Annotated in this window: 56 protein-coding genes (2 of these 56 cut by a window edge); 22 read left to right on the top strand and 34 right to left on the bottom strand. The window is 70.8% G+C overall.

Annotation, left to right across the window (positions count from 1 at the left end):
* The 7 genes from Q0Z83_RS11715 to Q0Z83_RS11685 all read right to left on the bottom strand — a co-directional run.
* Positions 1-512: the 5' end (the start) of a sensor histidine kinase gene (locus Q0Z83_RS11715; protein ID WP_317793890.1), read on the bottom strand. 847 nt of this gene lie to the left of the window's left edge; the window shows 512 of its 1359 coding nt (coding positions 1-512); its start codon is at positions 510-512; its stop codon lies off the left edge, out of view.
* Positions 509-1207: a response regulator transcription factor gene (locus tag Q0Z83_RS11710; protein ID WP_317793889.1), complete on the bottom strand. Its 699-nt coding sequence runs from the start codon at positions 1205-1207 to the stop codon at positions 509-511. Before Q0Z83_RS11710 ends, Q0Z83_RS11715 begins: the two co-directional genes overlap by 4 nt.
* A gap of 205 nt (positions 1208-1412) precedes the next feature.
* On the bottom strand, positions 1413-3905 hold the full coding sequence (locus Q0Z83_RS11705) for a PAS domain-containing sensor histidine kinase (RefSeq protein ID WP_317793888.1): 2493 nt from the start codon (positions 3903-3905) through the stop codon (positions 1413-1415).
* A gap of 197 nt (positions 3906-4102) precedes the next feature.
* Positions 4103-4255, bottom strand: coding sequence for a hypothetical protein (locus Q0Z83_RS11700; RefSeq protein WP_317793887.1), 153 nt, complete (start codon positions 4253-4255; stop codon positions 4103-4105).
* A 210-nt stretch (positions 4256-4465) separates the two neighbouring features.
* Positions 4466-5728: an ABC transporter substrate-binding protein gene (locus Q0Z83_RS11695; RefSeq protein ID WP_317793886.1), complete on the bottom strand. Its 1263-nt coding sequence runs from the start codon at positions 5726-5728 to the stop codon at positions 4466-4468.
* A gap of 8 nt (positions 5729-5736) precedes the next feature.
* Complete coding sequence (locus tag Q0Z83_RS11690; protein WP_317793885.1) at positions 5737-6807, bottom strand: hypothetical protein; 1071 nt, start codon at positions 6805-6807, stop codon at positions 5737-5739.
* Between the two features lie 82 nt (positions 6808-6889).
* Positions 6890-7936, bottom strand: a complete 1047-nt coding sequence (locus Q0Z83_RS11685; protein ID WP_317793884.1) for a PQQ-dependent sugar dehydrogenase — start codon at positions 7934-7936, stop codon at positions 6890-6892.
* 147 nt (positions 7937-8083) lie between these two features.
* On the opposite strand from Q0Z83_RS11685, the gene Q0Z83_RS11680 reads away from it, so the two are divergent.
* Complete coding sequence (locus Q0Z83_RS11680; RefSeq protein ID WP_317793883.1) at positions 8084-8590, top strand: zinc metalloprotease; 507 nt, start codon at positions 8084-8086, stop codon at positions 8588-8590.
* 10 nt (positions 8591-8600) lie between these two features.
* Here the strand turns inward: Q0Z83_RS11680 and Q0Z83_RS11675 are convergent, their stop codons facing one another.
* From Q0Z83_RS11675 to Q0Z83_RS11650, 6 genes are all read right to left on the bottom strand, one after another.
* The gene (locus tag Q0Z83_RS11675) at positions 8601-9161 is read right to left on the bottom strand and encodes a hypothetical protein (protein WP_317793882.1); all 561 of its coding nucleotides are present in this window, start codon (positions 9159-9161) and stop codon (positions 8601-8603) included.
* A gap of 21 nt (positions 9162-9182) precedes the next feature.
* Entirely contained in the window at positions 9183-9746 is a 564-nt protein-coding gene (locus Q0Z83_RS11670; RefSeq protein WP_317793881.1) for a TetR/AcrR family transcriptional regulator, read from the bottom strand.
* Entirely contained in the window at positions 9715-11088 is a 1374-nt protein-coding gene (locus Q0Z83_RS11665; RefSeq protein WP_317793880.1) for an MFS transporter, read from the bottom strand. Before Q0Z83_RS11665 ends, Q0Z83_RS11670 begins: the two co-directional genes overlap by 32 nt.
* An 81-nt stretch (positions 11089-11169) precedes the next feature.
* Positions 11170-11946, bottom strand: a complete 777-nt coding sequence (locus Q0Z83_RS11660) for a glycosyltransferase family 2 protein (RefSeq protein ID WP_317793879.1) — start codon at positions 11944-11946, stop codon at positions 11170-11172.
* A 484-nt stretch (positions 11947-12430) separates the two neighbouring features.
* The gene (locus tag Q0Z83_RS11655; protein ID WP_317793878.1) at positions 12431-13090 is read right to left on the bottom strand and encodes a response regulator transcription factor; all 660 of its coding nucleotides are present in this window, start codon (positions 13088-13090) and stop codon (positions 12431-12433) included.
* Positions 13078-14520: a sensor histidine kinase gene (locus Q0Z83_RS11650; RefSeq protein WP_317793877.1), complete on the bottom strand. Its 1443-nt coding sequence runs from the start codon at positions 14518-14520 to the stop codon at positions 13078-13080. The genes Q0Z83_RS11655 and Q0Z83_RS11650 overlap by 13 nt, the downstream gene beginning before the upstream one ends.
* Positions 14521-14701: 181 nt before the next feature.
* On the opposite strand from Q0Z83_RS11650, the gene Q0Z83_RS11645 reads away from it, so the two are divergent.
* Positions 14702-15925 carry an alpha/beta hydrolase family protein gene (locus Q0Z83_RS11645; RefSeq protein WP_317793876.1) on the top strand — a complete coding sequence of 408 codons (1224 nt, stop codon included), beginning with the start codon at positions 14702-14704 and terminating at the stop codon, positions 15923-15925.
* A gap of 481 nt (positions 15926-16406) precedes the next feature.
* A complete protein-coding gene (locus Q0Z83_RS11640) occupies positions 16407-17126 on the top strand; it encodes a pectate lyase (protein ID WP_317793875.1) in 720 nt (239 codons plus the stop codon).
* A gap of 193 nt (positions 17127-17319) precedes the next feature.
* On the opposite strand, the gene Q0Z83_RS11635 is transcribed toward Q0Z83_RS11640, so the two are convergent.
* Positions 17320-17568 (bottom strand): hypothetical protein, encoded by a 249-nt coding sequence (locus Q0Z83_RS11635; RefSeq protein ID WP_317793874.1) that lies wholly within the window; start codon positions 17566-17568, stop codon positions 17320-17322.
* 357 nt (positions 17569-17925) lie between these two features.
* Here Q0Z83_RS11635 and Q0Z83_RS11630 point away from each other — a divergent pair, with 357 nt between their 5' ends.
* Complete coding sequence (locus Q0Z83_RS11630) at positions 17926-19722, top strand: thiamine pyrophosphate-requiring protein (RefSeq protein ID WP_317793873.1); 1797 nt, start codon at positions 17926-17928, stop codon at positions 19720-19722.
* A gap of 73 nt (positions 19723-19795) precedes the next feature.
* Here the strand turns inward: Q0Z83_RS11630 and Q0Z83_RS11625 are convergent, their stop codons facing one another.
* The 9 genes from Q0Z83_RS11625 to Q0Z83_RS11585 form a co-directional block, all read right to left on the bottom strand.
* On the bottom strand, positions 19796-20254 hold the full coding sequence (locus Q0Z83_RS11625; protein WP_317793872.1) for a hypothetical protein: 459 nt from the start codon (positions 20252-20254) through the stop codon (positions 19796-19798).
* Positions 20254-22590 carry a molybdopterin oxidoreductase family protein gene (locus tag Q0Z83_RS11620; RefSeq protein WP_317793871.1) on the bottom strand — a complete coding sequence of 779 codons (2337 nt, stop codon included), beginning with the start codon at positions 22588-22590 and terminating at the stop codon, positions 20254-20256. Before Q0Z83_RS11620 ends, Q0Z83_RS11625 begins: the two co-directional genes overlap by 1 nt.
* Positions 22591-22831: 241 nt before the next feature.
* Complete coding sequence (locus tag Q0Z83_RS11615) at positions 22832-23347, bottom strand: hypothetical protein (RefSeq protein ID WP_317793870.1); 516 nt, start codon at positions 23345-23347, stop codon at positions 22832-22834.
* Between the two features lie 178 nt (positions 23348-23525).
* On the bottom strand, positions 23526-23831 hold the full coding sequence (locus tag Q0Z83_RS11610) for a hypothetical protein (protein WP_317793869.1): 306 nt from the start codon (positions 23829-23831) through the stop codon (positions 23526-23528).
* A gap of 242 nt (positions 23832-24073) precedes the next feature.
* On the bottom strand, positions 24074-24349 hold the full coding sequence (locus tag Q0Z83_RS11605; RefSeq protein ID WP_317793868.1) for a hypothetical protein: 276 nt from the start codon (positions 24347-24349) through the stop codon (positions 24074-24076).
* 89 nt (positions 24350-24438) lie between these two features.
* On the bottom strand, positions 24439-24603 hold the full coding sequence (locus tag Q0Z83_RS11600) for a hypothetical protein (protein WP_317793867.1): 165 nt from the start codon (positions 24601-24603) through the stop codon (positions 24439-24441).
* A gap of 49 nt (positions 24604-24652) precedes the next feature.
* Positions 24653-25033, bottom strand: a complete 381-nt coding sequence (locus tag Q0Z83_RS11595; protein ID WP_317793866.1) for a hypothetical protein — start codon at positions 25031-25033, stop codon at positions 24653-24655.
* 143 nt (positions 25034-25176) lie between these two features.
* Positions 25177-26649: a metallophosphoesterase family protein gene (locus Q0Z83_RS11590; protein ID WP_317793865.1), complete on the bottom strand. Its 1473-nt coding sequence runs from the start codon at positions 26647-26649 to the stop codon at positions 25177-25179.
* Positions 26646-27728, bottom strand: a complete 1083-nt coding sequence (locus tag Q0Z83_RS11585; protein WP_317793864.1) for a hypothetical protein — start codon at positions 27726-27728, stop codon at positions 26646-26648. The genes Q0Z83_RS11590 and Q0Z83_RS11585 overlap by 4 nt, the downstream gene beginning before the upstream one ends.
* 263 nt (positions 27729-27991) lie before the next feature.
* Between Q0Z83_RS11585 and Q0Z83_RS11580 the strand changes: the two genes are divergently transcribed.
* Positions 27992-28261: a hypothetical protein gene (locus Q0Z83_RS11580; RefSeq protein WP_317793863.1), complete on the top strand. Its 270-nt coding sequence runs from the start codon at positions 27992-27994 to the stop codon at positions 28259-28261.
* A 19-nt stretch (positions 28262-28280) separates the two neighbouring features.
* Here Q0Z83_RS11580 and Q0Z83_RS11575 read toward each other — a convergent pair whose 3' ends face one another.
* The 5 genes from Q0Z83_RS11575 to Q0Z83_RS11555 all read right to left on the bottom strand — a co-directional run bounded on the left by Q0Z83_RS11575 (position 28281) and on the right by Q0Z83_RS11555 (position 31425).
* Positions 28281-28610: a hypothetical protein gene (locus Q0Z83_RS11575; RefSeq protein ID WP_317797067.1), complete on the bottom strand. Its 330-nt coding sequence runs from the start codon at positions 28608-28610 to the stop codon at positions 28281-28283.
* Positions 28611-28728: 118 nt separating this feature from the next.
* Entirely contained in the window at positions 28729-29436 is a 708-nt protein-coding gene (locus tag Q0Z83_RS11570) for a hypothetical protein (protein WP_317793862.1), read from the bottom strand.
* Positions 29437-29614: 178 nt separating this feature from the next.
* Entirely contained in the window at positions 29615-30214 is a 600-nt protein-coding gene (locus tag Q0Z83_RS11565) for a vitamin K epoxide reductase family protein (RefSeq protein ID WP_317793861.1), read from the bottom strand.
* Positions 30211-30849, bottom strand: a complete 639-nt coding sequence (locus Q0Z83_RS11560; RefSeq protein ID WP_317797066.1) for a DsbA family protein — start codon at positions 30847-30849, stop codon at positions 30211-30213. The genes Q0Z83_RS11565 and Q0Z83_RS11560 overlap by 4 nt, the downstream gene beginning before the upstream one ends.
* A gap of 183 nt (positions 30850-31032) precedes the next feature.
* Positions 31033-31425, bottom strand: a complete 393-nt coding sequence (locus tag Q0Z83_RS11555; RefSeq protein ID WP_317793860.1) for a hypothetical protein — start codon at positions 31423-31425, stop codon at positions 31033-31035.
* Positions 31426-31486: 61 nt separating this feature from the next.
* Here Q0Z83_RS11555 and Q0Z83_RS11550 point away from each other — a divergent pair, with 61 nt between their 5' ends.
* Together Q0Z83_RS11550 and Q0Z83_RS11545 are read left to right on the top strand one after the other, a co-directional pair.
* A complete protein-coding gene (locus Q0Z83_RS11550; protein ID WP_317793859.1) occupies positions 31487-32038 on the top strand; it encodes a SigE family RNA polymerase sigma factor in 552 nt (183 codons plus the stop codon).
* Positions 32038-33048 carry a hypothetical protein gene (locus Q0Z83_RS11545; protein WP_317793858.1) on the top strand — a complete coding sequence of 337 codons (1011 nt, stop codon included), beginning with the start codon at positions 32038-32040 and terminating at the stop codon, positions 33046-33048. Before Q0Z83_RS11550 ends, Q0Z83_RS11545 begins: the two co-directional genes overlap by 1 nt.
* Before the next feature lie 46 nt (positions 33049-33094).
* On the opposite strand, the gene Q0Z83_RS11540 is transcribed toward Q0Z83_RS11545, so the two are convergent.
* Positions 33095-33712, bottom strand: a complete 618-nt coding sequence (locus Q0Z83_RS11540) for a PH domain-containing protein (protein ID WP_317793857.1) — start codon at positions 33710-33712, stop codon at positions 33095-33097.
* 182 nt (positions 33713-33894) lie between these two features.
* On the opposite strand from Q0Z83_RS11540, the gene Q0Z83_RS11535 reads away from it, so the two are divergent.
* A complete protein-coding gene (locus tag Q0Z83_RS11535) occupies positions 33895-35262 on the top strand; it encodes a glycoside hydrolase family 6 protein (RefSeq protein WP_317793856.1) in 1368 nt (455 codons plus the stop codon).
* A 293-nt stretch (positions 35263-35555) separates the two neighbouring features.
* Positions 35556-36194, top strand: a complete 639-nt coding sequence (locus tag Q0Z83_RS11530) for a DUF4360 domain-containing protein (RefSeq protein WP_317793855.1) — start codon at positions 35556-35558, stop codon at positions 36192-36194.
* Between the two features lie 52 nt (positions 36195-36246).
* Here Q0Z83_RS11530 and Q0Z83_RS11525 read toward each other — a convergent pair whose 3' ends face one another.
* Positions 36247-38823: a sensor domain-containing protein gene (locus Q0Z83_RS11525; RefSeq protein ID WP_317793854.1), complete on the bottom strand. Its 2577-nt coding sequence runs from the start codon at positions 38821-38823 to the stop codon at positions 36247-36249.
* 306 nt (positions 38824-39129) lie between these two features.
* Between Q0Z83_RS11525 and Q0Z83_RS11520 the strand changes: the two genes are divergently transcribed.
* The gene (locus Q0Z83_RS11520) at positions 39130-40209 is read left to right on the top strand and encodes an endonuclease/exonuclease/phosphatase family protein (RefSeq protein WP_317793853.1); all 1080 of its coding nucleotides are present in this window, start codon (positions 39130-39132) and stop codon (positions 40207-40209) included.
* 60 nt (positions 40210-40269) lie between these two features.
* Positions 40270-40647: a hypothetical protein gene (locus Q0Z83_RS11515; protein WP_317793852.1), complete on the top strand. Its 378-nt coding sequence runs from the start codon at positions 40270-40272 to the stop codon at positions 40645-40647.
* A 24-nt stretch (positions 40648-40671) separates the two neighbouring features.
* Here Q0Z83_RS11515 and Q0Z83_RS11510 read toward each other — a convergent pair whose 3' ends face one another.
* Positions 40672-41820 carry a WD40 repeat domain-containing protein gene (locus Q0Z83_RS11510; RefSeq protein ID WP_317793851.1) on the bottom strand — a complete coding sequence of 383 codons (1149 nt, stop codon included), beginning with the start codon at positions 41818-41820 and terminating at the stop codon, positions 40672-40674.
* Positions 41821-41984: 164 nt separating this feature from the next.
* Between Q0Z83_RS11510 and Q0Z83_RS11505 the strand changes: the two genes are divergently transcribed.
* From Q0Z83_RS11505 to Q0Z83_RS11490, 4 genes are all read left to right on the top strand, one after another.
* Positions 41985-42560, top strand: coding sequence for a PadR family transcriptional regulator (locus Q0Z83_RS11505; RefSeq protein WP_317793849.1), 576 nt, complete (start codon positions 41985-41987; stop codon positions 42558-42560).
* Positions 42557-43282, top strand: coding sequence for an ABC transporter ATP-binding protein (locus Q0Z83_RS11500; RefSeq protein ID WP_317793848.1), 726 nt, complete (start codon positions 42557-42559; stop codon positions 43280-43282). Before Q0Z83_RS11505 ends, Q0Z83_RS11500 begins: the two co-directional genes overlap by 4 nt.
* Positions 43279-45123 (top strand): FtsX-like permease family protein, encoded by a 1845-nt coding sequence (locus Q0Z83_RS11495; protein ID WP_317793847.1) that lies wholly within the window; start codon positions 43279-43281, stop codon positions 45121-45123. The genes Q0Z83_RS11500 and Q0Z83_RS11495 overlap by 4 nt, the downstream gene beginning before the upstream one ends.
* Before the next feature lie 85 nt (positions 45124-45208).
* Entirely contained in the window at positions 45209-45760 is a 552-nt protein-coding gene (locus tag Q0Z83_RS11490; RefSeq protein WP_317793846.1) for a hypothetical protein, read from the top strand.
* Positions 45761-45815: 55 nt separating this feature from the next.
* On the opposite strand, the gene Q0Z83_RS11485 is transcribed toward Q0Z83_RS11490, so the two are convergent.
* Entirely contained in the window at positions 45816-47114 is a 1299-nt protein-coding gene (locus tag Q0Z83_RS11485; protein WP_317793845.1) for a radical SAM/SPASM domain-containing protein, read from the bottom strand.
* On the bottom strand, positions 47111-47482 hold the full coding sequence (locus Q0Z83_RS11480; protein ID WP_317793844.1) for a hypothetical protein: 372 nt from the start codon (positions 47480-47482) through the stop codon (positions 47111-47113). The genes Q0Z83_RS11485 and Q0Z83_RS11480 overlap by 4 nt, the downstream gene beginning before the upstream one ends.
* Positions 47483-47658: 176 nt before the next feature.
* Between Q0Z83_RS11480 and Q0Z83_RS11475 the strand changes: the two genes are divergently transcribed.
* From Q0Z83_RS11475 to Q0Z83_RS11465, 3 genes are read left to right on the top strand one after another with little or no spacing between them, the layout of a single operon-like run.
* Positions 47659-50490 carry an ATP-binding protein gene (locus tag Q0Z83_RS11475; RefSeq protein ID WP_317793843.1) on the top strand — a complete coding sequence of 944 codons (2832 nt, stop codon included), beginning with the start codon at positions 47659-47661 and terminating at the stop codon, positions 50488-50490.
* A 34-nt stretch (positions 50491-50524) separates the two neighbouring features.
* Positions 50525-50770 carry a hypothetical protein gene (locus Q0Z83_RS11470; RefSeq protein ID WP_317793842.1) on the top strand — a complete coding sequence of 82 codons (246 nt, stop codon included), beginning with the start codon at positions 50525-50527 and terminating at the stop codon, positions 50768-50770.
* Positions 50767-51459, top strand: a complete 693-nt coding sequence (locus tag Q0Z83_RS11465; RefSeq protein ID WP_317793841.1) for a response regulator transcription factor — start codon at positions 50767-50769, stop codon at positions 51457-51459. The genes Q0Z83_RS11470 and Q0Z83_RS11465 overlap by 4 nt, the downstream gene beginning before the upstream one ends.
* On the opposite strand, the gene Q0Z83_RS11460 is transcribed toward Q0Z83_RS11465, so the two are convergent.
* Positions 51414-53327, bottom strand: coding sequence for a hypothetical protein (locus tag Q0Z83_RS11460; RefSeq protein ID WP_317793840.1), 1914 nt, complete (start codon positions 53325-53327; stop codon positions 51414-51416). The genes Q0Z83_RS11465 and Q0Z83_RS11460 overlap by 46 nt on opposite strands.
* Before the next feature lie 201 nt (positions 53328-53528).
* Between Q0Z83_RS11460 and Q0Z83_RS11455 the strand changes: the two genes are divergently transcribed.
* The 4 genes in view from Q0Z83_RS11455 to Q0Z83_RS11440 are tightly spaced (at most 39 nt apart) and all read left to right on the top strand, a layout consistent with a single transcriptional unit that may run on beyond the window.
* Positions 53529-54491, top strand: coding sequence for a caspase family protein (locus tag Q0Z83_RS11455; protein WP_317793839.1), 963 nt, complete (start codon positions 53529-53531; stop codon positions 54489-54491).
* 39 nt (positions 54492-54530) lie between these two features.
* Complete coding sequence (locus tag Q0Z83_RS11450; protein WP_317793838.1) at positions 54531-55127, top strand: hypothetical protein; 597 nt, start codon at positions 54531-54533, stop codon at positions 55125-55127.
* Between the two features lie 7 nt (positions 55128-55134).
* Entirely contained in the window at positions 55135-55536 is a 402-nt protein-coding gene (locus Q0Z83_RS11445; protein WP_317793837.1) for a hypothetical protein, read from the top strand.
* Positions 55533-55661, top strand: partial view of a hypothetical protein gene (locus Q0Z83_RS11440; RefSeq protein ID WP_317793836.1) — the beginning only. It continues 1404 nt past the right edge of the window; 129 of the gene's 1533 nt are visible here — the first part of the coding sequence; it begins with the start codon at positions 55533-55535; its stop codon lies beyond the right edge, outside the window. Before Q0Z83_RS11445 ends, Q0Z83_RS11440 begins: the two co-directional genes overlap by 4 nt.

Raw genomic sequence — 55661 nt, 5'->3', positions numbered from 1 at the left:
AGCAGCACGGCGATCGCGAGCCCACCACGGAAGCCCCAGATCTGCCACTGCCGCCGGTCCAGCGGAGCCGACGGATAGCTGACCCGGACCGCCCCGACCACCGCACCGCCGGCATCCCGGGCGGGCACCGCAACCGCGAAGCCCTCCTCCCCCAAACCAACCTGGTGACCCCACTCGACAGCCACCTGCTCGCCGGCCAGCGCCCGGGTGAACGCCTCGTCGCCGGGATCCACGGCCGCGGGCACCGGACCGGCGGGTCGGCCCGGCGCGGTGACGGCGTCGAGCCGGCCGGGAGTCTGCCGCGAATACGCGTCCATGAGTTCGACGAGCGCCCGCTGCGACGGGGTGTCCCCGCCGGCCAGCAGTAGCGCCGCGGTGTCCGCCTCGCGGCGTGCGGCACTGATCGCGTCGTCGCTGAGCTGATCGGTGAGCACCCAGGCGACCGGAACGGTGAACGCGGCGATGGCGACCGCCACCAGCACCACGTAGCTGACCGTCAGCTGGCGGATCACGTGGCCGCCACCAGCCGGAAACCGACGCCGCGCACCGTCTCCAGCGCGATGGCCTCACCGAGCTTGCGCCGCAGCCCGCCGATGTGCACGTCCAGAGTCTTGGTGGCACCGAACCAGTTGGTCGCCCACACCGACTCCATGATCTGTTCTCGGGTGAACAGCCGGCCCGGCTCGGTGGCCAGGAACGCCAGCAGGTCGTACTCCCGCGGGGTCAGTGCCACCTCGGCGCCGTCCAGCAGGACCCGGCGTGACCACCTGTCGATCACCAGGCGGTCCGGCAGGGACCCGTCTCCGTCGGTGGCGGCCGGGTTGCTGTCGGTGCCGGAACCGGCTGAGCGGCGCAGCACCGCGCGGATTCGCGCGATCACCTCACGCATTCCGAACGGCTTGGAGACGTAGTCGTCGGCGCCGAGCTCCAGCCCGACCACCCGGTCGACCTCCTCGGCCCGCGCGCTGATCACGATGATCGGAACCGATCCCCGGGCTCGCAGCTCGCGACAGACGTCCAGGCCGTCGGTATCGGGCAGCCCGAGATCGAGCAGCACCAGGTCGCACGGTGGGGCGGCCAGAGCCGACCGGCCGTCGGTCACCCACTCGACCTCGAACCCGTACCGGCCCAGTCCACGCCGCAGCGACTCGGCCACCGGATGGTCGTCCTCCACCAGAAGTACACGCACGCGTTGAAGAGTAGCCATCGGAACATCCGGTCAAGATCACGAGCGAACGGCACTGAGCTGCGGCATCACGAATGCCGGGCATGATTCGGGAAACAGTCGACCAAGACCCCCGCCGATTCTTTACCGTCCCCTGCCCGACTCTTTACTCTCGCCGCGTCCGGCTCCAGGGTCTGCTCGACGTGCGATCCACGAGGCGGCGGCGAATTCAGCCGTGATGGCCTCGTCAGGTCTTCGTCGCCAGGGGGAGCCGGACCCGGACGATGGTGCCGGTGGGCTCGTCGGCTTCCAAGGTGATGGTGCCGTGGTGCAGACGCACGATGGTGCGTGCGCGGCTGAGCCCCAGACCGCTACCCGGGGTTCCGTGGTGGCGGACGTTGCTCGCCCGGAAGAAGCGGTCGAAGACCCGGGCGCGCTCGGGTTCCGGTGTGCCGATGCCGGTGTCGGTGACGCACAGTTCGGTGTGCCGGCCGTGCGAGCGCAGGTCGAGACGGACCTCGGCACCGGCCGGACTGTAGTTGACGGCATTGGACAACAGGTCGTCGAGGACCTGCCGCAGCCGGGTCTCGTCGCCGTCGATCCAGACCGGTCCGTCGACCGTCGACTGGACCTGTATGCCGCGGTCGGCAGCGACCAGCCGGATGGCGAGGATCGCCCGGTCGGCGACGGCGGCCAGGTCGATGCGTTCGGTGGCGAGTCTCCGCCGGCCGGCCTCCAGGGCGGACAGGTCCAGCAGCGCGTCGACGATACGGCGCAGCACACTGGTGTTACGGGCGACGGTGGCGAGCATGTGACGCTGTTCCTCGTCGAGGCTGTCCGCCTCATCGGCGAGCAGCCCGACATTGGCGGTGATGGCGGTGAGCGGTGTGCGCATCTCATGGCCGATGAGGTCGAGGAAGTCGTCTTGGGACCGGGTCAGCTGGCGGGCCAGGTCTTCGGCGCGGCGCAGGGCGATGTAGATGCCGATCTGCGTGGCGATGCCGTCGAGCAGGACGATGAGCAGGTCCTCGTGGACCTCGGCGGTTCCGGCATAACAGGTGAGCACCCCGAGGAGGGTGCCTCCATCGCAGACGGGCACGGCGAGAATGGTGCGGATGCCGTTGCGGACGCAGAGTTCGGCCCGGTGCCGTTCGTACTCTGTGGTGATCTCCGCGTATCCGCTGATGTCCGGCACCCATAGCGGCTGCCCGGTCGCCCAGACACGGCCGGTGACACCGAGACCCTTGATGGGGGCATGGTCGAAGAAACCGTCGATGTCGCCGCCCGTACCGCTGTGGTGTCCGACCGCCTGCAGCTCCTGGCCGGCCTCGTCGGCCAGGAAGAGTTCCGCGCATGGCCAGCCGAGCGCAGCGGTCACCGCCTGCAGCACCGCCGGGGCGGCCTCGGCGATCGAGGCGGTGTCCCGCAGGGCCTTCTCGACCTCGTGATGACACCTGCGGAACTGTTCGGTATGCCGCAACGTGGTCGTCTCATGGGCAACGGCCACCGCACCGAGGTGCCGGCCGTCGCCACCGACGATCGGTCGGGCGGTGGCAGCGAACCCCCGCAGCCGCTGGTCGGGTAGCTGTACCAGCACCTCGACGTCGGTGAGGGATTCCCCGTGCAAGGCCCGGATGAGCGGCACCTCATCCCAGGGGAGCGGCTGCATGGCGGTGTTGAACAACGAGGTCGGGCCGACAGCGGACAACGGCCGGCCGGTCAGCGAGGCAGACTCCGGCAGGTGGTGCACCCTCCGCAGAGCCCGGTTGACCACGACGACGTGGGCGTTCTCGTCACAGGCGATCACCCCTACCGAGAGACTGTTCAGCAGGGCGGCCAGGAAGGCCGTCTGCCGTTCCGTCTGTTCCTCGGCGGCGTCCTGCGCAGTGCGGTCGGCCAGCCGTACGGTGACCAGCGGCCCTGCGGAACCGTGCACCACGGCCAGACACGCGTGTGTGGTGATGCGGTAGCCGTCGCGGTGCCGCACGCTGATCTCACGCCGGACCGGGCGCACCGGCTCGGCGGCGAACAGCCTGGCGAGAGCCGCGGCGACCGGCTCGTCGCGGTAGCCCGGCGCGAGGGTGGTTTCCAGAGGCCGCCCGAGAACCTGATCGGCGGAGAACCCGAGCAACCGCTGCGCGGCGCGATTGAAGGCGCGGACGAGCCCGGCCGCATCGACCGCGATGCAGGCCTCCGGCATTCCGTCCAGTAGCCCCGCGGGGTCCGCTGACTCGTGACGGTGGCTGGTCCAGCTGGATGCGGGCAGGAGTGCGGCGACCTCGCTGAGCGTCGCACCATCCTGATCCGACCAGTGTCGGGACGGCATGTCGAAGACCGTCAGCGCCGCGACGGTGCCGCCCTTGCCGCCGCCGACCGCGGTGGCGAGAAAGGCGTGTGCTCCACCGATGCGGAGCGGAAGATCGCACACACCGGAGGCCCGGTCACATTCTCGGCGGCCGGCCGTCGCCGCCGAGAACCGGCCCGCCAGATAGGCGTCGAGAGACTCGGTCAACGAGACGACGTCGCACCGGTCCATGTCCGTCGGCATCCCGTGGCTCCCGACCAGGTTCCCCCGCTCGGCATCAGCCAACGACAGGGCGGCCATCGGCGCGCCGGTCAGATGTGCGGCCAGCCGGCACAGCCCGTCAAGCCACTCCCCCGGGGCCGGCGACGCGTCGGCGACCCCCTCGGCCGAATCAGGCGGGAACCTGTCAGCGGCTAGCCCGCGCGCGACGTCCATGTCGAGATAATGCCCTGCAAGGTGACCGTTATGCCGGATTCATCAAGCCGCCGCGACGACTCTTCAAATAGTGAATATATGCATCTTTTCTGGGCATTCATGACGGCGGACCCCTACCCGGGCGCGGCCCGGTGAGGCGAGCCTCAGGAGTGGCCGTCGAGCCGTGGGATCGGATATACCTGACTAGTCAGACACTGCTATCTCAGTGTGCTGTCGTCGAGCGTCACGTCGTACCGGCTGGTCAGGTCGAGGGTCGCCGCCGGCAGATCGCCGGCCAGGTGCTCGGTGTAGGCGAGGTTGTTCAGGATCCTCGTGTGGGCTCGGATGTCGGCGACCTCGACGGCCGACAACGACGGCAGATGCCAGTGGCTGAGCGCCGGCAGGAGGGCGCGTCAGTGCTCGACGGCCCAGGCGTGCACGTCATGGAAGATACAGCCGGCGGCGGCGAGGTCACCCCTATCTGCCCCGCGGGTAGGGGTGATCAGCTGGGCGCGGCGGTGGAGATCCGGCCGGGCCAGGCGGCGCGCGTCGGCCTGGAGGTTCTCGACGGCTGGCGCCCGTCAGGCGCCGCACGGTACGTCGAGCCAGTCTGTGACGGGGATGGCGGTTCGGACCTGTTCGAGTCGGCCGAGGATCGTGTCGAGGTCGTCGGGTGACTGCAGGTATTCCAGCACCGCGCGGTAGAAGGCGTTCGTCATCGCGCTCGGCATCAGGTCGGAGGCGTCGAAGCACAACGCCGCCTCCCCGGTGAGGGTCTGTGCGATCCGGCGGCTCACCGGGGTGTCGTAGATCGCCTGGTCGACGCCGCGGTTGGCGGAGAACACCGCACCGCGGCTCGCCGCCGGCCAGATGCTCTGCGCCTCGTCGGTGGCCAGGAAGTGGATCAGCTCGCGGGCTTCCGGCTTGTCGCTGAACAGGGCGGCCAGGTCGGCCGAGACCTCCCAGGCCCGGGGCCGCTCCGACGGGAACGGCACGAAGTCCAGGCCGGTGCCCCGGTCGTCACCGACCACGAAGGACGCCTGATGGTGCAGGAAGCAGCCGGGCGGGTCGGTGTGCATGGCGCGGCCCGCGTCACCGAACTCGGTGAACAGCACACCGCCCCGGACGAGGCCGGGCCGCAGGGCGACCTGGCTCCACGCGGTCCACGCCTGGCGGATCTCCGGTGCGGTCCAGGCCACCTGCCCGGCCGCCCAACGCCGGTAGACCGCGGTGCCGGCCCGGTGGAGCACGAGGTCCTCGATCCAGTCGGTGCCGGGCCAGCCGGAGACCGGGGTGGACGCCATGCCCATGCACCAGGCGGTGGCGTCGCCCGCGCCGAGGCGTTCACTGAGCCGGACCAGGTCGTCCCAGGTCGGCGGGGTCGCACCGGACAGGTCGGGGACGCGGCGTGGGTCGTACCAGATGAGGCTCTTGAGGGAGGTTTTGACCGCCACCGCGTAGCGGGTGTCGCCGATCCGCTCCAGGCGCAGCCACTGTGGGCTGTGCGACTGTGCGGTGTCGGTCATGTCGTCCAGTGGTCGCACCGCGGAGCGGCGGACGTAGCCGCCGAGATCGCCGGGGCTGGGCAGGACCGCGATGTCGGGTGGGGTGCCCTTCTGCACCTCGGCGGTGAGGACCTGGTTGAGGGCCCGGGTGCCCTGGTAATCGACCCGGATGCCGGTCTCGGCGGTGAACCGGTCCAGGACCTGCCGGAACGCGTCGGCCTCGCCGCCGGTCCAGGACGCGAGGACGGTCACGCTCGACCGGTCGCCACCGGTGCACGCCCCGGTCCCGGTGAGCAGGAGGGCGACGGCGGCCAGCGCCACGGCGCGTCTCGTACGCATGATCACCCCTACCGATATTCGTCGATGCGCGGGTGGAGCCCGAGCGGCACCAGCGCCATGGCGGCCAGCACCGCGAGCATCAGCGCCGTCGGTCGTCCGGCCGTGTCGGCGGCCGTCGCGGCGTACCCGTCGACCGCCTTGATGCGGGCCGTCAGCGCCTGCTCGTCCGGTGGTTCGCGATTCGCGCCGGGTGTCGCCACGAGCCGGCCGATCGTCTCGCCGCACCCGTCGGGGCAGGCCGTCGCGATCAGGTCACCGAGCATCTGCTGGCCGCGCCGGTCGGCGGCCGCGGTGCGTGCCTGCCAGTCGTCCACCAGGGCGTCACCCGCGTCGCGGGTCGCGGTCAATTCGCCGCGGGCGGCGAAATCGAACGACATGCCGGCGGCCAGGACCAGCACCGCGGCGGTCGCCCCGAGCAACGGCAGATTGAAGGTACGGCGGAAGCGCCGGCTCAGGAACACCTGGGTGCCCACCAGCAACGCGAGCAGGACGGCCATCGGCACGATCCAGACCATCACCCAGCCCGGATCCATCCGCCCGGCTGTGAGTTGCCCGACCAGCGCCTGCCGTTCGACGGCCAGCAGTTCGTCGAGCTGGGCGAGGATGCCACCGGCGGGCATGTGCAGCAGGCGGGAGGCGGACCAGAGGTCGGCTCGGGCCAGCGCCGAACCGGGATCGCGGCGGTAGTGGGCGTCGGCCTGCTCGATGAGCCCGGAGTAGGCGGCCAACTGACCCTGGACGAGCTGGATGCCCTGGCCGACGCCGGCACCCGCGATGCTGTCGACCGCGAGCCGGGTGAGGTTCTGCCCGGCGAGGGCGATCTGGTTCTGATACCGCTCACCGGGCCCGGCCAGCGCCACCGCCCCGGTCCGGAAGCTGTCGACGGCCGCCTCGTCGGCCTCCACGAGGGCGGCGTGCGCGGCCAGGATGTGCTGGATCGACGGCACCGAGTGCGCTCTGACCCGCTCGGCGGCGGCCCGGGTGCCCTGCGACACCCAGACCGCCGCGCCGAGCGCGACGAGCAGCGCCAACTCCAGCGCGACCAACGAACGCCACAGCGTGGATCGAGTGGTCCGCAAACCGCTACCGAACACGGTCAAAGTCCGACCTCCCGTACGGCGCCGTCTTCGCGAGGCACAGTAGCGGGCAGTGTCCACCCGGTTACAGAGGCGGGAAGCGCAGGATGCGGTCGTCGGCTGCCGCCGGAGTGCCGCGGCCGTCCCGGTTGCTGGTGGTCACCCACAGCGCGCCGTCGGGAGCACGCTCGACCGTACGCAGCCGGCCGTACTGCCCCTGGAGCAGCCCGGTCGGGGTGCCCGCCCCGCCGGCACCGTTCAGCGGCACCGACCACAGGCGCTGGCCGCGCAGCGCCGCGACGTACAGGGTCTGGCCGTCGATCGCGGCGCCACTCGGGGACGCTTGCGCGGTGCTCCACACCACGATCGGGTTACGGAACCGGGTGTCGCTGCTGTTGCCCTCGACGGTCGGCCAACCGTAGTTGCCGCCGGCCACGATCTGGTTGACCTCGTCCCAGGTGTTCTGGCCGAACTCGGCGGCGTACAACCGGCCCTGCGCATCCCACGCCAGGCCCTGCGGATTGCGGTGGCCCAGGCTGTAGACCAGCGAGTTCGGGAACGGGTTACCCGTCGCGGGCACTCCGCCGTCCGGTCGCATCCGCAGGATCTTGCCGTTACGGCTCTGCTGGTTCTGCGCGTTCGACGTCACGCCGGCGTCGCCGACCGTGGCGTACAGCATGCCGTCCGGGCCGAAGGCGATCCGGCCGCCGTCGTGGATGCTCGCCTTGGCCAGGCCGCTGAGGACGACCTGCTGGGTGGCCGGCGCGTCCAGGCGGAACCGCGCGATCCGGTTGTCGGTGGCCGAGGTGAAGTAGACGTACACCAGGTCGTCCTGCTCGAAGGTCGGCGAGACGGCCAGGCCGAGCAGTCCCGCCTCGCCGGTGGGGGCGACCCCGGCGATGGTGGTGACGGTGGTCGGGGCACTGCCGGGGCGCACACGCAGGACGCGAGCACTGTTACGCTCGGTGACGAGCGCGCTGCCGTCGGGCAGGAAGTCGAGCCCCCACGGAACGGTCAGGCCAGTGGCCACGACCTGCGGATTGTTCAGGTCGGGCGCCATGGCGACGGCGGCCTGCGGAGCGGTCACCACCAGGACGGCTCCGATACCCAACGCGATGATCGTACGGTGCATGAGCACCTCCTCGAATAGACAAAAGTCAATCTAGTTCGCCTTTGCCGGATTCGCACCCGGAGTGGCCGACATACGGTTATGTCGATCAATGACGGGGTAACGCCGCTTCCCGTGAAAACGCGCTCGACCCACCTTCTCCGGGTCGCCATGACATCCACCCTCGCCGCCACCTCGCTGACGTTCGCCGCCTCCCCCGCCACGGCCGGGGACTTCGTCCGGCCGCCCGCACCACGCCTGCTGGGCACCAGCGTCGTCTACGTCGAGGAGCACGTCGGCTCCCGTTTCGACTCGGCGCTGCGGTCGTCGATCGCGTTCGTCGACAGGTACACCACCTCGGACATGCGCCTCGGCCGATGCCGGACCGGATACCGCTGCATCCGGATCGTCGAAAGCAACGCCACCCGCGGGCACGGCGCATGGACCAGCTGGACGGACGGCCGCCGGACCTCAGAGATCCGCCTGTCGGCGACCCTCGCCCGTAAGAGTTGGCACACCCGGCGGTCGATCCTCGACCACGAACTCGGCCATGCCAACGGCGCCCGCCACAACACGAAGTGCACCTCGCGGATGTGGCCCGACTACCGATGCGGCAACGGCCGGCTGCCGGCTCGCACGTTCACGAAAGTGGAACGCCAGGCTCTCGCCCGGTGGTGACCGGCTCCTCCTACGGGGCGCAGTCGCGGGCGATCTTCGCGAGCCGGGCCGCCGTGTCCGCACTGATCCGGTGACCACCGGACGTGAGCAGCTTGTCCAGCTCACGGTCGGTGGCGACCAGGCACGACGGGGGCACACCGTGGGTGCTGACGGCGCCCACCCCGGTGAAGGCGAGCACCGCGACGACCGACACCTTGGCACCGGCCACCTCGGACAGGGCGGCGGCGGCACGGCTCGCGGCGCGGCGAGCCTCCGCCACATACGCCACCCGCCGGCCGTTGATCTGCACCATGTCGCCGGCGACGTGCACTCGAAAGAGACCCTGGTCGGCGACGGTCACCGCATAGACCCCGCCGGGCCCGACCGCCAGGAAACCGGCGCGGGCGCCCAGCGGGTCACTCTCGTCGTGCCGCCGGGACAGCCCGGTCTCGGACCAGTCCACGATGTGCCAGCTCTCGCCGAGGCTGTCGAGGCGGCCGAACGCCCGCGCGCCGGCGACCTCCAGCCGCTTGTCGACGAAGTCGGCCCGGCGCCGCCGAACCCATTCCGCAGGGGACAGTCTGGTAGACATCAGCCCACCGTAGCCGCCCGCTCAAATGGTCTCCGGCCCGAGATGGGCCGCCAGCGCGGCGTGCAGCAGCACGTCGGCCCGGTCCGCCCCGGTGGCCAGCGGCAGGCTGCCCCAGCCCCACAGCAGGGCGATGCCGTGCAGGTTGGCCCACAGCGCGCCGGCGACGACCCGCGGTGGCGTCTCCCCCGCCGGTCCGACCTCGGTGATCAGGTCGACGAGCATCGTGAACAGCGGCAGGCTGGTCTCGCGAAGGCCCAGCCGGTTGCTCTCCAGCAGGTCGTGCCGGAACATCAGCTCGAACATGCCCGGGTTGTCGCGGGCGAAGTCCAGGTACACACGGCCCAGCACCGTGAGTCTCGCCCGTGGGCTCCGCTCGCGATCCTCGACGGCGCGGGCGACGACGGCGGTCAGGTCGGTGAAACCCTTCTGGGCGATGGCGGACAGCAACTCCAGGTGGGTCGGGAAGTGCCGGCGCGGCGCCCCATGCGACACCCCCGCCTTGCGGGCGATCTCCCGCAGGGTCAGCGCCGAAAGGCCCTCCTGAGCCAGCAGATCAACGCCCACCTGCACCAACCGGGCCTTCAAGCCCGTTTCCGCCGCGTCCACCGACACTGTCTACCAGAAGCGGCCGGGTCAGCAGGGCGGCCGGCACCAGAGCGAGCAGGACGGTTGCGCACAGCACCCACAGCGCGGCGTCGATCGACCAGCCGGTCATGATCGCGGCGGCGATCGCGATGCCCACTGTCGAGCCGAGGTTCAGCGCGGTCTGTTTGAGACCACCCACCACGCCCGCGTACACCGGCGGGGCGTCACCGACGACGGTGCCCGTGGCCGTCACCATGACGATGGCGTAGCCGGCACCGAGCAGCCCGGTCGTCGCGGCGACCGGGCCGAATCGGGCCAGCCCGGCGACGGCGGCCGCCACCAGGATCACCCCGGTGACCGCGATCCGGCGGGCATCCCAGCGGCGCAGCGCGAGGCCGACCAGCGGCGCACCGAGCACCATCGCGGCGGTCAACGGCAGCACCTGCAGTCCGCCGGCCAGGGCGCTGAGGCGCTGTCCGTCCTGGATCGTCAGGCTGGCGACGAAGAGCGAACCGAACAATGCGGCCGCGACCACGAGCAGCAGGCACATCGACGCCATCACCGGGCGCGAGCGGGCGACCGCGGCCGGCACCAGCGCGTCGACGGCTCGGCGTTGGTGCGACACCATCAGGACGGCGAGCACGGCCGCGCCGGACAGTGGGAACAGCGTCGTGGGCACGGCCCAACCGGTGAGCGGGACGGCGGTGAGCGCGTGGACGAGCAGGCCGATCGACGTCGCCGTCAAAGCCGATTCGAGCAGGGGCAGGCGTACGCGGACAGGTTGCCGAGGGCCTTCGAGGCCGCCGACCGAGACCGCCGCAGCCACGATGAGCAGGGCGACCGGAACATTGATGATGAATACTGAACGCCAGCCGTATTGGTCGACCAGCGCGCCGCCGAGCACCGGCCCCAGGGCGGCCGCGACCCCGATGCCGCTCGTGCGGATCGCGACCGGCATGCTGAGCCGGTCCGCGGGAAAGGCGAGCCGGAGCAGCGCGAGGGTGGCCGGTTGCAGCAGGGCGCCGAACAGGCCCTGCACGGCTCGTCCGGCGATCACTCCGTCGATGCCCGGGGCCAGCACGATCGCGACCGACGCGGCGCCGAATCCGCCGGCGCCGATCAACAGCAGGCGGGCGTGGCCGAACCGGTCGCCGAGCCGTCCGCCGAGAATCAGCAGCGACGCCACGGCGACCAGGTAGGCCGTGCTGGTCCATTGCACCTCGACGACGGAGGCGTTCAGATCGCGCAGCATGTTCGGTTGCGCGATCAGCAGAGCCGTGCCGTCGATGGCCACCATCATGGCGCCGGTAACGCTGGCGAGCAGTGCCACGGATCGGTTCATGCCCGACGCTAACAAGCCGGAGTAGACACTGTCTACTAACCTCGGCCTCACCCAGATTCAGGAACCCGGCCTTCCTCAGATTCAGGCGGCGAGGGCGTAGACGGCGTAGTGGTTCGCGCGGCGGCGGCCGTAGATGGTGAACGTGTCACGGATCGTGCGGACGATGCTCTTGGTGGTGACCGTCGACCCGGCGACGCGGGTCTCGAGGCGGACCGGGGCGGCCTGCACGTCGGTGATGCCGGCGGCGGCGGTCGCGACGAACAGTTCGAGGTCGAACGCGAAGCGGCGTTCGCGCAGCCGGGGCAGGACCTCGGTGAGTACGTCCCGGCGGATGATCTTGCAGCCGGTCTGGGTGTCCCGCACCGTCAGGCCGAACATGGCCGTGACCAGCGTCGAGTAGGACACCGAGATCAGCTTACGGGCCCGGCTCGCACCCGACACCGAGGCGATGTGGCGCTTGTCGGCGTAGACCATGGCGTGGCCGCCGGTGCGGGCGAGCGTCAGGTAGTCGACCAGGTGCCGGGGGTCGATGTCGCCGTCGGCGTCGATGAACCCGACCCAGGCGCCGTTGGCGGCGGCGAACCCCTGGTGCAGGGCGGCGCCCTTGCCCTGGTTGACCGGGTTGTCGAGCACCGTCACGTTCACCATGCCCGCGAGCAGGGCGGCGGAGCCGTCGGTCGAGCCGTCGGAGACCGCGATCACCTCGAACGCCACCCCGGCCTCGGTCAGGCAGGCGACCAGCTGCTCGACCGTGCGACGCACCACCGGACCCGGGTTGAAGAACGGCACCACCACGCTGAGCTCGACGGCCGAGCGACGGACGGTGGCGGCGGGGGCGGCGACTGCGGTGGCGTTCATGCCCCCACAGATCGGATCGCACCCTCAACGCAACCTCAAGCCGCTCTCAGGACCCGCGCAAGGATCCGCGACCGAGGATGAACAGCGTTACCGAGATCCGGAAGGGTCCGCCGGCGCGATCCCCCGGCAGAGATCATCGCCGCCAGCGGGCGGTCTGGAGCCCGCGGCGTGCGTCCCGCCTTCGGCATGACGAGATGTCCGCCGATAAGCCGATGACGGCGAGCACGACGAGATGTCCGCCGACAAGCCGATGACGGCGAGCACGACGAGATGTCCGCCGACAAGCCGATGACAGCGAGAATGAGATGAGCGGACAGCGGGCAAGGATCGACCATGCGATGGCTACTCGTATCCCTGATCGTGGCAATGGTCATACTCGGACCGATCCTGTCCTACAAGGCCTTCAAGCTGGGCCGATCGATGCGGCGCGACACAGGCCGGCGCGGCTGATCTGACGGGCCGATCGGGTCCGTGCCTCGACGGGTCACTGCGCAAGGCCAGGCCAGGACTGCAGGAACTTCACGACGGCCAGGACGCGACGGTGATCGGAATCGGCGGCGGGAAGGTCGAGCTTGGTGAAGATGCTGCTGATGTGTTTCTCGACCGCGCTGTGGCTGACCCGCAGGGCATCGACGATGCCGTTGTTGGATCGGCCCTCGGCCATCATCCGCAGCACCTGCGACTCTCGGGGTGTCAGCCGTTCCAACGGGTCGGGGCGGTGCCGCACGATCAGCTGGGCGACCACCTCCGGATCGAGGGCGGTGCCGCCGGCGGCCACCCGGCGCAACGCGTCGAGGAAGTCGGTGACGTGCGCGACGCGGTCTTTCAGCAGGTATCCGACCCCGTTGGTCCGCACGGACAGCAGGTCGGTGGCGTAACGCTCCTCGACATACTGCGACAGGACGACCACGGCGACCGCCGGGAACTGGTGGCGGATGACGAGGGCGGCCCGGATGCCCTCGTCGGTGTGGGTGGGTGGCATCCGCACGTCGACCAGCGCGATGTCGGGGCGATGCTCGTCGACCGCGCGGAGCAGGTGGTCGGCGTCGGCGACGGCCTCGACGACGTCGAATCCACCGTCGTCGAGCAGCCGGGTCAGACCGGCACGCAGCAGCACCGAGTCTTCCGCGATCACGATACGCACGGCAGCTCCACGGTGATCGTCGTCGGTCCGCCGACCGGGCTGTGCAGGGCGAACGTCCCGTCGACCGACGCGGCGCGCTGGGCCAGCCCGCGCAGCCCCGTACCGGCCCCGGCGGTGGTGGCGCCGCCTCGGCCGTCGTCGGTGACGACCACGCGCAGCCCGTCGGCGGTGCGGTCGACGGTGACCTCGGCGTGGGTGGCGCCGGCATGCTTGGTGATGTTGGTGAGCGCCTCGGAGACGACGAAGTAGGCGATCGCCTCGATCACCGGCGAACACCGCTGCGGCACGGCGACGCTCAGGCGCACCGGCATGGGGACGCGGGCCGCGATCCCGGACAGGGCCGCGTCGAGGCCACGGTCGTCGAGCACGGCCGGATGCAGGCCGCGGACGAACTCGCGTAACTCGGCGAGGGCCTGGGTGGCCTCGTCGTGGGCGGCTTCGATGGCCTGCCGGGCCGGGCCGGGCGCATCGGTGAGGTTGGCGCGGGCCATACCGAGGTTCATCGCGAGTGAGACCAGCCGCTGCTGTGCGCCGTCGTGCAGGTCACGCTCGATCCGGCGGCGCTCGGCGTCGGTGGCGGCGACGACATCGGCCCGGCTGCGGGCCAGGGACTCCACCCGCAGTGTCAGCTCGTCGCTGCGGCTCGGGCCGAGTAGCGCCCGGGCCGCGGAGGTGTCGATGCGGGCCACACCGCGGGCCACCCACGGTGCCGCCAGCAGCGCCGCCACCGCCAGGACGGCGGTCGGCGCGGTGACCGGCCACCAGGCCTCATCCGACAGCAGACCCAGCGCCTGCAGAGGCAGAACCGCACCGAGGCCGATCCCGGCCGACCAGAAGGCCAGCGTCAGAGCAGCGCCCGCCACACCGATGACCAGCGCGAGCACGTGATAGGCGGCCTGCCGCCAGGTGGCGGCCGCGCGGGCGGTGCGGGCGAGACGGACCGGCCACGGGCCGTCACCGGTACCAGCCGCACGGGCGTGATGCACCGGCCACGGGCCGTCGCCATTACCGGCCGCACGGGCGCGATGCACCGGCCACGGGCCGTCACCGGTACCAGCCGCACGGGCGCGATGCACCGGCCACGGGCCGTCACCGGTACCGGCCGGCAGCGCTGGGATCGCGACGCCGAGCGTCGCCCGGAAACGTCGGCGCTGCAGCGCGGTCAGGGCTGGCAGCGACCACAGCACCGCGAGCGGTGCGACCACGGTGAGCAGCAGAAACGTGGCGGTCAGCGGCCAGTCGTCGGTCGATGCGTAGAGCAGGCTCCAGCCCGCGCAGTAGGCGGCGCCGACGGGCAGGCCGCAGACGAGCGTGAAGGTCAGCACGCCGATCGGCAGCCCCATGATCGCGTGGGCGGTGGCACGCCAGGAGCGCGCCGCCCACAGGGCCGCCGGCGCTGTCCGGAGTCTCACCACTGATGCCGAGGTCACGTGATCAAGGTAAACACCCCGCAGCTCAGCGCCCATGGGGCTACCCCTCGCTCGAGGGTGCGGTTATCCGCACCCTCGAGCGGCTGCCTGCCCCACCGACACCGGCGCCCGTTTCCGGCAACGTGGTCCCCGGGCGGCCGCCGGCCGATTCCGATCCCGCGACCAGACCGAAAGAGACCACATGATCAAGAGCTTGCCCGCTTCGGTACGGCCACTGCGCCGCCGAACGCTGCTGACGGCCGCCCTGGCCTCCGGTCTCGGCCTGGCCACCGCCGCTCCCGCGGTCGCGGCCGCACACCGGCGGCTCACCGGTGGATACGTTCTGCCCGCGCCGACCGGCCCGGAGTGCCTCGGCACCGTGTCGCTGCACCTGCGAGACCGCAGCCGCACCGACCCGTGGGTGCCGGGCCACCAGGTCCGCGAGCTCATGATTCAGATCTGGTATCCGGCCCGCAGCACCCGCGGTCACCTGCCGGCGCCCTGGCTGTCACCCGGGGCGGTCCCGCACTTCGCGGAGGTCTTCGGGCTGCCCGCCGACCGGATCCGCGCGACCGTCACCCATGGCCGGGCGGGCGCGCCGGTCGCCCGACGGGCGGGCGGCCACCCGGTCCTGCTGTATTCGCCGGGTCTCGGCGGCGACCGCGGCACCAGCTCCGCTCTGGTCGAGGATCTGGCCTCGCACGGATACATCGTCGTCACCGTCGATCACACCCACGATGCGTCCGAGGTCGAGTTCCCCGACGGGCGGGTCGAGGTCGCCGCGCTACCGCCGGATCTCGACGACGAGGTCATCGGACGTGTCGCCGACGTCCGGGCGGCCGACATTCGATTCGTCCTCGACCAGTTGGCCACTCTCGCTGCCGGCCGCAATCCCGATGCCGGGCGCCGGCCGCTGCCCGACGGTCTGCGCGGCGCGTTCGACCTGGACCGGGTCGGCATGTTCGGTCACTCCCTGGGCGGCAGCACCGCCGCCGCCGTGATGCACGACGACCGTCGGCTGAAAGCCGGTGTCAACCTGGACGGCACTCTCGTCGGCGCCCGCGCGGTCGGCGGATCCGACCGGCCGTTCCTACTGGTCAGCAGCGATCACGGCGTCGGGGCCGAGGACCCCACCTGGGACACGTTCTGGACCGGCCAGCGCGGCTGGAAACGCGAACTGCGCATGAAGGGCGCCGTGCACGGGTCGTTCAACGACGGCGTCGTCCTCTATCCCCAGGCCGCTGCGGAGATCGGTCTCACCCCGGAGCTGCTGGCCGAGATGGTCGGTGCTCTGGAGCCGCAACGGTCGGTCGCCGTTCAACGCACCTATCTGCGGGCCTTCTTCGATCGGCATCTGCGGCACCGCGACGGCCGTCTGCTGCGCGCCCCGCACCCGAGTTTCCCGGAGATCGAGTTCGTCCGGTGACCCGGTCCGGGCGGCGCAGCCCTCGCCGCGGGCGGCGCGGCCCAGGTCGCGGGCGGCGCGGCCCAGGTCGCGGGCGGCGCGGCCCAGGTCGTCGCGGTAGCGGAAGGCGACGTCGCGGAAGGTGACGGCGGCGCCGGGTGCGGGGAGGGGCGATTCGCTACGGTCACAGCCAGACTCCGCATCGCCGGTCGAACCCCGGAGATCAGCGCTGGAGGTCGAACGGGCAACACGAAGCAACCTCTGCGGCCCGCCGGGCGACTACCGGGTGCGGGCGTGTGGAGAGTGCGCAATAACCGCAATCCTGCAACAAAGCTGCAAACGAATCTCATTGACTTAAATCGATCGACGATGACATGTTGGAAACGTCCTTCGCCAAGACCCACCGGCCTCATCCCCATGACGTCACGCGCTGCTGTGACGACGGCCGGCATCGCCCATCTTCATCGACGGAGGTGGGCCTCCCCCGAGGAAGGTTCCCCACATGAGAAGACCACGCGTGCTCATCGGTGCCGTCGTTCTGGCCGCCGCCCTGGCCGGTTCGGTCGCGACGGTGAACATGGCGTCCGCCGCCACGGACGTGAAGGTCACCGCGTCGATCAAGGTGACCGGCACCTTCGACGGCGGCGGGAAACGCTACATCGGCTCCGGCGACCTCGGCAGCGGTGGCCAGAACGAGGGCCAGGACCCGATCTTCGACCTGGCCGCGGGCGCCACCCTGAAGAACGTCATCCTGGGCGCCCCGTCCGCCGACGGCGTCCACTGCGCCGGCAGCTGCAACCTGACCAACGTCGTCTGGCAGGACGTCGGTGAGGACGCGGCCACCTTCCGCGGCACCAACGCCACCGTCGTGATCGACGGCGGCAGCGCGGCGAGCGCCTCGGACAAGGTGTTCCAGGACAACCGCGGTGCCGGCGGGTCGGTGACCATCAAGAACTTCAAGGTCTCCAACTTCGGCAAGCTCTACCGCTCCTGCGGCAACTGCTCCACCCAGGCGGCCCGCAAGGTGACCATCCAGAACGTCACCGCCACCAGCGGCAAGGTGATCGCCGGCGTCAACACCAACTACGGCGACGTCGCGACGCTGAAGGGCAACAGCATCGGCAGCATCCCGACCTGCTGGCTCTACACCGGCAACAACACGGGTGCCGAGCCCACCAAGACCGGCACCGGCGCGAACGGCAAGAACTGCATCGTCTCCTAGCAACAGGCTCAGATCACGCACCGGCCGTCCGAGCGATCCTCACTCGGGCGGCTGCTGCGTGAGCGACGACAGCAGGTACAGCGGCTGAGCGCCACCGGCCGGATCCCGGAGTGGCGGGTACCGGAATCGCCCGCCATCTGATCGGTGAAGCCCCGCCCTTCGTGTGAGGCGCGGGGCTTTCTGCTGCGTACAGCTAATAGGTGTTCGCTCTTCCGGTTCCCCGGCAGAAGCCGCACGACCACTGCTGGTGTTCGGGAGTGTGGTAGCGGCCGGTGCCCCGGCAGGCGCCGCACCGGCCGGTTCGTTCGTATCTGTCCTTGCGGCTGATGCTGATGAGCCACACGCCGATCAGGCCGGCGATGATGAGGCAGGGGCATGCCATGAACCCGATCATGACGGCGGTGCCGAGGAGGCTGTCGACGGCGCCCATCGGTTGTTCCATCAGGTGCGGGTTGCGACAGGGCGGCTGTGGGCTTGACGTGTCATGGGGTAACCCTGCCGTTGTCGGTGAGGTTCGTCGATTCGTTGACCGGGTGCTTGCGGCGGCCTCTTCGCCGTGCGTTGTGGGGCTGATCGGGTTATCGGTGCGGGGTGTGTGCCGGCCGGTTGGAGGGCTCTTTCCGGCTGCCGCCACGCCCGACCGCCTCGGAGGGTTTCGCGGCACGGAGATCGCCGTCCTGGGGGCCGAAGAGCGATTCGCGCCGCTGCCGACGATCAGCCAACCCCGCCGGCAGCTGGTTCATCACCGGCGATGGGGGTACGCGGTAGCGACCGTGAACCTGATCGGGAGGAATCTGGCATGGCTGGCCGTACGGTGTCGGATCTGCTGGTGGAACGTTTGTCGGCGTGGGGAGTCGACCGGGTCTTCGGCTATTCCGGGGACGGGATCGACGGGGTGATGGGGGCGTTGCGGCGGGCCGGGAAGCCGGCGTTCGTGCAGGCCCGGCACGAGGAGGCCGCAGCGTTCATGGCGGTCGGGCACGCCAAGTACACCGGCCGGCCAGGGGTTTGCGTGTCGACTCAGGGGCCGGGTGCCGTACATCTGCTGAACGGCCTCTACGACGCCAAGCTCGACGGTAAGCCGGTGGTGGCGATCGTCGGCCAGCAGGCGTCGACGGTGCTGGGCAGTGCCTACCAGCAGGAGATCGACCTGGTCCGGCTGTTCGGTGACGTGTGTGCGCAGTTCGTGCAGGCCGCGCACACGCCGGAACAGATGCCGATGCTCATCGACCGGGCCTTCCGTATCGCGATGACGACACGCGGCCCCACCTGCGTGATCCTGCCGCACGACGTGCAGAAGGCTTCCGCGCCGGATCCGGGCACGCACGAGCACGGAGTGATGATGACCAGCCCGGGGCTGCGCCCGGCCCGGGTCGTCCCGTACGACGAGGATCTGCGGGCGGCGGCCGAGGTGCTCACCGCGGGCGAGCGGGTGGCGATCATGGTGGGTCAGGGGGCGTACGGCGCGGCGGACGAGATCGTCGAGCTGGCCGACCGGCTCGGGGCCGGGGTCACCACCTCGCTGTTGGGCAAACCCGTGCTGGATGAGGGCCTACCGTTCCACACCGGAGTGATGGGTCATCTGGGTACCACGGCCAGCGCCGAACTGATGCGTGAATGCGACACGCTGCTGCTGGTCGGTACCAACGATCCGTGGACCGAGTTCTATCCGGCGCCGGGGCAGGCGCGGGCGGTGCAGATCGACATCGACGGCCGGCAGCTCGGCGTACGGTATCCGGTTGAGGTTGCTCTGGTCGGTGATGCCGGTGAGACGGTACGGGCGCTGCTCGCCAGCATCGAGGCGCGGGGTGACCGGGCGTGGCGGGAGCGTGTCGAAGCCTCGGTGCGCCGCTGGCACGACGTGGCCCGCAGCCGCGCGGCTGCTGCGGCTGAGCCGATGAATCCGCAGCACGTGATCCGGTCGTTGAGTGGGCGGCTGCCCGGCGACGGGCGGGTGGCGGTGGACGTCGGGTCGGTCGTCTACTGGTACGCCCGGCATCTGCGGCTGCCCCGTGGGGTTCCGGCGCATCTGTCGAGCACGCTGGCGTCGATGGGCTGCGGTGTCCCGTACGGTATCGCCGCGAAACTGTCCGCCCCGCACAGCCCGGTCGTGGTGCTCACCGGGGACGGTGCCATGCAGATGTCCGGCCTGGCCGAGCTGGTGACCGTGGCCGCGCGCTGGCGGCAGTGGGCCGATCCGCGCTTCGTGGTGTGCGTGCTGAACAACCGGGATCTGGCCGAGGTGAGCTGGGAGCAGCGTGAGGCGGAGGGCGAGCCGCGGTTCGCCGAGTCGCAGGAGCTGCCGGATCTGCCGTACGCCGGATATGCCGAACTCCTCGGGCTGCGTGGCGTGCGGGTCACCTCGGCCGGGGAGATGGAGCAGGCGTGGGAGGCCGCCCTGGCGGCTGACCGGCCATTCGTCATCGACGCGGTGGTGGACCCTTCGGTTCCGCTGCTGCCGCCGGGGCAGCCGTTCGAGAACGTGAAGGCGATGTACGCCGGTCTCGCCGAGGAGCAGGGCCCGCAGGCGCGCCGTGCCGAGGCGCACCTGCGCCGGGAGCGGGCCGACGAGGGTTACGACGACGTGGCCGTCTGACGGCCGGGTGACCGCCCGGGTTCGGCCGTTCGGGACTGCGTCCATGCTGTTCCGTCGACCCTGGCCGGGCGCCTCACTCGGAGACGACCAGCGCCTGCGGGGCCGCGGCCTTCATCCGGGTGCGCAGCCACGCGAGTTGGGTCGAGGTCTCGCTCTCGCACTGCTGGACGACCTGCTGCAGGTCCAGGTCGCGGGCACCGCGGGCGGCCTGCCCGACCACCGTCCAGCAGATGTCGCACTCCGCGGCCATCAGATAGAGATCCTGCAGGTCGCGGAGCAGGCCGATGCCGCCGGTGCGGGTGCCGGAGAACAACTGCGAGTGCAACCGGTCGGGTTCGTCCGGCGCGTCCTCGGCGTAGCGGTGTGCGAACGGTTTGAGCAGTTCGGCGTGCCGGTCGCAGATCGTCGCCTGTCGCCGGCACAGGTGCAGCACGTCGGGTTCGGCGGCGTGCGCGTCGGCGACCTGCCGGAACGCGTCGGCCAGGTTGGTCTGGGAGCGGTGCAGCAGTCCGAGGTAGTGGGCGAGGTGCATCAGCGGTCTCCCTCCGCGCCGGCGAGCTTGACGATGCGTACCGCGGTGACTTTGAAGATCGGTTGTTTGGAGACCGGATCCCAGGCGGTGGCGGTGAGTTCGTTGGCGGCCCGTGGCGACCGGTCGGGTTGATCGACGTCGAAGTAGCCGTAGTGGAACGGCACGAAGATCACGCCGGGCCGGATGCGGCCGATGCGGGCCGGGGCCTGGATGGCGCCGCGCGGGGACGCGATGCCGACCAGATCACCGTCGGTGATGCCGTGGCGGGCGGCGTCGTCGTCGCTGATCTGCACCCAGACGTCCGGGGCGGCGGCGTCCAACTGCGGGGCACGGCCGGTTTTGGTACGGGTGTGAAACTGGTACACGGTTCGGCCGGTGGTCAGCAGCAGCGGATAGTCGTCGCTGGTCACCTCGGGCGACGGCTGGTAGTCGATCGCGTGCAGGAACGCCCGCCCACCCGGTTCCCTGGCCCGGTACTGCTGCTCGCTGTACTCGGCGCCGGTGGACAGATCATGGCCGTACGTCTCGCAGTAGTCCGGATCGGTGTTGAAGACACCGTCGGCGTAGAGCCGTTCGGCACCATCGGGGTGATCGTCGTTGCACGGCCACTGGATGCCGCTGCCGGCACGTAGCCGCTCGTAGGTGATGCCGGTGTAGTCGCACGGCCGGCCCGCCGAGCACTGCTTCCACGCCTCGAACACCTCCTCCGGGCCGGTCCAGGTGATCAGCGGAGCGCCGTCGCGGTTCCGGAAGTCCATCCGGCGCGCGTAGTCCAGAAAGATGTCCAGGTCGCTGCGCGCCTGGCCCGGCGGGTCGACCGCCTTCTCCGACAGGTGCACGGTCCGGTCCACACAGGTGAACGTGCCGAGCTTCTCTCCCCATGTCGCTGCCGGCAGCACCACATCGGCCAGTTCGGCGGTCTCGGTCAGGAACAGATCCTGTACGACGACGAACAGCTTCTGGTCGGCCAGGATGCGCCGTACCCGGGCCAGGTCGGGCAGCGACACGGCCGGGTTGGTGGCCGAGATCCACAGCAGTTTGATCGAGCCCTGCTCGGCGTACCGGAAGATCTGCATCGAATGGGTCGGCGGCGACCAGTGCGGGATGGTGCCCGGCTCCACGTTCCACAGTTCGGCGAGCTCCGCGATGTGCTGCTCGTTGTCCCAGTTGCGCAGCCCGGGCAGGTCGCCGTCGGCGCCGGTCTCGCGGGTGTTCTGCGCGGTCGGCTGCCCGTTCATCTGGTACAGGCCGGCACCCGGCCGGCCGATCATGCCGCGCAGCAGGTGCAGGTTGTTGACCGCGCACGCCGCCGCGGTGGCCTGATTGGACTGGTAGAAGCCCTGCAGCACGGTCGACAGCAGTCGCTGGGACGTGCCGAGCAGTTCGGCGGCGCGTTCGACGTCGACGGCGCGGACGGCACAGATGTCGGCGACCTTCTCCGGCGGGTAGCCGTCGACGATGCGAGACAGCTCGTCGAAGCCGAGGGTGTGCGCCGCCACGTACTGCTCGTCGACCCAGCCCCGGCGGATGATTTCGCGGAGCAGGCCGTTCATCAGCGCGACGTTCGTACCGGAACGAATCGGCAGGTGTACGTCGGCCTCGCGCGCCACCGGCGTGTCACGGGGGTCGACGGCCAGCATGGCCGGCGGGTTCGGCCCTCGTCGCCGGTCGAGCATGCGCATCCACAACACGCTCTGGGTCTCGGCGACGTTGTGACCCCACAGGGCGATCGCGTCGCAGTGGTCCACATCGGTGTACGAGCCGGGCTGTCCGTCGGTGCCGAAGCTCGCCTTCATGGCGGCTGCGGCGGTGGCGGTGCACAGGCGGGTGTTGCCGTCCATGTGCGGGGTGCCGATGCCGGCCTTGCCGATCACGCCGAGCGCGTAGTACTCCTCGAGAAACAGCTGGCCGGAGGTGTAGAAGCCGAAGTGGCCCCAGCCGCCCGGCCGGTCCAGCAGCTGCCGGGATCGGGTGACGATCCGGTCCATGGCGGTGTCCCAGTCGGCTTCGACGAGCCGACCGTCCTGCCGGATCAGGGGCCGGGTGAGGCGGTCCGGGCTGTTGTCGGCCTGCCAGCCGTACAGGTCCTTCACGTCCAGGCGGCCATGGTTGATGCGGTCGACGGCGCGGCCGCGTACCCCGACGATGCGGCCGTTCGTGACGGCGATGTCCATGGCGTCGCCGTTGGAGTGCAGGATGGACGCGGACCGGTGCCAGCTGTCGACCTCGTCCTCGGACAGGCCGTGGTCGAGGAACACGTCGACTCGCTCCGGCCAGGCCTGGCCCGGCCCGTACGGTGTCCGCATCCCCCACGGGTCGTCGATCCGGTCAGCCATCGTGAGCCTCCTGAGTCTGCGGCCGTGCCGACCAGAACGGCATCGGGTGGCCGGTGGTCCGGTTGAACAGCCCGTCGACGACGGTCACCAGGACGACCCCGGCCATCGCGACCGCGAGTTGAGCCGGGCATGCTCGCCACCCGCCTTTCGCCCGGTTGCGGCGTCGCCGCTTCGGCTGGGTGACGGATCTACCCGATCGCGCTGCCGTTACGCATCGTCCGTGGGCAGAACACCGGCCGGCTCAGTCACCGGCCTGCGAGCCGCTCTCGTTCTCTTCGCCGGTGGCCGGGTCAGAGGCGCGCGGATGATTCTGGATCGGCGTGCGCAGCCTGTCCAGCCGTTCCTGAGCACGCTGCACGGCCTCGCGTGAGCGGTGCAGGAATGCATCGCTGCGATCCAGGCGAGCCACCTCCCGGGCGAAAGCGCCCTGGATCCGCTCCATCGGATCGGGCCTGCCGGGCTCGTCGGAAGCCGCTCGGTCGTCGAGGGCGCGTTCACGTGTCGTCGCGTGTTGCTCTCGGGTGTCGGCGATGGCGTCACGCTCGTCAGCTGTCCGGTCGCGCTGCGCAGCCCCCAGTTCCCGTCTGGCGAGCGAGCGTTCCCGCTGCTCCAGCTCGTCGCCGCGTGCTGCCAGCTGCTGCTCACGGTCGGACAGGTGCTGCTCGCGGGCGTCGAGGAGCCGCTCCCGCGCGTCCAGCTCCCGCTGCCGGCCGTCGAGGTGGCGGTCCCGCGCGTTCCGCTGCTCATCGGGAGACACGATCCGATCATAGGCAGTCGGTACGCCGAGCGGGCCCGGTGGCTCCGGCACTCGACTATCGTCGGGCCTCATCGCTCGGTCGTGTGCCGGGCCGCCTCCTCGACGGTGATGCCGGTCGGCGACGTACCTCTCGGGCCCGCCACGCGTCCACCCGGGCGGCGATGCCCAGTGCCTGCAGTCAGAACCGTCGCGCTGCCCGAGCGTCACCGGCCGCCAGGTATGCCTCCCCCAGATACTCCATGCCCGAGGTCGACTCGCCGAGCTCGTGACCGAACTCCTCGATCAGTTCGGCCGATTCCCGCAGAGAGGCGATGGCAGCGTCCGGGTCGCCGTGCCGGAGCTGGTGGACGCCGATCACCTCCAGGGCGGATGAGCGGCTTCGCGGGTCGCCGAGCTCATCGGCGATGTCGAGCACGCGCCGGGCCTCGGCGAGCCCGTCATCGAGTGCCTCACCGACCGCCAGGCTGCGCCGGCAACGATCCATCGCTGACTCGAGATTCCTCGGTACACCGGTCGGCCATGCCGATCCCGTGGTGCATTCGGGCGATCACTGCTCGGTCACCGAGGCGTTCGGCCGCGGCCAGGGACAGTGCCAGCAGCTCGCTTCGGTCTCCAGGGGCAGGCTCATTCGCGACGTCGACCAGGTCAGCTTCCAGACGCGAGCGCCGAAACCGTACATGTCGGCCACCTCGACGGCCCCGACCAGGACTCAGCCGCGTCGGGCGATCAGCTACGTGCCGTGGCGTAGTCCGGACCGGTCACCGCATGCCGGACGTGGAGGGTCCGCCACGTCTTGCCGTCGGTGTTCAACCGCCCCGGTTCAACCCGCAGCGTGATGGTGAACGAATCCTCGGCGGCGTCCGTCTGAATGGCGATCAAGTCACGGGCCATCTCGTCGGCCTCGGACAGTCGCCGGGCCTGGGTGTGGCCGAATCTGAGTCCGGACACCGTAAGCGCCCACCACCGGCCCTCACGCGTCGCCACCACCTCATAGTTGATCATCGAGCTAGGGTACGGAGCCGCGCCCTTCACCCCGCAAGGCCCGGAGCCACCTCGCCCGCGATCCCGGCGATCAGGGCGGGTGACGTGCGTCACCAGCGGGTATCGGGTGGGCGATTAGGGGCGCCGATCCGATGTTGCGCGACCGGCGGTTCGACGCGACGCGGCTGGGATGGGCGGTCCACCTCGGTCGCGCCGAAACCGCGGCCGCGCCGTCCCGGCACCTCCATCGGGAACGAGATGAACTGGATGTCCATCCCAAAAGCGAGCGAACCGTCAACGGCCGTCGGTGCGGCGACCCGGTCTTCACCTGTTCGCCTTCCCCTGGAGGTGGGCGGCCATCGCGCCGCGGTAGGCCTGTTCGGCTCGGTCGAACTCACCGGGCTCCAGCACGAGCGGGGTGCCGTCAGGGGGTCCGAGTCTGCGCAGGCCCGCGAGGAGGCGGTCGGTGCGCCGTTCGGCGAGTCGCCGGCCGGTCTCGGTCAGCCAGTATTCGCCGTCGCCGAATTCGGCCACCCCGGCGGCGACCAGGTTGCCCATCCCGCGGGTGAACTCGAACTCCTCGAAGACGGCCCGTTCGATGAAGTCGCCGATGCCGATCAGGTCGGCCAACGGCGCACGGTTGTCACGGTGGGTGCCTTTCAGGGTGCGCAGGACCCAGACATCGGTGCCAGTCCACTCGCTCACGGGGAACGCCTCCTATTTATCGTCGATGCGACGATAATGACAGACGGTCTTTGGGTTTGCTGTGGGTGGCGGCTGTGACGCCCAGCTCACACCACCGTCTCTGGTAAGGCCGCCGCGAGAAGATGGAGCGCGCCGCACGCGGATCAGCGGGTCAGGTGTCGCTCCACCTCGATGCGGGCCAGATCCGGGCCGTACGCGACCAGGTCGTCGTAGGCCCGCAGCCGGCCTTGCGGCGTGAAGTAGAGGACCGACATGGCGAAGTGCTGGCCGGGCGCGTTCTGGTGAAGCACACCACCGTCGCCGCTGCGGCCCTGCTGCATGGTGATCGTGTCATCGTCGAGGGCGGTGACAGCGCGGCCGGAACGGAAGCCGGTCAGCACCAGCGGAGTGCTCTTCCCGATCTCGGCGGCGCCTTCCGGCTCGTGCATCATGACCACGTTCACCGGGACGGCATGGGTGAGGTTGTAGTCGACGATCCGACCGTTCAGGTTCCGGGATGCGGCCTCGACAGCGGCACGATCAGCGGCGCTGAGTGCCACCGTGGTGGTCACGCTGCGCTGTGTGCTGGAAATTCCGGCGACGCGCAGCGGGCCCACCTCGACGACGTCGCCGTCGAGGACATGTGCGTTCGCTGTACGCGTCAGAGCGGCGACGGTGGCTGCAGAGTCCTGGTCGCCGCGGACATATAGGTAGGGCACCCCGAGCCGGGTGACCTCGGTGGTGAGCAGCCGGTTCTCCAGTGTGTTGCCGAGCGAGGTGGCGTCGCCGGTGTCGAGGACCGCCGCCACGTTCTTGCGTTTCGCGAGCTGAGTGACGACCGACCAGGCGAGCGGATTGGACCGTAAGTCGCTGACGTGGATGACGGCCGTGTCACCGGGTGCGGTCGCCAGGTCGGGAAGGACGGTGAGCTGCTTGTATGCGGCGTTCGCGTCGAAGAGCAGATCGACGAGACCGCTGCCGAAGTCGTTGTAGCCGGCCGCGACCTGCCGGGCGTCGCCGATCACCTTCGGCGCGTTCTCCAGCAGGCCCGAATACTGCGGTGACGCCAGGGCGCCCGGCCGGAAGGTGAACGCGGTCAGGGCACTGACCATGCCGATGGAGACCAGACTGAGAAGACCGCCGGCCGCGATCCGCCGTATGTTGCGGAAGACCAGTGCGCTCGCCACCAGACCGCCGAGTATCGAGATGCCGAGCGCCCGGAGAGCGAGTCGCGCGATCGTGGCCGCGAGATCATTGAGGAAGTCGTCGGTGAACTGATCGAGCTTGGCCGGGTCCGCGATGAGGTCCGCCGCCGCTTCGGTATCCACGTTTATGATCGTGGCCTGGAGGCGCACCGGGGCGTCGTGAGTGTCGACCCGGACCGAGCCGAACAACGGCACCCGCAGTTCCGTCTCCCCGCTCAGCGCCAGGCGGGCCGAGACCTGCACCTGCACCGGGCCGACCGTGGTCTCGGCGTTGGAGAACAACAGCAGTCCGACGGTCACGCCGGTCCAGGCCACGGCCACCGCGGCGACGGCGGTGCCGATCCGTCGTGACCAGTGGCGCGGGATCCGGGACGGCAGTCGTTGCAGCCAGACGACGACGCCGGCCAGGGCACGGAAGGGTTGCTCCGTCATCGGCGGCTCGCCTTCGCATGGGCCTCCCGGTAGGCGGACAGCCAGTGCTCGTACATCGGGCGCCACGGTCCTATCTCGAAAGCCAGCAGGAACACCGACAGGGCGAAGCCGAGGCCGGCACCGGCAAGGAAGACACGCGACTGCCCGGACTGCTCCGCCGATCGGCTGACATAACTGAGACGGACCAGCAGTCCTTCCGTGGACGGAGCCGCGCTCCACTTCAGGATGTCCGGATCGGTGGTGCTCGGCGCGACGTAGTCGACGCGTGCGTCTGCCGGGATGCGGTTGCTGAGACCGGAGGTTCCGTCATCCGGCACCCGGTACAGCATCTCCAACGACGACCCGGTCGGCAGGACGGTCGTGGCGCTCTCGTCTACGGTCGCCGGCCAGCGGGCCGCCAGCGCTGCGACCGTACCCGGCTCGGCCAGGGCCGCGTTGACTCCGGCCGGTAGTTCCGCGGGCAGGCCGTACGTCGTTCGTGCCTTCTGCTCGGAACGGGCCACACCGTTGACGAACCAGCCGGCGATCCGAACGACGAGTCGCTTGCCGTCGAACGTGAACCATGGTTTGGCGGCGTATTCACGGCTCACCTGCCCGACATCGGGCAGGCCCGCCGTCACCGGCATCGTCCGCCCCGGCTCCCCGACGACCAGCAACTGCCCCTTACCAGGCACCGATCGCAAGTCGAACCAGTCCACCGCCGGGCGCCGGGAGCCGCTGCTCGCGACCGGCGAGGAGATCGTGACCTGGAGCGGCGCCATGAACCGGACCGCGATCCGGGGCGGCGCCTGCAGCATGCCGGGCGCCGACAGGGTGACGGTGAAGACGAACGGAGCGGCCGCTACGCCGGATTCGACGATACGCAGATCGGTCTCGACGGTGAAGGCCTCCGACGGCACCCACGCCTGGATCCCGCCGACCCGGCTGACGCCCCCCGGTGGCTGATAGATCGACACCAGGCCGGCCTGATACTCCAGCCATGCTGCGGTTGCCGCGCCACCGCCGACCAGGATGCAGAGCAGCGCAACGATCAAGCGTCCCCGCCACGCCCCCGCCTCCGGGTCCTGCTCCGCCGTCACCGGGCCATGATGTAGGAGCGAATCGATCTTCGTGGTCGCCACCGGTCCGACGAACGGATGCTAATTCGGGTCCGCACCACCGATGCCCAATCGATGACCCTCGTGAAACGACAGCGGGAGGGGCGCAACCGATCCGCCCAGTAGGTGAACCCGGTACCGGCTGGTCGACGTCAGCGACGAACCCTGCCGAACAAGGGTCGGCGTGAGGCGCGGCTCACGCTCGACCCGCACCGGGTTTGCGTCGGTCTGCGAGTCTGCTGGGCATGACCGCCGACTACCGCCTCGATGTCCCGGCCGGCTTCGACGACTCCGCAGACGAGGACGGTCAGGTCCACGCGATGGCCCGCCGTCTGTTCTCCGCCACCACCGCCGCGGAGGTGTTCGGCAAGGCCCAGCGGTGGATCGCCCAGCAGCAGATCTTCGTGGTGGACGTGTCCTGGAACCGGATGCACGACGAGCCCGAGCCCTACGTGCTGTCGGTCTACTTCACCTTCGAACCCGAGCCCGCGGAATCGCAGACCGCCGGATCGTGAGCAGTGCGTCGGCAGTGGTCTACGCGGGCGGTGCGACCACGGAGAGCTCCAGCACCGCCGGCAGCCCGGCCACACCCGGCCCACCGGCCCGGATCCAGGCCACCAGATCGTCGACCACCGCGTCGTCCAGGACCAGCCCGAACCAGACCGGCCGCGCACCCTGCCGCCGGGCGGCCGGGCTGGGCTGCACCACCATCACGTTCGACTGCGAGCACACATCCAGGCACAGACTGGTCCGCACCCGATGGTCCGGCTCCAGCGCCGCCCGCAGATCTCCGAGCTGCGCATCATGATCGACCGCCGGATGTTTGGTCCGGCTGCCACAGCAACAGTCACGACACACCGTCACCATGCAACCGTCGACCACCGAACGCCTCCTTCTGTACGGCCCATCACCGTAACGACCCGCCTCATCCAGCCGTCCACGGCGTCCACCGTTGCCGCGCCGGCGGCGACGGGCATGAATGTCAGTCCGGCTTCTCTTCGGCCGGGCGCAGACATCGGCCGCTGGTCAGGACGCCGACGGCGCCGAGCCGGCCCGGATGCAGGCCGATGGTCGCGTAGGAGACCGCGCAAGCGTCATGTCCCAGTGGGATCCCGTACATCACGGTCCGCCCCGGGCCGCCGTCGCCGTACTGCACGGGCCGGACCTCCGCCTCGGGGCGACCGATGTCGATCAGCGCCTGCCGCACCGCGGCCAGATCGGCGTCGGTGAGCTTCGGCTGCTTGTTCGGTTCGTGGTGCCGGCATTCGGTGGTGGGCGGGCAGAGGACGCGGTCCATCGCGGCGTGGATCTCCACCGCCTGGCTGTCCCAACCGTCCGGCGGCGAGAGCCGCACCCGCCGCGGATCATCGGCGATCGCATCCGTGCAGGTGTCCGCGCGACTCTGCCGCTCCAACCTCAGGACCTGCTCCGGACCCGCCGGCACGTCCCCCGCGATGTGGATCAATATGCCGACGTCGCAGCCCTGGCTACTGCGGAACCTCTCGTCCTCTTCCCGGCTCTCGGCGGTGGAGATGTCGCCGCGAGGCGCCGGGATCGGCACGGCGGCCGGCGACGGCGGGGTCGGATCCCACCAGACCGCCGCGAGCACCCCGGCCGCCACGAGCAGCAGCACCAGCACCCCCGGCAGCCCCAGCCGCCTACGCGGGCCGTCGTCCCCGAACACGAACACCCGCCCAAGCTAGGCAGGGCGGGTTGCAGACCGGGTTCCGTCTCGGTTGCGGCGGCCGGCCGACACCCCGTCATGGAATGCCGGCCGGCGCTGCGGGTCACCGCTCCCGGCAGGTCCAGGAGACCGTGCCGCCGATCGCCTTGCCGGGCAGACCGCCGCCAGGAATCCACCCAGGAGATCAGAGCAGCGTGCGCCAGTAGTCGGCGAACCTGACCCCGATCAGCGCGGTGAGGATCAACAGCCAGACCAGCGGCACGGTGCTGTGCACCATCAGCAGCGCCCGGGTGATCCGGCGTGGTGCCGGCAGATGCCCCCGTTCGGCGTTGTGCAGGGTCAGATACGAGAAGATCAAGATCATGACGATCCAGACCACCATGCAGTACGGGCAGAGCGCCCCGATCCGGTAGAGGCTCTGCACGAACAGCCAGTGCACGAAGACCACCCCGAACAGCGCGCCGGCCTGCAGCGCCAGCCACCACCAACGCGGCAGCCGAGCCCCGGCCAGCACCGCCACCCCGGTCGCCGCGACCACCGGGAAGGCGGCCACGCCGATCAGCGGGTTCGGGAAGCCGAACACCTCGGCCTGCGCGGTCGTCATCACCGAGCCGCAGGACAGGATCGGGTTGATCGAGCAGCTCGGGACGTAGGACGGGTCCTTGAGCAGCGCCACCTTCTCGACCATCAGCACGAACGCGGCGAGCGCACCGACCAGCCCGCCGACGGTGAGGATCCAGCCGATCAGCCGATCGGTGAGCACCGGACGATCGACTTCGGTCACTTGTTCAGCTCCGCGTCGATGGTCGCCTTGAGCGCCTCGTAGGAGGGCCGGTCGGTGAACCGCTCGCCGTTGACGAAGAACGTCGGCGTGCCCTGGACACCGAGGGCCACCCCGTCGGCGGCGTCCGACTTCACCCGCTCGGCGACCTCGGCACTGGTCACGTCCGCGCTGTACTTCGTCATGTCCAACCCGAGTTCGGCGGCGTATCCGGCGAAGACCGGCGCCCTCGACTCCTGGCTGTGGCCCCACCCCGACTGGTTGTCGAAGAGTTTGACGTACATCTGCTCGAATCTGCCCTGCCGGGCGGCGGCCTCGGCCGCATGCGCCGCATTGAACGCGTTGGGGTGGCTCGCGATCGGGAAGTAACGCACCACGTAGGTGATCCGGTCGCCGTATTCGGCCCGCAGTCTCTCGACGCCCGGATAGGCGGCGCCGCAGGCCTCGCATTCGAAGTCGAGGAACTCGACGACGGTGACCTTGCCGTCGGCGGCCGTGGACAGCCGATGACTGTCGGCACGGACCGTCTCGACGGCGCCGGCCGGTTTCGGCTCGGTCAGGTTGACCGCCACGATCAGCAGCAGTACGGCCAGCGCGGCGCCCAGCACACTCAGGGTCACCTTCAGGTTGGTGCTCATGCCCGGCGCCCGGGTCAGCTGTCGGGTGGCTCGGCCGGCTTTCTTGTGGGTGGTTTTCGACGGCATGGGAGGTCCTTTCTCCAACGACGAATCGGCTGACGACCGCACGGGACACGGCGGCAGCAGCGAGGAACTCTCCGTAGGGAGAGGTGAAGAACTGTCCGTAAGGGGAGGCGAGGACCGCTATATACGCAGGACGCCCAGGCCGGCCGGGTCCGCGGCGGGCAGCGCCGTGGAATCATCAGCCGGTGTCACGGCAACGGCGAGAACGGGATCGGTCCGCAGGTCAGGCAGCAGGATGCCGGTCGTGTCGGCGGGCGGGCGCAGCACCGGCGCCACCGCCGGAGCCGAGACGTCGTCCTGCCGGTGCTGGGACGACGTCGTCTGATCACCGGTGTGCGGGTGCTCGCAGGCCGCCTGCACCAGAACGACGACCGGGCTGTCCACGGCCGGACCGAAGGCCCGTTTCACGTTGCCCGGCGAGGCGAGCTGGCTCATCGCGAGCAGCAGCAGCGCCAGGGCCGTCGCCACGATCGCGAGCGGCCGGAGGCCGAGGCGACGCGGGAGCGCGGACATCGGCTCACAGTACAACAGCGGCGGTTCTCAACCTTTGTGCCGCCGACTTCGTCTACCGAGCATGAAGATCAGACGCCGCCGTCACAGCGACGAGACGTTCATCGATTTCGTGGCGCAGCGTTCGGGTCGGCTCATCGCACATGCGGAGCTGCTCTGCGGCAATCACGAACAGGCGCGGGACATCGTGCAGTCCGTGCTGGTACGTGCCTACCAGCGATGGCGGCACATCGAGCACGACGACCCGTACGGCTACGTGCACCGCGCGGTGACCAACGCGGTGACCGACTGGTGGCGCACCGCCCATCAGCGCCACGAGCAGCCGGTCGGTGAGGTACCCGACCAGCCCGCGACGCCGGAGAACACCGTCGAGGACCGGCGTGCACTGCTCGCCGCCCTCGATCGGCTGACCAGCCGGGAGCGGACCATCGTCGTGCTGCGCTACCTGGACGACTGCTCCGAACGTGACACCGCCGAGGCGCTCGGTGTCAGCCTCGGCACGGTGAAGTCGACCTGCTCGCGTGCGCTGCGCAAGTTGAGAGTCGTCCTCACCGACGAGGCGCCGCCCACGGGACACGGCGAGTCCGGCCCGATCACCGCCCGATGGAGCCACTGATGCCCACTCACGACCACCTGAGGACAGCGATGAACGACTTGGCCCGAACCACCGAGCCACTGCCGCCCGCGGAGGTGCTGCACGTCGCGCGCCGGGTCCGCCGCAACCGGCGGATGCTGGCCGGGGCGGTGACGGCGGCCGCGGTCGTGCTGGTCACGACCGGCATCGCCCTGCTCACGCCGAACAAACACGAGGACGCGCTGCCGCCGGCGGTCACCGGGGACGCCGTGCAGACGTTGCAGAACTCGCTGTCCGGCCTGGCCGACGGCGACTACACGTTCAGCCGGACCGGCGCCGGTTGGATCGCCGACGTCCGCCGCGGCGCGGTCCACCTGCCGGACAGTGTGCTGATCGAGCACTCCGACACCTACCAGGTGCTGCGTACCGGGTCGGAGTTCTACATGCGCTACCTGATCTTCGGCAGTCCCGAGCAGCACGAACAGTTCCGCACCTACTTCCAGCAGCACGTCACCGGCGCACAGGGGCAGGCCGCGATGAAGGTGTTCGAGCAGCTGGACGGCACCCGGTGGGTCCGCGCCGACGAGAAGAAGGTGACGGCCGCCGCCGCCGACGAGTCGCTGAGCCACCTGGACGTGATGGCGACGCTCCCGACCACCGGCCAGCCCGACGCCACCGGCGCCGGCACCCTGATCGCGGCGGTGACGACCGCCGAGCGCTCCGGCGACGTCATCACCGGGACCCTCGACGCCACCCGGAAGGATCCGGCCCTCGAACGGATCTTCTCCGACCCGACCTATCTGTACGGGGTGGGCGCCAAGACGATGCCGTTCCGCGCGACCCTCGACGGCCAGGGTCGGCTCACCGAGTTCATCGTCACGATGCCCGAACACCGGATGGCCTCGGAACCGGCCGGCGGCATCGAGCCGGAGCCGCCGCTGGTCATCAAGATCTCCGAGTACGGGCAGACCGGCGCTCAGCCGGCCCCGGCGCAGGTCGACGGCGAGTTGGCCGCCGACGTCTACGAGACCCTTGCCAACGACAACGACTGATCGGCGGCGAGCCGGCCGGGGAGTCACGCCCCCGGCCGGTCCGGCCTCACGCCAGGAGCTTCGCCTTGGCCGCGGTGAACTCCTCGTCGGTGAGCAGTCCGGCGGTCTTCATCTCGCCGAGCCGGACGAGCTGGGCCATCAGGTCGCCACCGGGAGCGGCCGCGGCCTCCAGGGCGGGAGCCGGCGCCTGGGCGGGAACCGGTGCCGGGACCGGGTTGGGCGGGGCCACCACGGCGACGTTGGTGGAGACCGCGCCGGCCCGGCGTAGTTCGACGTCGCGGTCGTAGTGATGCTGGGACCAGTACCGGCGGACCGTGTTCGCCTGCCGCAGGATCAGGTCGCGCACCTCGGACGGGTTCTCGATCGAATCCAGGAGGATCTGTTTCTGCCCGTACTTCCCGGCGTGGGCCGGGTCCAGGCGCAGGATGAGGTCGCCGACGCCGCGGACCCGCTGGGTGATGTGCTGGTTGATGTCGGCGTCGACGACCAGCCAGATCGGGATGACCTCCTCCCGGGTGGAGATGACACCCGACGAGAACCGGATCGCGTCCGTGGTCACCGTGTAGGAGCCGGTCTGCACCCGGCCACCCGTCGCCAGCGCGGTGAGATCCTGCGAGGCCCCCGACCACAGCACGTCGCCGAGCGCGGGGTTCGTCTCCGTCATCGCCGTCAGCTCCTTGTCATTCGGTGTCAGCGGAGAGGTCGTCTTCTCGCGCGCTGGGCACGGTATCGAACCCGCGCACTCCGGCCCCGTCTCGCGGACCGTTTTTTGCAGGAATGTTGCCCGATGACATCGATGGGGTTAACTTGGGAGCGCTCCCACTCCCATCCCCAGGAGAAGCACCCATGGCCCGTTCCCGCGTCGTCGCCGTCGCTGCCGCCTGCACCACCGTGGCCGCGGCGAGCGTTCTGATCGTCACCGGCACCGCCTCCGCCGGCACCATCTCCGGAACCCTCTACCGAGACCCGAACACCCCGGTCGCCCGCTGGCTGTCGTCGAACTCCGGCGACTCCCGCGCCACCGTGATCCGCAGCAGGATCGACAGTCAACCGGCCACCCGCTGGCTGTCGAACTTCAACATCTCCACCATCGGCAGCGAGGTCGCCACCTACGTCAACGCCGCGAACGCGGCCGGGCAGATCCCCGCCCTGACCGTCTACGGCATCACCAACCGCGACTGCGGCGGCGCCAGCTCGGGCGGCGCTCCCGACCTCACCCAGTACCAGACGTGGATCGGCAACATCGCCCGCAACCTGGGCGGCCAGACCGTCGTGCTGAACCTGGAGCCCGACTCGATCGCCTTGCTCACCTGCCTGAACAGCACCGAGATCGCGGCCCGCAACCAGGCGCTGCGCACCGCCACCCAGACCCTGAAGGCCGGCAACCCGAACGCCAAGGTCTACCTCGACGGCGGGCACTCCGCCTGGAACAGCGCCGGTGACCAGGCGTCCCGGCTGGTCGCCGCCGGTGTCGCGGACGCGGACGGCTTCTACACCAACGCCTCCAACTTCCAACCGACGAGCGCGGAGTCGGCGTACGGCCGCTCGATCATCTCCTCGCTGAGCGGGCAGGGCGTCAACGGCAAACGGCAGGTGATCGACACCAGCCGCAACGGTGGCGCCAGTGGCGACTGGTGCGGCGACGACAACACCGACCGCCGGATCGGGCAGTACCCGACGGTGAACACCGGCGACGCGAACATCGACGCCTACCTGTGGATCAAGCCGCCGGGTGAGGCCGACGGCTGCCGGTACGCCGCCGGCTCGTTCCAGCCGGACCTCGCCTACAGCCTGGCCAGTTCGGCACCCAACCCGCCGTCCTCACCGACGTCGGCGCCGTCCTCACCGTCGTCGTCGCCCTCGTCGTCACCGTCCTCGTCGCCGTCGTCCTCCCCATCGACGTCACCGTCGCTGCCGACCGGTGCCTGCGGCGCCACCCTGCGAGCGGTGAGCACCTGGAACGGCGGTTACCAGGGCGAGGTCAAAGTCCAGGCCGGCAGCGGTACGCCCAACGGCTGGACGGTCTCCTGGACGCTGCCGTCCGGTTCCTCGATCAGCCAGGTCTGGAACGGCACGCTGACCACCTCCGGCTCCACGGTCAGCGTCCGCAACGTCTCCTGGAACGGCAACCTGCCCGCCGACGGCTCCACCACCTTCGGGTTCATCGCCACCGGCACCACCGGGGCACCCACCCTGACCTGCACCTCCCCCTGACGGCGGTCGGCCGGGCCGTGCCCGCACTCACGGCTCGGCCGCCCGCCTCACCGATCGCGGCCGCGGTCGCTCGCCAACCGGCCGCGGCCGCGATCACCCACCGCCGGCCTTCGGGGTCGGTTGTTCGTTGCACCACCTCCGGCCGGGCGGCCCATCCAGTGATCAGCCATGCGGCCGGTATCGGCGTGAAAGTCACCTTCAGGAGATCAAACCCCCAGACGAACATCTTGTGGCAAATAGGGCATATATGTACGTTCGCTGCGTATTGCCCGATTCGCTCGGTAGGAGCTGCCATGTTCAAGATCTTCGCCACCGGCACCGCCATGCTCGCCTATCTCGCCGCCTGCCCGGCACCGGCGGCAGCCTCCCCCGGGCCTCCGGCGCCGCAGGATCGGATGTCCATCAGCGTCGTGTCCGCCAACGGCTCCGGCTGCCCGCTGGGCACCGCCGACGTCACCGTGTCGCCGGACAACAAGGCCTTCACCGTGACCTACAGCGCCTTCACCGCACAGGTCGGCGCCGGCGCCAAGGCCATCGACTTCCGCAAGAACTGCCAGATGGCCCTCTCGGTCGACGTTCCGGAGGGATTCACCTACGCCATTGCCCGCACCGACTACCGGGGCTTCGCCCGGCTGGAACGCGGGGCGTCCGGCCTCCAGGCCGCGTTCTACTACTTCCAGGGTGAGCCGCGCACCACCGCGACCCGGCACAACTTCACCGGCCCGGCCGATGGCGACTGGCAGCGCACCGACACCATCGGCATCAGTTCGCTGTCCTTCCTGCCCTGCGGCGAACGCCGCTACCTCAACGTCAACACCGAACTACGGGTCAACGCCGGCACCTCCAACCGCAAGGCCACCAGCTTCCTCACCATGGACTCCACCGACGGCAATCTCGACACCGTGTACCACGTCGCCTGGAAGAAGTGCTGACGGTTCGGCACGGCCGGCCCACACCGGGCCGGCCCGGCCGGGCACCCCGACGTCAGACGGCGGTGCCGGGAACGTCGCTGACGATCGAGAGAGCTCCGGCGATCTGCGACAACTCGTTCTGCGCGATCGGCCGCGACCAGGTGTATCCCTGACCGCGGTGGCAGCCGAGCAACCGCAGGGCGCTGGCCTGTTCCGGGTTCTCCACGCCCTCGGCGACGGTGACCAGCCCGGTGGCATCGGCGAGTTTGATCACGACCTCACTGAGCGAGGTTCCGGCGCCCGGCCCGGTGATCGGGTCGACGAAGCTCTTGTCGATCTTCAGGATCGTCGCGGGCAGCTTCTGCACGTAGCTCAGCGAGCTGTAGCCGGTGCCGAAGTCGTCCAGCGCCAACTGGACCCCGCGGATGCGGATCTCGTGCAGGGTCTCCATCACCGCCTCCGGCTCGCTGATCAACGCGGTCTCGGTGATCTCCAGGGTGAGCCGCCGAGCGGGCAGGCCACTGTCGGCCAGCGCGGCGTCGAGATCGCCGATGAACCGGGGATGGGTCAGCTGCCGAGGCGAGACGTTCACGCTGACCGACGCGTCGGCCATGACCGGGGCCTCGGACGTCCATCTCGCGGCGTCCCGGCACGCCCGGCGCAACACCCAGCGGCCGAGATCGATGATCAGGCCGGTGTCCTCGGCCAGCGGGATGAATCGATCGGGCGCGACCCTCCCCTGACCGGGCCGGTTCCAGCGCACCAGCGCCTCGGCGCCCACCGGCCGTCCGGTGTCCAGCGCGATGATCGGCTGGTAGTGCACCAGGAGCTGCTCCTCGGTGATGGCCCGGGCCAGGGCGATCTCGTCGTCGACCCGCCGCACCGCGGTGCCCGCCAGCGCACCGTCGAACACCACCACCTGATCCTTGCCACGACGCTTGGCCTGCCGCAACGCGGCGTCGGCGTCACGCAGGACGGCAGCCGGCAGGAGGCCGGGCGGCAGATTGCCGGCATGGATGGGACGGATCCCGATGCTCGCCCGGAGCCGGAGCTCGTGGCCGCCGATGGTCAGCGGTTCACCCAGTGCCTGCAGCAGCCGGTGGGCCAGGCCGGCGGAGACGGTGTTCCCGGGATCCGTCGGCAGCTCGGTCAGAACGACGAACTCGTCGGCGCTCAACCGGGCCAGTAGGTTCCCCGGACCGGCGGCGAGCCGGAGCCGCTCCGCGACCAGCCGCAGGACCTGGTCACCCACCGCATAACCGAGGGCGTCGTTGACCAGCCGGAACCGGTCGAGATTGATCAGCAGCAGAGCGCTCTGCGCCGCGACACTGCGGCAGGCCTGCTGGCTGTCGCGGATGTGGTCCAGCAGCAACCGGCGGTTGGCGAGATCGGTGACCGGATCGTGAGTCGCCTGCCAGGCCAATGTCTCGTTGGTGCGCTGCCGTTCCACGACCCGGCCCAGCGCCAGGCCGATCTGCTCCAGCGCCTGCAGCAGATCGTGGTCCGGCGTGGCGATGTCGGCGGGCAGATAGAACGAGAGCACCCCGATCGCCTCGCCGCCGGTCAGCACCGGCACCGCCACGGCGGCGCCGATCCCGCAGCCGGCCAGCGACCCGCCCCACGGCTTGAGGCGGGCGAGGTCGGTGACGATCAGTGCGACGCCGTCACCCGGCATCTCCGACATGCTCCCCGCATCACCTCGCGCGGCGCACTCCGACAGCGTGCAGGCGGCGTCGTGCCCGTGCTCACCGACGTGCCACACCGCGCGTTCGCTGCCGCTGATCCAGGCATGCCCGGCCCGCCACTGCAGGCGTACGCACACCTCCCGCACCACGTCGGCGGCGGCGTCATCGAAGGCGTCGGCGCTGTTGGCCGTCACTGCGGCATGGCGGATCAGCGCGGCCGCCCGCTGCGCGCGACGCTGTACGGTCACGTCCCGCAGGATGGCCGTGTAGCGCGGGTGCCCGTCATGGGCCCAGGTCGACAACGACAACTCGGTCAGCAGTTCCCGGCCGTCGGCGTGCACGGCCGGCACCTCGACGGTGGTACCGCGCAACGGACTGCCACCGGCGACGAACTGCGCGAGCCCCGCCTGGTACTCCTGGCGGACCCGCACCGGGACGACGACCGCGAACTCCTGGCCGAGCATGTCGGCCGAGGTGTACCCGAGCAGCCGCTCGGCACCCTGGTTCCACGCCACGATTCGACCGGCCTGATCCACCGTGACGATGCCGTCGACGGTGGAGCTCATCTCGGCCAGTTGCCGCTGCGCACTGTGCTGCTCGGTCAGGGAGTCGACGGTGCTCAACAGTTGCCACCGGCCGCCGGGGATCGGCCGGACCAGCGTGCTGGAGACCAGCGCCGGCAGGATCCGGCCGTCGCGGTGCCGGTATTCCTTCTCCCGCAGGATCGCGCTGCGCACCCCGGAGATGAGATCACCGACCAGGGCGACGTCGGCGTCGTGGTCCCGCGTACAGGTGAAGTCACCGAAGTAACGGCCGACGAGTTCCTCGACGGTGTAGCCGATGAAGTCGGCGTAGGCCCGGTTCACGCGCAGGTAGATCCCGGAGTCGTCGACCAGTGTCATGCCCGCCGAGGCGTGGTCGAAGGCGGAGCCGAACAGCCGTGCCTGTCCCTCGTCGTCGCTCACTCACCGCTCCTGTGCCGTCCGGTTCTTCCCACAGGTGATCGGTGGGCTCGGTCACCACTTGAGGGATTCAAGATTCGGTACGCCGTCCGGCTCACCCGTTCCGGATCGCTTGTTCGGACGGGGTGTGGTGCCTGCTCGTGCACACCGCACGGCGGCCGGGTTGCGACCGCCTCCTGCGACATGACGGTTGAGCAGCACAACAGCCGGACCGGCGCCGATCTTCGTCACCGCAGTCGATCGGGGCGGGTGTCACCTGCTCCGATCGGGGCATCGGCAAGGCGGCCGTACGTCTGGGAATCTTCGCCGGTGAAAACGCGCTCCCCATTCGTCGCTCTCGCACTCGCCAGTGTCATGGCGCTGCCGGCCGGGCCGGCCTGGGCCGAACCCACCACGGCCGGACCCGTCGAACCGCAGCATCTGCGGGTGATGACCCGCAACATCTACCTCGGTGCCGACCTCACCCCGGCCCTCACGGTGCAGGACACGCCCGCGTTGCTCGCGGCGGTCTCGATGATCTACGCACAGGTACGGGCGACCGACTTCGCCGTACGAGCCGAGGGTCTCGCCGACGAGATCCAGCGGGAGCGTCCCGACCTGCTCGGGTTGCAGGAGGTCGTCACGTGGACGACGACCGGTCCGGGCGCCGGGCCGTCCCAGGACTTCCTGGCCGTTCTGCGGCAGGCACTCGCCCGCCGCGGCCTGCACTACACGGTCGCGGCCACGTCACCCGGTTCCGACATCGGCCCGATGCCGCTGACCGCCCCCTGCGCGTCGGCCACGATCGGGGCGTGCACGCTGCGGTTGCGGGACAGCGACGTGCTGCTCGTGAACGACCGCACTCCCGGCCTGCACTGGTCGGCCCCGAGCCACGGCGTCTACCAGGCCCGGCTGACCGTGCCGCTGCCGGGAGGAGCTCCGCCGGTCCAACTGGTGCACGGCTGGGCGTCCATCGAGGCGAAGCACCACGGGGTGTCGTTCCGGTTCGTCACCACCCACCTGGAGACTCAGCGGTTTCCGCAGATCCAGAAGGCCCAGGTCACCGAGTTCCTCGCCGGGCCCGCCGCCGGCCCGGGAACGGTGATCGCGGTCGGTGACTTCAACTCGGCCGCCGACGGCAGTACGACCGACACCTACCAGCTGCTGACCGGCCGGTTCCGGGACGCCTGGACCACGGGGCCGGGCTACACGTGCTGCCAGAACCCCGGCTTGGACAATCCGGCCTCGCAAGCGGCGTCACGGATCGATCTGGTGCTGCTCGGCGGCGCCGCGTCGCCGAGGGACGCCAGGGTCGTCGGAGCGGACCCGTTCCGGGCGACCGCGCCGCGATACACCTCCGACCACGCCGGTGTCGCGGCCACCATCGACTGGCGACGCCCGGCGAAGTAGGTTGTCGTCGCCGGCGGGTGCGTGGAACACTGCCCGTCATGACGATCACCTCTTGGAGCGATGTCGCGTAAGCCGCCCGGGTCCGTCCGTGCCGAGCTGCCCCGGCGGCGCAAGCCGGGCACACGGATCGCCGTGATCGACGGCGTGTCCGCCAAGGGCCTGCGGGCCCTCGCCCGGCTCGAACGAACCCGCCTCGGCCCCAGTGGTGCGTGGATCGCACTGAAGGGCTGGGAGGGTTTCGCCCGCGCCGACGACGACGAACGCGCGGACCAGATCTATTACGGCGAGGTCGGTTGCTGCCCCGATCCGCGGGACAACCGGGAGATCCTGGACCGGGTGCTGCACGCGCTGCCGGCCCGGGACGCGAAGGTCCTCCGGAAACGGATTCAGGCGCTGGACGACCGGATCGGGTCACTCGATGATGGAGCACGGCCGTGACCGTGCTCCATCAGGTTCACCGGATCAGGCCGGGTCCTCGTCGGTGATGTGCCACAGCCGCACCTTGCCGTCGGCTCCGGCGGTGACCAGCCGTTTGCCGCTCGCGTTGATCCGCAGCGACCAGACCGGGCCGGTGTGGCCGGTCAGCGGGGCGGCTTCGGCGGCTCCGGTCTCGGTGTTCCACAGCCGTACGGTGCCGTCGTCGCTGCCGGTGACCAGCAGTTCCCCGCCGCGGGCGAACCGCATGGCGCGTACCGGCCGGTTGTGTCCGGTCAGTGGCGCGATGGCCGGGCGGCGGGTCGTGGTGTTCCACACCTGGACGGTGCTGTCGCCGCCGGAGGACGTGGCCAGCAGTTTGTGGCCGAGGCTGAAGGTGAGTCCGAGCACTGGCCCGGAGCTGCCGGTCAGCGGAACGCCCGCGGGTTCGCCGGTGATCGGGTTCCAGAGCCGGACGGTGTTGCCGCCGCCGGAGGCGGCCAGCAGCCGGCCGTCGGGGCTGAAGCTCATCGCGTAGACCGGTCCGGGGGCGACGGTCCGGGGTTCGCCGATCGGACGGCCGGTCGTGGGCTGCCACAGCCGTACCGTGTCGTCGGCCCCGGTGGTCGCGAGCCGCTTGCCGTTGCGGCTGAACACGACGTTGCGTACGGCGCCGGTGTGCCCGGTCAGGGTGTGCACCAAGCGACCGGTGGCCGGATCCCACAGCCGGGCCGTTCCGTCGTCGCCGCCGGTGGCCATCAGCTTGCCGGTCGAGCTGAAGGACACCGTGCGCACCGCTCCGGTGTGGCCGGTCAACGGTGCACCGGACCGCTCGCCGGTGGCCGGGTCCCACAGCGACACCCCGCCGTCACCGGCGACGGCCAGCAGTTCGCCGTCGGCACTGAACTCGACCGCGTGGACGGTTCCGGTGATGCCGGTGATCGGCACTCCGGTCGGGCGGCCGGCGGCGGTGCTCCACACCCGTACCGTGCCGGCGCTGACGGTGGCGAACATCTTGCCGTCCGGGCGCAGTGCGATGCGCCCGTTCACACCGTCGACGACGGCGCGGAGCCGGGCTTCGAGGTCTGCGCCGGTCGGTACCGCGACCGCTGACGTCAGGGTGAGCGAGGGTTGCGAGGTGCTGGGCGAGACGGCGACGGCGGCGGTGAACCCGAGCAGGGCCACTGCGACCGCCACGTTGACACCGCCCGCGAGCGAACGTCCTCTTTCAGTATTGGTAGCCACGTCCGTACCGTAAGTATTGGTTTAAGACCTGAAGTGACGTTTCGATGGTTTCCATGCCGTCGAGTAGAGGCCGACGGCTTGACCCGAGCCGCTGCATACCCGGTATATTACTCGGTATGAGCATCCGGCACACCCTATTGGCCCTGCTCAGCGAGGGCCCGAAGTACGGCCTGCAGTTACGGCAGGAGTTCGAAGCCAGGACCGGTGAGGTGTGGCCGCTGAACGTCGGGCAGGTCTACACCACCCTGCAGCGGCTCGAACGCGACGGCCTCGTCGAGTCGGAGGACGGCGGCGGCCGACCACAGAACGCGTTTACCATCACCCCGGCCGGTGCCGACGAACTGCGGACCTGGCTGCTCACTCCCCCCGACGTCGTCCCACCGCCACGCGACGAGCTGGTCATGAAGGTGCTGGTGGCGATGCGGGTGCCGGGCGTGGACATGCCCCAGCTGCTCCAAAGTCACCGGCGCCACCTCGTCCAGGCGATGCAGGAGTACACCCGACTCAAAGCCGACCTCACCGACGCCGAGGTGGAGCTGTCCCTGGTCGCCGACTCGGAACTGTTCCGGATCGAGGCGATCATCAGATGGCTCGACATCGCCGACGCCCGGCTCGCACGCCTGCCCGCCACCACCGACCGCCCGGCCGACGCACCCCGGGCCGGCCGCCGGATCGCCGGGATCCGACGATGACCGCCGTCCTCGAACTGCGCCGGGTGTCCAAGACCCACGGATCGGGTCCCACCGCGGTGCACGCGTTACGCGAGATCGACCTGACCGTGCGCGGCGGCGAGCTCGTCGCGGTGATGGGTCCGAGCGGGTCCGGCAAGAGCACCCTGCTCACCATCGCCGGCACCCTGGAGGAACCGACCAGCGGCAGCGTCGTCATCACCGGCCACGACCCGGCCGACCTGTCCCGCAACGACCGCGCACGCCTGCGACGACAGGCCATCGGCTACGTCTTCCAGGACTTCAACCTGCTCGCCGGGCTCACCGCCGTGGAGAACGTGGCCCTTCCGCTGGAGCTGGACGGCACACCGGTCAAGGCCGCCCGCGCCGCCGCGATGGACGTACTCGCCAAGCTCGAACTCACCGATCGCGCCGCCCGCGACCCCGACGAACTGTCCGGCGGCGAACGGCAACGCGTCGCCATCGCCCGCGCCGTCGTCGGGCAGCGCCGCCTACTGCTGGCCGACGAACCCACCGGCGCCCTCGACTCGCTCAGCGGTGAGACGGTGATGCGCCTGCTGCGCCGGTCCGCCGACGACGGCGTGGCCTGCGTCGTGGTCACCCACGACGCCCGGATGGCGTCCTGGGCCGACCGGGTGGTGTTCCTCCGCGACGGCCGACTGGCCGATCAGACCGTCCCCGGCCCCGGGCCGGAGTCACTGCTCACCCCCGGTGACGGCCGATGAGCCGCAACGGCGGACTCCCGGCGCGGCGCGCGGTCGTCCGCTGGGCGCTGCGCCTGTTCCGCCGCGAGTGGCGTCAACAGATCGCGGTGCTGACCCTGCTGACCGTCGCCGTCACCGCCGCGGTCGTCGCCGTGTCCGCCGGCTACCACGCGACCCCACCCGCCACCGCCGCCTTCGGCACCGCACGCCAATCGCTCACCCTGTACGCCGACGGCGACCGGCCCCTCGACGCCCGGATCGCACAGGCCCGCGACTGGTTCGGCACCGTCGAGGTCATCGGACACACCGACCTGCCCGGCCCCGGCTCGGCGGGCACGGTGCGACTGCGCAGGCAGGACCCCACCGGGCCGTACGGCGCACCGATGCTCCGGCTACGCGACGGCCGCTACCCGACCGCACCCGGCGAGGCCGCGGTCACCGACCAGATCGCCGTACGTCTGCACACCCGCGTCGGCGACCGCCTGACCGTCGCCGGCCGCACCTGGACCGTCGTCGGCACGGTCGAGAACCCCGCCGACCTGCGCGCCCAGTTCATTCTCGACGCACCCACCGCCGGTGGGTCACCGCAGTCGGTCACGCTGCTCACCGACGCCACCGCACGACGTTTCGAGCAGTACCGGGCAGCGAACGGCCATCCGGCGTACGCCCTGCGCCCGACGCTGGTCTGGGTCGAGGCGGCAGCCGGCGTGTTCAGCGTGTTCACCGTCGGGATGCTGCTCATCGGGCTCATCGCGGCAGCCGGTTTCGCCGTCGTCGCGCACCGGCGGCAACGCCAGCTCGGCATGCTCGCCGCGATCGGCGCCACCCCACGGCACCTGCGGCTCGTCCTGCTGGCCCACGGCGCCGCGGTCGGCACCACCGCCGCCGTGATCGGCACGCCGCTGGGCGCCCTGGCCTGGTTCGCCGTCACGCCCCGGTTCGAGACCGCGGCCGGTCACCGGATCGGTCCGCTCGATCTGCCGTGGGGCCAGATCGCCGTCACCGTCCTGCTCACGATCCTGGCCGCCACCGTCGCCGCCTGGCGACCGGCGCACTCCGCGGCGCGGCTTCCGGTGACGCTCGCGCTGTCCGCCCGTCCGCCACGGCCCGAACGGGCACGTCGGTCCGCCGTGGCCGCAGCCGTGCTGGTCGTGCTGGGCGTCGTGGCGTTACGGCTGGTGCAGAGCAACCGGCCCGCCGACGGCGACGCGCTCTCGGTCGGCGACGTGGCACTGGTCGTGGGTGGCACGCTCGCGATCGGGTTCGCCCTGCTGTCGATCGGGCCGTCGGCGATCCGGCTGCTCGCGGCGGCCGCCGCCGGACTTCCCGTCGTCACCCGGCTGGCGTTCCGCGACCTCGCCCGCCACCAGGCCCGATCCAGTGCCGCGCTGGCCGCGATCAGCGTGGCGCTGGCGATCCCGGCCGCGATCGTGATCGGTGCGCGAGTCCTCGAATCGGACCCGGCCGACAGCGACGAGTTACTCGCGCTGCGCACCATCGCCACCACCGCCGGAGCGCTGCTCGCGCTGGTGATCCTCGCCGTGACCGTCGGCCTGATCAGAGCCGAGGCGGCCGGTGACCTGCGCACCCTGACCGCGGTCGGCGCGACCCGGGGCATTCGGCGCACCCTGACCTCGGCGACCGCGGGCGGACTCGCGCTCCTCGGCGCGGTCCTGGGCATCGGCGCCGCATACACCGTCATCCTGGCCGGTTCCTCCGCCGAGCAACTCCGCGAACTGGCACGCGTACCGATCATCGATCTGACCGTGATCGCCGTCGGCGTGCCACTGATCGCCACCGTCCTCGGCTGGTTGCTCGCCGGCCGCGAACCACGATCCCTGGTGCGGGTACCACTGGAGTGACACAGCCGATATCGTCCTCTGTGGAGGTGCGTGTGCCCGGATCGCCAGGTTCCCCCCGCTACGACCCGCCGCCGACAGGCCGGTCATGAGGCTGGCCGCGGTCGACTGGGGATCGGTTCCGGACTGGATCGCCGGCATCGGCTCGGTCTTCGCCACCCTGCTGGCGGTCAGCGGCCTGCTGTACGAGATGCACAAGCGCCGGCTCACCGAGGCCAGGGCGGCCGCCGAACGCCGGGCGGCCGAAGCGAACCAGGCCCGGCTGGTCAGCGTCCAGGCCCGGGTGCGCGGTGACGGTCACCGGGCCGAGCTCATACTGCGCAACGACAGCGCGGCCCCGATCCGTACCGTGACACCGGTCCTGTACTGGGCCGACACCGACGGCACGTGGCGGATTCCGCGGCTCTCCTCCAACGGGAGCCCGCAAGCGGTGCTGGGGCCGCACGAGTCGGCCACCTCGTTCGCCGAGGTCGCCTTCGGGGAGCCGGGCCCGCCCGAGCCGGCCGCCGTGCGTACCGCCGTCGCCTTCACCGACGCCACGGGCCGACGCTGGCTCTGCCTACCCGACGCGGGGTCACCGATCCCGGTGCTCGACCGGAGCGACGGCGGCGCGCTGCGGTCCGCGCTGGACCCCGCCTGATCCGCGATTCACGCCGTCGCAAGGCTCAGCGCTGACACATCGCCCGGTCGGCACATCACCGCCGGGTACGGGCCGCGATCAGGCGGCGGACCTGGTCCCGGTGCCGGAATCGGAAGGTCGAGCAGCGGGAGTCGGCCAACGAACTGTTCATGGCGTGGTGGGCGCAGCCGCCCATGCAGACCGGCAGGGCGGGGCAGGCCCGGCATTCCGGATCGGTGAACGGGTCGTAGGTCAGCCACTTGGACAGGCGGTCGCCCGGTGCCGGCCAGTCGCGGAGGTCGCCGATCACCTCGTTCGGGTCGCCGACCGTCTCGGTGCACTTGTAGATCTCGCCGCGGGAGCCGATCACCAGCTCGTTGTCGCGGACCGCGGTGCACGGCGCGCCGGTCGGTGCCGGTGGTGGCGGGGTGGCGAAGCCGAGTTCGCCGGCCAGCGCGAGGAACCGCTGTTCGGCCTCGGCGAAGGCGGGCCGGGAGAGGCATTCGGTGGCGTAACCGGCGCTCGGGGCGAGCAGGTTGACCCGGGCCGGCAGGACATGGCCGGGGCTGACCGCGACCCGCCCGGCCAGACCCGCGTCGGCGAGCATCCGCAGCAGCCGGGGCACCGACGCGAGGTTGCCGGTGTCCAGGTTGACCCGGACCGTGACGTCGAGGATCCCGGCGACCGCGACGACGTTGGCCAGGATCTCCCGGAACGTGCCGCGCCCACCGGCCAGCGGCCGCCGGACGTCGTGTACCTCGGGCGGCCCGTCCAGGCCGACCTGCGCGACGGTCACCGCCCGGTCGCGCAACCGGCGGGCCACCGGCGCGGTCAGCAGATAGCCGTTGGTGATGATCGCCGCCCGGTAGGCGACCCCGGCGCCCGCAGCCCGCGACAGCAACTCGTCGGAGAGCGACAGCAGGGCGGGCAGACCGACCAGGGGCTCCCCGCCGTACCAGAGCACGGCCAGTTCACGGATCCCCGGCAGCCGCCGGTCGACCAGGTCCAGCAGACGCTGCCGGACGTCGTCGGCGAGCAGCGACGGATGCTTGGCCTCGAAGCAGTACGGGCAGCCGAAGTTGCAGCCCAGGCTGGTCACCACGGTGAGGTGGAAACGGTGCGGGTTGCGGCGGGTGGCCGCGTACCGCTCGCGGAGCAGGTCGAGTTCGTCCAGGTCGTCGGGGAGGATCATCTGGCCGCGAGCGAGCGCGTACAGCAGATCCGGGTCGGCCGGGGCGTCGTGGTCACCGGCGAGGTAACGGTCGATCGGTTCGCGGCGGCCGGCCGGCACCGCGACGACACGGCCGGAGACACCGTTGTAGACGTACCACCGCGGCCCGTCGTCGACCCAGATGTTGTACCGCGACTCCTTCATCGTCCGTCCGGCGGGTGAGTCAGCGCCCGGCTCACCCGGTCGGCCGCGTCGGGGCCCCAGAGCAGCAGGATGTCCCGCCCGGACGACGGCGTCTCACCGGCGGCGAACACCGGTCCGCACGCGGAGAAACTCGTGAACGCGGCACCGAAGCCGGCGTTGCCGGCCGCCGCGGCCAGGCGGGCGGTCTCCCCGAGGTCCGGCTGGGCCCGCGGGCTGTCGCCGTGACCGCCCGCGGCCAGGCCGGCGTCGAATCCGTCCAGGTAGGTGGTCAGCACCTCGATGGCCTTGCGGACCTGGGGCGGGTAATAGTCGAGCCGCACCGGACCGGCGGGTCCCTCGATCACCATTATCTGGAGTCCGTCGACCATGACCGGCCACCCCTTCACACGAAATGAATCATCACGACATCGGAAATGATCAGAAATAGACGTCCGGCTAAGAACATTTCCGACCCCCGACGTGAATGTCAATACACTGAGCGGGCACTTGACTCACCCTTTTTCCCAACTATTTTGATCAATTCCGAGTGCCTAGCATCAGGATTATGGTGGGGCGGCCGAGAGTCGTCGCCGCGGCATGGGCACGCCCCGTCGCGATGGTCGAACGGACGCGTGAGCTGGCCGCGCTGACGGCATGCCTCGAGGAGATCAAGACCGGCGCCGCACGGGTCGTGGTGATCGAGGGTGTCGCCGGGATCGGCAAGACCGCACTGCTGCAGGCCGTCCGCGAGCGCGCACCGGCCCGGGGCGTACGGGTCCTGGCCACCCTGGTCCCGCACCTGAGTTCCACCGCACCGTACGGGCTGCTGCGCCGACTGCTCGGCCCGGAGGTCGCCCGCCGGGGCGGTGCCACCACGCTGACCGGTGCCGCCGCGTTCGCCGCACCGCTGTTCACCCCGGGCGCCCCGGTCGCGGCCGGCGTCGACTACGGCTGCCACTGGCTGCTGGCCGCCCTGGCCGACGCCGGGCCGCTGCTGATCGCGCTGGACGACGCGCACTGGGCCGACATCGAATCGCTGCGGGTGCTGGCCGACGCCGCCGAGGATCTGAGCGGCGCCCCACTGGCCGTGATGGTCACCGCCCGGCCGGGCCTGAACCGGGCCGCCGAGCCGCTGCTGGCCCGCCTCGCCACCCTGGACGGCGCGCGGGTGGTGCATCCGGCGCCGTTGTCCGAGGTCGGCGTGGCGACGTTGCTGCGCCACGCGTTCAACCGCGAACCCGACCCGGAGTTCACCGCCGCCTGCGCCCAGGCCAGCGGCGGCAACGTCTTCTACCTGCGGGAACTGATCCGTCCGCTGATCGCCGCCGGGCTGTCACCGACCGCCGGGGCCGTCGCCGAACTCGACGCGACCGGCCCGGAGGCGCTGGTCCACACCGTGCGCCGACGGCTCGGCGAGCTCGGCCTGATCGCCACCGACCTGGCCCAGGCCGCCGCCGTGCTCGGCGACGACACCCCGTTCGCCGACGTGGCCGCACTGGCCGGGGTGGCCGACGACCCGGCCGGCGACGCCGCCGTCTCGTTGCGCGTCTCGTCGATCCTGGCCCGCACCGCCCCGGTGGCGTTCCCGCACCCGCTGGTCCGGGCCGCGGTCGAGCAGACCGTCCCGCCGGAACGCCTGGGCCGCCTGCACGCCAAGGCCGCCGGAGTGCTGCGGACGGCCGGGGCGGCACCCGCCAAGATCGCCGAACACCTGCTGCTCGCGCCGCCGGCCGGCCGGGCCGAGGTGGTCGATCTGCTGGTCGACGAGGCCCATCGGGACCTCACCACCGGCTCGGCCGAGGCCGCCGGCCGCCTGCTGCGCCGGGCCATGGCCGAGCCACCCACCCCGGACAGCCGGCCCGCCGTGCTACTCGCCCTGGCCACCGCGGAACGCGCGACGGGCCACCTGGCCGAGGCCGGTGACCATCTCCGCGAGGTCGTCGAGACCGGTGCCCGACCGGTCGCCCTGACCGCCATGGCCGACCTCTTCGAGGTCCTCTACGAACTCGACGACGCCGACGCCGCCTCCCGGTTGCGGCGCCGCGCCTACGCCGCCGAGCCCTACGGTCGAGACCAGGCGGAGGTACGGCTCCGCGCCGCGTTGTTACTGCAGGCCGCCGAGACCGCCGACGACCGGGCGCCGACCGGACTGGCCGACATCGACATCGACCGGCTCCCGACCGGCACCGGCGAGGAACGCCGTCTGCTGGTCTGCGCGGCCATCCACCACCGGGCCACCGGCCAGTGCCCACCCGACGAATTCCAGGCCCACCTGCGCCGGGTCGTGGAGAACCTGCCGGCCGACCGCCCACTCACCTACTGGGAGGTGCTGGCCGCCCTGGAGGCGGCCGCGTTCCTGGCCGCCGCCGAGGCGATGACCGACGCCGAGACGGTACTGGACCGGCTGCGCCCGGAGGTGGTCCGGCTGCGCCGGATCGCGCCCGGCCTGCAGGCCGAGTGGTCCAACCGGACCGTGCTGAACAACCTGCGCCGCGGCCACTTCGAGGAGGCCGCGGCCGGACTCGCCGAGGCCGAACGATTCGCCGCCCGGCACGGCCTGACCATGTACGCGGCGATGGTCAGTTTCACCCGCGGCATCATCGACATGGAACGCGGCGACTACGCCCGGGCCGGTGCCCACCTGCTGCTCGGCCCGGCCGAACCGGCGGTGGTCGGCGCGCTCGGTGAACTGCTCAGCGGCCGCCCGGCCGAGGCGTTGGCCCGGCTCGCGCTGCCCGGGCACCCGGACGCCCCGGTCACCGAACGGGAGATCGAGTTCGAGATCCACCTGATCGCCAGCCACGCCTACGAGATCCTCGGCGACCGGGCGCAGGCGCTGCGCGAGGCCGACCGGGAACTGGCCGTCCGCCGCCGGCACGGCCCGTCCTACCGGCTGGCGGCCGCCTTGCGCAGGCGGGCGTCGTTCGCGCCCGCCCGGGAGGCCGTCGACCTGCTCACCGAGGCGATGGCCGCGTGCGACGGCACCCCACGCGAACCCGTGCTGGCCCGGGTCCGCGCCGCCTACGGGGCCGCGTTGCGCCGGTCCGGGCGGCTGCGGGAGGCCCGTACCGAATTGGCTGCCGCTCTTGATCTGGCCACCCGCCTCGGCATGCCGCGCCTGGCCGCCAAGGTCGGCACCGAGATCCGGGCGGCCGGAGGCCGACCCCGCCGGACCCGGGTGACCGGCGTCGCCGCACTGACCGACGGGCAGGCCGCGGTGGCCCGGCTGGCCGCGGCCGGACGCACCAACCGGGAGATCGCCGAGAGCCTCTACGTGACGATCAAGACCGTCGAGACGCACCTGGCCGCGGTCTACCGCAAACTTGCGGTATCCGGCCGAGAGCAGCTGCGGGAGGCGCTGGCCGGCGACACCCAATTCTCAGGGTCCGCACCCTGATGACCCCCGAGGGCCAGGGTCGCACGCTGAAACCATGATGACCCTGGAGAACCTCACCGCCACCGATCGCGCCACCGCACTGTTCGCCTCCCGGCTGCCCGCCGGCGTCCCGGTCGCCCCGGCCACCCTGCACGCCGCGATCACCGAGGCGTTACACGACCACGGCGGCCCACCCGGATGCGCTGGCCAGATGGCCGCCGTCTACGGCGAGAATCCGGCGTACGCCACCGCGCGCATGCGGTGGGCGCTGGCCGTCCTGCGCGCCCCGACCCGGTCGTGAACATCCGGGTGCTGGTCGCCGACGACCAGCCGCTGATCCGCGCCGGCATCGCCGCCCTGCTGCATGCCGAGCCGGACATCGAGGTGGTGGCGGCCACCGACGGCGGGCCGGACGCGGTCAAGGGCGCCGCCACCCACCTGCCCGACGTCGTGCTGCTGGACCTGCCGGCCGACGACGACGGCATCGGGGTCGAGACGATCGGCCGGCTGGTCGGCGACGGGGCCCGCTACTGCCCGCAGCGTCCGGTGCGGGTGCTGGGGATGACCGCCGGCTACCACCCTCAGTTGGCCTGGCGGGCCCTCGCCGCCGGTGCCGCCGGTTTCCTGCTCAAGTCCAAGCCGCCGGAGCTGCTGCTCGGCGCGGTCCGGGCGATCGCCGAGGCGGGCGCCTGGCTCGACCTGATCGTGCTGCGCGACATGCTGGTCGAGCTCGCCTGCCGCCCGGCCGGCGGACCGAACCCGTCACGGCTGGTCGCGCGGCTCACCGGCCGGGAACGGGAGGTGCTGGTACTCCTGGCGTACGGCCTGGGCAACAGCGAGATCGCCGCCCGGCTGTTCCTGAGCGACGCCACCGTCCGTACCCACATCGGTCGGATCCTGATGAAGTTGCAGTGCCGAGACCGGACCCGGGCGGTGATCGTCGCCTACCGCTCCGGGCTGGTCCGCATCGACGGCGGCGACGGTCCCTGACCGCTCTGCCGACGGAGGGTCGCGGCCAGGTCCTCGATGTCCTTCGCGGTCTGCGGGTCGAACGTCAGCATCGCGGCGTCGTTGCCGGTCAGCCCGTCGAGCAGCGCCCTCGCCTCGTCCTGATCAGTCCCGCCGACCACGCAGCCGGCCCTACCGAACTCCAGGTGGGCGCGGCTGTAGTAGATGCCGAGGGTCCGGTGCAGGGCGGCGGCGATCGGATCACCGGCGCCGTTGCGGCTCCGACGCTGATCGGCGATGTCTCGCAGCCGGCCGGGCACCGCGGCGTACCGGTTGGTGCCGCCGACCGCCAGGAACGCCCCCACTCCCGGCTGGAGCAGCGCCACCGCGTCCCGCTCGTCCACCCGGGAGGCCGGTGCCCCGATGTGGATCAGCAGCGGCTCACCGCGGATCACCGTGGCGAAACCGCGTCCGGCGTTGTCCGGAACGGTGAGCAGCGGGGTCAGCCGGTACGAGCCGGGTTCGTCGAGCGGATGGCCCTCCGCGCCGAAGGTGAGGTTGACGTTGCGGCTCAGCGACGCGCCCGGCGCCAGTAGCTGCGGTCCGGGCGTGACGTCGGTGAAGCAGCGCTGCATCAGCGGCGCGAACGCACGCGCGTCGGCGAGCCCGGCCGGTCTCGCCCCCGGGTCGCGTTCCATCATGATCTGCAGGAAGCCCGCCTTGACGTCGAGCAGGTTGCGGGGCAACGCGACCGGCTGGGATCCGGCGTTGGACAGCAGCACCTGTAGCACCACCGGCTGCCCGAACGCGAACAGCGTCCCGCCGCGCGGCGGCACCAGTCGCAGCACCAGGCCGCGGTCCGGTTCCGGCGGCACGTGCGCCGGCTTCGCGCCGGGCGCCGTGCTCCAATAATCGACGGTGTGGAACGGCGACGCCCCGGGCATCACCGCACGCCGTGTCCCGTGCCGCAGGAACGACACCTCGTCCGGGTCGAACCGGAACGCGAACCGCTGCCAGTACTCCGCCTGCCGGCCACCGCCCCGGTACTGGTCGGCGTAGTTCATCACCGAGGTGGAGTCGGCCCGGCCGACCTCCAGTTCGAAACGATGCGTCAGGTTCAGTACGTGCCCGACCTCGTGCGCCATCGTCCAGGCGATGTCGTGGTCCTCGCGGCCATCGCTGAAATGCTCGCGGATCTCGTCGACGAAGACCGCGCAGCCCTGCCGGGGCCGGTCCACCACGTCGAACATCACCCCGTACAGGCCGTTGCGCTCGGCGAACGGGTGCGACAGCATCAGCAGCTGCGCCCGCCAGCCGGATCCGGCCAGATCGGGGTTCGCGAACCGCGCCATGGTCTCGTCGAGGGCGCCGTAGATGTTGCCCTCGTGCCACTCCCAGCCCTCGACGCGGCGCGGGATCAGCGCGCCACCGTCCCGGTAACGGATCTCCACCCCGGCACCGGCCAGACAGGCCTGCAATGTCTCGCGGGCGCCGTCCGGGATGATCACGCCCACCTCCCGTTCGACCTCGACGCCCAGGATCCGCAGCGCCGGCCCGGTCCCGGTGACCCGGATGTCGATCGGGTCGACCGCCGGCAACGCGTTGAGCTGCCGGTCGAGACGTAACCGGACCGACGGGCGGCCGTCCGGCATCGCCTGCAACTCCAGCACACCACCGGAGACCCGACCCTCGGAGTCCTGACAGCGCATCCGCCACGGCCCGACCCGGCCCGGCGCCGCCGCGTCCGGCGAGGTACGGAACGACGCCAGGAACACCTGCCCGCCGCCGGTCGTCAGGAACAGGTCACCACTGACCACGCCGGCGGCGGTCGCCTCATTCCGCAATTCCAGGAACAGGCCTGCGCCACTTCCCTCGTACCTGCCGTCCGGCGGCAGCGTCATGTCGGTCATGAACTGATTCTTCGGCGCCGTCCGGTGCCCGGCGTCAGCCGCTCATCCGAATTCCGATGTCGGATCAATGACGTCTACACCCGGCCGGATACGCGAATGCGCGTACGCCGTACCACGTAGCCGTTGACGTCTTGTCGCGGACGCCGGAAAGGCGTCCCGGAAAACACCATGGGAATCCGGCACCGGCGAAAAGGAGTTCCCATGACCCGCAAGGCATTGCTGGTCGGAATCGACATCTATCCCGACCCCCGCAACAACCTCAATTCCTGCATCGCGGACACCCTCGCGTTCCGCTCCCTGCTGATCTCCCGGTACGGCTTCCAGGCCGCCGAGATCACTCTGCTGCACAACAGCAGCGCCACCCTCGCGAACGTCCGCGCCGCCCTCGACGACCTGGTCGCCGGTGCCGAGCCCGGCGACACCCTGGTCTTCTTCGAGTCGTCGCACGGCTACCGGTTCCCGCAGGGCGACACCATGGTCGAGGTCCTCTGCCTCTACGACGGGTTCCTGCACGACTCCGAACTCGTCGACCGGGCCGCGACCCTCCCGCCCGGCGTGTTCACCTGCGTCGCCGACGCCTGCCACGCCGGCGGTCTGAACAAATTGTTCTTCGCCCCCGACGGCGCGCAGTTGATCCGGGCCAAGGTGTGGCAGCCCTCGGCCGACGACGCCGACCGGCACGCAGGCGAATCCAGCCAGGTCACCCGGTTCAAGTTCTTCGGCCGCGAGGCCACCGGCGACAGCGCGGCCGTCGCCAAGAACCTGGTCACCGTGCCGGAGAACCTGCTGCGGACCAAGAGCAACGGTGCCGAGAGCGTCCTCAACGGTGCCCTGTTCGCCGCCTGCCAGGCCGACGAGACGGCCGCCGCCGGCAGCGCGGCCACCGACAACCTGTCCGCCTTCACCTACGCCGTCGTCCGTGAGGTCACCGGCCCGATCCAGCTGCGCACGCTGGCCGAGCGGGTCACCGCCCGGCTCCAGGCGATCGGCATGCGGCAGACCCCGCGCGCACTCACCCCCGTCGGCCCGCCGCAGCTGCTCGACCGCGGCTTCATCACGTTGCAGCCGGTCGGCGGCGGCGTCGTTCCCACCCCGCAGCCCGATCCCGAGGAGCAGTTCGACCCCTGGGAGTGGCTGCGCGACCAACTGTCCGGCGTGCTCTGACCAGGCACGACCGGGAACACCGAACAGGAGAGGAACCCCATGTCCACCAACAAGCTCGACGCCCGCATCGAGAACCTGCGGGCGCAGATCGACAGCGCGATGTCCTCCGGCGGCACGAAGGACTTCGACTTCCCGATCGGCACCCCGACCGTCCCGGACTTCACCACCGTCGTCTACCCGCTGCTCGACGCCTACCGGCACGCGGTACAGGTCAACCCGGCGAAAGCGTTCGCGCCCAAACCGGTACCGGCCAAGTCGCTGGAGAACCCGGCGGTCCTCGGCGACAAGGATTTCTGGTCCGACCTGTGGGGCATCGTCCAGCAGGTCGCGCCGATCATCATCGGCGCGCTGACCAAGGACTTCAACCCGTCGGTGAAGTCGCTCAAGCAGGTGGTCGCCGAGCTGCCACCGAACCTGCGCGACGACCCGGAGTTCCGGGCCTACGCCACCGAGCTGCTGCTCTACACCGCCCAGCACACGATGGGCGCCCTGTCCGGCGCGAAGAACTACACCGACCCCAAGAACGTCCCCGCTCCGCCGCAGCCGCCGGCCGGCAAGGACTTCTGGAGCGACGCGTGGAACTTCGTCCGCGACGCCATCCCGGTGGTCGCCCCGATCATCCTGAGCCTTCTCTAGGCCCGCGATGAACGCGCCCGCCCGACCCGCAGGCGCGGACCCGTCGCCGGAGCCCTTCCGGGCTCCGGCGCACGGCGTCCACGAGGCCATCGCCGACGCGCTCGCCACGCTCCACGAACCGGACCTCTCCGGTTTCGGCCCGGCCGCCGTCGACACCGCGATCACCGAGATGTACGGCGACCACCCGACCCTCCGTCCGGCCTACCGCGACTGGCTCTACCAGCACGTCAGCGACGCCAGCTTCGGCCTGACCCGGATGAGCCCGGCCGGACCCGGCGACGCCGCCGTCCGCAGCAAGGACTTCACCAGCACCTACCACCGACTCACCGGCCTGTTCACCGAACGGATCGTGATCCTGCAACGCGCCCGCCCACAGATATCCCTCGTCGCCCCGAAGGAGACGCGATGACCGACGACGGCCACGCCCGCGCCCCGGTCGAAGACCCCACCCTCGGCATCGAGGTGGACGCCGGATTCAACGGCGACACCCCACCGAACCGTCTGGTGACCATCGGCGATTCGCTGCTGCACGGC

The sequence above is a fragment of the Actinoplanes sichuanensis genome (genome assembly GCF_033097365.1).
Classification (GTDB): Bacteria; Actinomycetota; Actinomycetes; order Mycobacteriales; family Micromonosporaceae; genus Actinoplanes; species Actinoplanes sichuanensis.
The sequence above is the reverse complement of the archived record's forward strand: the minus strand, read 5'-3'. Positions and strand labels throughout refer to the sequence as shown.

Bases quoted from the DNA above. Each gene is read 5' to 3' on its own strand.
- Q0Z83_RS11635 (WP_317793874.1), bottom strand. From the start codon at position 17,568: ATGGAACAACCGATGGGCGCCGTCGACAGCCTCCTCGGCACCGCCGTC.
- Q0Z83_RS11640 (WP_317793875.1), top strand. From the start codon at position 16,407: ATGAGAAGACCACGCGTGCTCATCGGTGCCGTCGTTCTGGCCGCCGCC.
- Q0Z83_RS11625 (WP_317793872.1), bottom strand. From the start codon at position 20,254: ATGCACCTCGCCCACTACCTCGGACTGCTGCACCGCTCCCAGACCAAC.
- Q0Z83_RS11560 (WP_317797066.1), bottom strand. From the start codon at position 30,849: ATGAGCACCAACCTGAAGGTGACCCTGAGTGTGCTGGGCGCCGCGCTG.
- Q0Z83_RS11485 (WP_317793845.1), bottom strand. From the start codon at position 47,114: ATGAAGGAGTCGCGGTACAACATCTGGGTCGACGACGGGCCGCGGTGG.
- Q0Z83_RS11705 (WP_317793888.1), bottom strand. From the start codon at position 3,905: ATGGACGTCGCGCGCGGGCTAGCCGCTGACAGGTTCCCGCCTGATTCG.
- Q0Z83_RS11495 (WP_317793847.1), top strand. From the start codon at position 43,279: ATGAGCCGCAACGGCGGACTCCCGGCGCGGCGCGCGGTCGTCCGCTGG.
- Q0Z83_RS11475 (WP_317793843.1), top strand. From the start codon at position 47,659: ATGGTGGGGCGGCCGAGAGTCGTCGCCGCGGCATGGGCACGCCCCGTC.
- Q0Z83_RS11535 (WP_317793856.1), top strand. From the start codon at position 33,895: ATGGCCCGTTCCCGCGTCGTCGCCGTCGCTGCCGCCTGCACCACCGTG.
- Q0Z83_RS11630 (WP_317793873.1), top strand. From the start codon at position 17,926: ATGGCTGGCCGTACGGTGTCGGATCTGCTGGTGGAACGTTTGTCGGCG.
- Q0Z83_RS11490 (WP_317793846.1), top strand. From the start codon at position 45,209: ATGAGGCTGGCCGCGGTCGACTGGGGATCGGTTCCGGACTGGATCGCC.
- Q0Z83_RS11685 (WP_317793884.1), bottom strand. From the start codon at position 7,936: ATGCACCGTACGATCATCGCGTTGGGTATCGGAGCCGTCCTGGTGGTG.
- Q0Z83_RS11710 (WP_317793889.1), bottom strand. From the start codon at position 1,207: ATGGCTACTCTTCAACGCGTGCGTGTACTTCTGGTGGAGGACGACCAT.
- Q0Z83_RS11605 (WP_317793868.1), bottom strand. From the start codon at position 24,349: ATGATCAACTATGAGGTGGTGGCGACGCGTGAGGGCCGGTGGTGGGCG.
- Q0Z83_RS11455 (WP_317793839.1), top strand. From the start codon at position 53,529: ATGACCCGCAAGGCATTGCTGGTCGGAATCGACATCTATCCCGACCCC.
- Q0Z83_RS11580 (WP_317793863.1), top strand. From the start codon at position 27,992: ATGACCGCCGACTACCGCCTCGATGTCCCGGCCGGCTTCGACGACTCC.
- Q0Z83_RS11445 (WP_317793837.1), top strand. From the start codon at position 55,135: ATGAACGCGCCCGCCCGACCCGCAGGCGCGGACCCGTCGCCGGAGCCC.
- Q0Z83_RS11555 (WP_317793860.1), bottom strand. From the start codon at position 31,425: ATGTCCGCGCTCCCGCGTCGCCTCGGCCTCCGGCCGCTCGCGATCGTG.
- Q0Z83_RS11500 (WP_317793848.1), top strand. From the start codon at position 42,557: ATGACCGCCGTCCTCGAACTGCGCCGGGTGTCCAAGACCCACGGATCG.
- Q0Z83_RS11665 (WP_317793880.1), bottom strand. From the start codon at position 11,088: ATGAACCGATCCGTGGCACTGCTCGCCAGCGTTACCGGCGCCATGATG.
- Q0Z83_RS11450 (WP_317793838.1), top strand. From the start codon at position 54,531: ATGTCCACCAACAAGCTCGACGCCCGCATCGAGAACCTGCGGGCGCAG.
- Q0Z83_RS11550 (WP_317793859.1), top strand. From the start codon at position 31,487: ATGAAGATCAGACGCCGCCGTCACAGCGACGAGACGTTCATCGATTTC.
- Q0Z83_RS11620 (WP_317793871.1), bottom strand. From the start codon at position 22,590: ATGGCTGACCGGATCGACGACCCGTGGGGGATGCGGACACCGTACGGG.
- Q0Z83_RS11540 (WP_317793857.1), bottom strand. From the start codon at position 33,712: ATGACGGAGACGAACCCCGCGCTCGGCGACGTGCTGTGGTCGGGGGCC.
- Q0Z83_RS11590 (WP_317793865.1), bottom strand. From the start codon at position 26,649: ATGACGGAGCAACCCTTCCGTGCCCTGGCCGGCGTCGTCGTCTGGCTG.
- Q0Z83_RS11505 (WP_317793849.1), top strand. From the start codon at position 41,985: ATGAGCATCCGGCACACCCTATTGGCCCTGCTCAGCGAGGGCCCGAAG.
- Q0Z83_RS11675 (WP_317793882.1), bottom strand. From the start codon at position 9,161: ATGTCTACCAGACTGTCCCCTGCGGAATGGGTTCGGCGGCGCCGGGCC.
- Q0Z83_RS11680 (WP_317793883.1), top strand. From the start codon at position 8,084: ATGACATCCACCCTCGCCGCCACCTCGCTGACGTTCGCCGCCTCCCCC.
- Q0Z83_RS11470 (WP_317793842.1), top strand. From the start codon at position 50,525: ATGATGACCCTGGAGAACCTCACCGCCACCGATCGCGCCACCGCACTG.
- Q0Z83_RS11530 (WP_317793855.1), top strand. From the start codon at position 35,556: ATGTTCAAGATCTTCGCCACCGGCACCGCCATGCTCGCCTATCTCGCC.
- Q0Z83_RS11610 (WP_317793869.1), bottom strand. From the start codon at position 23,831: ATGGATCGTTGCCGGCGCAGCCTGGCGGTCGGTGAGGCACTCGATGAC.
- Q0Z83_RS11480 (WP_317793844.1), bottom strand. From the start codon at position 47,482: ATGGTCGACGGACTCCAGATAATGGTGATCGAGGGACCCGCCGGTCCG.
- Q0Z83_RS11660 (WP_317793879.1), bottom strand. From the start codon at position 11,946: ATGAACGCCACCGCAGTCGCCGCCCCCGCCGCCACCGTCCGTCGCTCG.
- Q0Z83_RS11545 (WP_317793858.1), top strand. From the start codon at position 32,038: ATGCCCACTCACGACCACCTGAGGACAGCGATGAACGACTTGGCCCGA.
- Q0Z83_RS11515 (WP_317793852.1), top strand. From the start codon at position 40,270: ATGTCGCGTAAGCCGCCCGGGTCCGTCCGTGCCGAGCTGCCCCGGCGG.
- Q0Z83_RS11695 (WP_317793886.1), bottom strand. From the start codon at position 5,728: ATGCGTACGAGACGCGCCGTGGCGCTGGCCGCCGTCGCCCTCCTGCTC.
- Q0Z83_RS11645 (WP_317793876.1), top strand. From the start codon at position 14,702: ATGATCAAGAGCTTGCCCGCTTCGGTACGGCCACTGCGCCGCCGAACG.
- Q0Z83_RS11460 (WP_317793840.1), bottom strand. From the start codon at position 53,327: ATGACCGACATGACGCTGCCGCCGGACGGCAGGTACGAGGGAAGTGGC.
- Q0Z83_RS11600 (WP_317793867.1), bottom strand. From the start codon at position 24,603: ATGGACATCCAGTTCATCTCGTTCCCGATGGAGGTGCCGGGACGGCGC.